The 55,741-nt window shown below is 67.2% G+C and carries 58 protein-coding genes and 2 tRNA genes (1 of these 60 cut by a window edge); 35 read left to right on the top strand and 25 right to left on the bottom strand.

All coding sequences use genetic code 11. From position 1 onward, the window contains the following. On the top strand, positions 1-1,024 hold the 3' portion of the coding sequence (locus tag D1409_RS00290) for a cytochrome P450 (protein ID WP_123532912.1). The gene continues 287 nt to the left of window position 1, outside the view; only the last 1,024 of its 1,311 coding nucleotides appear in the window; its start codon lies off the left edge, out of view; the stop codon is at positions 1,022-1,024. Between the two features lie 73 nt (positions 1,025-1,097). After that, positions 1,098-1,553, top strand: coding sequence for an acyl-CoA thioesterase (locus D1409_RS00285; RefSeq protein ID WP_123534742.1), 456 nt, complete (start codon positions 1,098-1,100; stop codon positions 1,551-1,553). A gap of 6 nt (positions 1,554-1,559) precedes the next feature. Here the strand turns inward: D1409_RS00285 and hflX are convergent, their stop codons facing one another. Then, the gene (gene hflX, locus D1409_RS00280) at positions 1,560-2,870 is read right to left on the bottom strand and encodes a GTPase HflX (protein WP_123532910.1); all 1,311 of its coding nucleotides are present in this window, start codon (positions 2,868-2,870) and stop codon (positions 1,560-1,562) included. 100 nt (positions 2,871-2,970) lie between these two features. Here hflX and D1409_RS00275 point away from each other — a divergent pair, with 100 nt between their 5' ends. Then, positions 2,971-3,306 (top strand): FUN14 domain-containing protein, encoded by a 336-nt coding sequence (locus D1409_RS00275; protein ID WP_123532908.1) that lies wholly within the window; start codon positions 2,971-2,973, stop codon positions 3,304-3,306. A 129-nt stretch (positions 3,307-3,435) separates the two neighbouring features. Here the strand turns inward: D1409_RS00275 and D1409_RS00270 are convergent, their stop codons facing one another. Both D1409_RS00270 and D1409_RS00265 read right to left on the bottom strand, forming a co-directional pair. Beyond that, complete coding sequence (locus tag D1409_RS00270) at positions 3,436-4,434, bottom strand: DUF4350 domain-containing protein (protein ID WP_123532906.1); 999 nt, start codon at positions 4,432-4,434, stop codon at positions 3,436-3,438. Further along, a complete protein-coding gene (locus D1409_RS00265) occupies positions 4,421-5,386 on the bottom strand; it encodes a S49 family peptidase (RefSeq protein WP_123532904.1) in 966 nt (321 codons plus the stop codon). The genes D1409_RS00270 and D1409_RS00265 overlap by 14 nt, the downstream gene beginning before the upstream one ends. Positions 5,387-5,613: 227 nt before the next feature. Here D1409_RS00265 and D1409_RS00260 point away from each other — a divergent pair, with 227 nt between their 5' ends. Beyond that, a complete protein-coding gene (locus tag D1409_RS00260; protein ID WP_123532902.1) occupies positions 5,614-5,742 on the top strand; it encodes a phosphohydrolase in 129 nt (42 codons plus the stop codon). Positions 5,743-5,826: 84 nt separating this feature from the next. On the opposite strand, the gene D1409_RS00255 is transcribed toward D1409_RS00260, so the two are convergent. The 5 genes from D1409_RS00255 to D1409_RS00240 form a co-directional block, all read right to left on the bottom strand. After that, positions 5,827-6,537, bottom strand: coding sequence for a sugar phosphate nucleotidyltransferase (locus D1409_RS00255; protein WP_123532901.1), 711 nt, complete (start codon positions 6,535-6,537; stop codon positions 5,827-5,829). A gap of 73 nt (positions 6,538-6,610) precedes the next feature. Further along, positions 6,611-6,898 (bottom strand): winged helix-turn-helix transcriptional regulator, encoded by a 288-nt coding sequence (locus tag D1409_RS00250; protein ID WP_123532899.1) that lies wholly within the window; start codon positions 6,896-6,898, stop codon positions 6,611-6,613. A gap of 131 nt (positions 6,899-7,029) precedes the next feature. Continuing rightward, positions 7,030-7,683 carry a hypothetical protein gene (locus tag D1409_RS00245; RefSeq protein ID WP_123532897.1) on the bottom strand — a complete coding sequence of 218 codons (654 nt, stop codon included), beginning with the start codon at positions 7,681-7,683 and terminating at the stop codon, positions 7,030-7,032. 44 nt (positions 7,684-7,727) lie between these two features. Further along, complete coding sequence (locus D1409_RS24190) at positions 7,728-8,132, bottom strand: hypothetical protein (protein WP_164471516.1); 405 nt, start codon at positions 8,130-8,132, stop codon at positions 7,728-7,730. A 313-nt stretch (positions 8,133-8,445) separates the two neighbouring features. Next, a tRNA-Asp gene (locus D1409_RS00240) sits at positions 8,446-8,518 on the bottom strand. A 287-nt stretch (positions 8,519-8,805) separates the two neighbouring features. Here D1409_RS00240 and D1409_RS00235 point away from each other — a divergent pair. The 6 genes from D1409_RS00235 to D1409_RS00210 are packed head-to-tail and all read left to right on the top strand — an operon-like array spanning position 8,806 to position 17,084. Next, positions 8,806-9,042 (top strand): DNA-directed RNA polymerase subunit H, encoded by a 237-nt coding sequence (locus D1409_RS00235; protein ID WP_123532895.1) that lies wholly within the window; start codon positions 8,806-8,808, stop codon positions 9,040-9,042. Between the two features lies 1 nt (position 9,043). Continuing rightward, positions 9,044-10,609 carry a DNA-directed RNA polymerase subunit B'' gene (locus tag D1409_RS00230; RefSeq protein WP_123532893.1) on the top strand — a complete coding sequence of 522 codons (1,566 nt, stop codon included), beginning with the start codon at positions 9,044-9,046 and terminating at the stop codon, positions 10,607-10,609. A 1-nt stretch (position 10,610) separates the two neighbouring features. Beyond that, positions 10,611-12,437, top strand: a complete 1,827-nt coding sequence (gene rpoB / locus D1409_RS00225; protein ID WP_123532891.1) for a DNA-directed RNA polymerase subunit B — start codon at positions 10,611-10,613, stop codon at positions 12,435-12,437. A 1-nt stretch (position 12,438) separates the two neighbouring features. Next, positions 12,439-15,453: a DNA-directed RNA polymerase subunit A' gene (locus D1409_RS00220; RefSeq protein ID WP_123532889.1), complete on the top strand. Its 3,015-nt coding sequence runs from the start codon at positions 12,439-12,441 to the stop codon at positions 15,451-15,453. A 2-nt stretch (positions 15,454-15,455) separates the two neighbouring features. Then, complete coding sequence (rpoA2, locus tag D1409_RS00215; RefSeq protein WP_123532887.1) at positions 15,456-16,658, top strand: DNA-directed RNA polymerase subunit A''; 1,203 nt, start codon at positions 15,456-15,458, stop codon at positions 16,656-16,658. Beyond that, positions 16,659-17,084 carry a NusA-like transcription termination signal-binding factor gene (locus D1409_RS00210; RefSeq protein WP_123532886.1) on the top strand — a complete coding sequence of 142 codons (426 nt, stop codon included), beginning with the start codon at positions 16,659-16,661 and terminating at the stop codon, positions 17,082-17,084. Between the two features lie 30 nt (positions 17,085-17,114). Here D1409_RS00210 and D1409_RS24185 read toward each other — a convergent pair whose 3' ends face one another. Further along, positions 17,115-17,372 carry a hypothetical protein gene (locus D1409_RS24185; protein ID WP_164471515.1) on the bottom strand — a complete coding sequence of 86 codons (258 nt, stop codon included), beginning with the start codon at positions 17,370-17,372 and terminating at the stop codon, positions 17,115-17,117. A 195-nt stretch (positions 17,373-17,567) separates the two neighbouring features. Beyond that, positions 17,568-18,470 carry a DICT sensory domain-containing protein gene (locus tag D1409_RS00205; RefSeq protein WP_123532884.1) on the bottom strand — a complete coding sequence of 301 codons (903 nt, stop codon included), beginning with the start codon at positions 18,468-18,470 and terminating at the stop codon, positions 17,568-17,570. Positions 18,471-18,613: 143 nt separating this feature from the next. On the opposite strand from D1409_RS00205, the gene D1409_RS00200 reads away from it, so the two are divergent. Together D1409_RS00200 and D1409_RS00195 are read left to right on the top strand one after the other, a co-directional pair. Further along, entirely contained in the window at positions 18,614-19,042 is a 429-nt protein-coding gene (locus D1409_RS00200) for a 30S ribosomal protein S12 (RefSeq protein WP_006885266.1), read from the top strand. Positions 19,043-19,044: 2 nt separating this feature from the next. Further along, positions 19,045-19,662: a 30S ribosomal protein S7 gene (locus D1409_RS00195; RefSeq protein WP_123532882.1), complete on the top strand. Its 618-nt coding sequence runs from the start codon at positions 19,045-19,047 to the stop codon at positions 19,660-19,662. A 538-nt stretch (positions 19,663-20,200) separates the two neighbouring features. Here the strand turns inward: D1409_RS00195 and D1409_RS00190 are convergent. After that, positions 20,201-21,019 (bottom strand): aldo/keto reductase, encoded by an 819-nt coding sequence (locus tag D1409_RS00190; protein WP_123532880.1) that lies wholly within the window; start codon positions 21,017-21,019, stop codon positions 20,201-20,203. 100 nt (positions 21,020-21,119) lie between these two features. Here D1409_RS00190 and D1409_RS00185 point away from each other — a divergent pair, with 100 nt between their 5' ends. Genes D1409_RS00185 through D1409_RS00170 form a run of 4 tightly spaced genes read left to right on the top strand, consistent with a single transcriptional unit; the run spans position 21,120 to position 24,582 of the window. After that, positions 21,120-21,701, top strand: a complete 582-nt coding sequence (locus D1409_RS00185; protein ID WP_123532878.1) for a biotin transporter BioY — start codon at positions 21,120-21,122, stop codon at positions 21,699-21,701. After that, entirely contained in the window at positions 21,698-22,402 is a 705-nt protein-coding gene (locus tag D1409_RS00180) for an energy-coupling factor ABC transporter ATP-binding protein (RefSeq protein WP_123532876.1), read from the top strand. Before D1409_RS00185 ends, D1409_RS00180 begins: the two co-directional genes overlap by 4 nt. Beyond that, on the top strand, positions 22,396-23,133 hold the full coding sequence (locus D1409_RS00175) for an energy-coupling factor transporter transmembrane component T family protein (protein ID WP_123532874.1): 738 nt from the start codon (positions 22,396-22,398) through the stop codon (positions 23,131-23,133). The genes D1409_RS00180 and D1409_RS00175 overlap by 7 nt, the downstream gene beginning before the upstream one ends. A gap of 12 nt (positions 23,134-23,145) precedes the next feature. Then, a complete protein-coding gene (locus tag D1409_RS00170) occupies positions 23,146-24,582 on the top strand; it encodes a PQQ-dependent sugar dehydrogenase (protein ID WP_123532872.1) in 1,437 nt (478 codons plus the stop codon). Between the two features lie 27 nt (positions 24,583-24,609). Here D1409_RS00170 and D1409_RS00165 read toward each other — a convergent pair whose 3' ends face one another. Further along, positions 24,610-25,407 carry a DUF5781 family protein gene (locus D1409_RS00165; RefSeq protein ID WP_123532870.1) on the bottom strand — a complete coding sequence of 266 codons (798 nt, stop codon included), beginning with the start codon at positions 25,405-25,407 and terminating at the stop codon, positions 24,610-24,612. Between the two features lie 292 nt (positions 25,408-25,699). On the opposite strand from D1409_RS00165, the gene D1409_RS00160 reads away from it, so the two are divergent. Beyond that, positions 25,700-27,889, top strand: a complete 2,190-nt coding sequence (locus D1409_RS00160) for an elongation factor EF-2 (RefSeq protein WP_123532868.1) — start codon at positions 25,700-25,702, stop codon at positions 27,887-27,889. 175 nt (positions 27,890-28,064) lie between these two features. Here D1409_RS00160 and D1409_RS00155 read toward each other — a convergent pair whose 3' ends face one another. The 3 genes from D1409_RS00155 to D1409_RS00145 are packed head-to-tail and all read right to left on the bottom strand — an operon-like array spanning position 28,065 to position 30,992. After that, positions 28,065-28,721 carry an ATP-binding cassette domain-containing protein gene (locus D1409_RS00155; RefSeq protein ID WP_123532866.1) on the bottom strand — a complete coding sequence of 219 codons (657 nt, stop codon included), beginning with the start codon at positions 28,719-28,721 and terminating at the stop codon, positions 28,065-28,067. Beyond that, the gene (locus D1409_RS00150; RefSeq protein ID WP_123532865.1) at positions 28,714-29,787 is read right to left on the bottom strand and encodes an ABC transporter permease; all 1,074 of its coding nucleotides are present in this window, start codon (positions 29,785-29,787) and stop codon (positions 28,714-28,716) included. Before D1409_RS00150 ends, D1409_RS00155 begins: the two co-directional genes overlap by 8 nt. 26 nt (positions 29,788-29,813) lie before the next feature. Next, a complete protein-coding gene (locus tag D1409_RS00145; RefSeq protein ID WP_164471514.1) occupies positions 29,814-30,992 on the bottom strand; it encodes a hypothetical protein in 1,179 nt (392 codons plus the stop codon). A gap of 169 nt (positions 30,993-31,161) precedes the next feature. Between D1409_RS00145 and D1409_RS00140 the strand changes: the two genes are divergently transcribed. The 5 genes from D1409_RS00140 (at position 31,162) to D1409_RS00120 (ending at position 34,654) form a co-directional block, all read left to right on the top strand. Further along, the gene (locus D1409_RS00140; RefSeq protein WP_123532861.1) at positions 31,162-31,695 is read left to right on the top strand and encodes an amino acid-binding protein; all 534 of its coding nucleotides are present in this window, start codon (positions 31,162-31,164) and stop codon (positions 31,693-31,695) included. Next, the gene (locus D1409_RS00135; RefSeq protein WP_123532859.1) at positions 31,692-32,648 is read left to right on the top strand and encodes a homoserine dehydrogenase; all 957 of its coding nucleotides are present in this window, start codon (positions 31,692-31,694) and stop codon (positions 32,646-32,648) included. The genes D1409_RS00140 and D1409_RS00135 overlap by 4 nt, the downstream gene beginning before the upstream one ends. 240 nt (positions 32,649-32,888) lie before the next feature. Continuing rightward, positions 32,889-34,157, top strand: coding sequence for a translation elongation factor EF-1 subunit alpha (gene tuf / locus D1409_RS00130; RefSeq protein WP_123532857.1), 1,269 nt, complete (start codon positions 32,889-32,891; stop codon positions 34,155-34,157). 3 nt (positions 34,158-34,160) lie between these two features. Beyond that, the gene (rpsJ, locus tag D1409_RS00125; RefSeq protein ID WP_123532855.1) at positions 34,161-34,469 is read left to right on the top strand and encodes a 30S ribosomal protein S10; all 309 of its coding nucleotides are present in this window, start codon (positions 34,161-34,163) and stop codon (positions 34,467-34,469) included. Positions 34,470-34,582: 113 nt separating this feature from the next. Beyond that, positions 34,583-34,654 (top strand) — tRNA-Ala (locus D1409_RS00120). 243 nt (positions 34,655-34,897) lie between these two features. Here the strand turns inward: D1409_RS00120 and D1409_RS00115 are convergent. Next, positions 34,898-36,655, bottom strand: coding sequence for a carbamoyltransferase family protein (locus D1409_RS00115; protein ID WP_123532853.1), 1,758 nt, complete (start codon positions 36,653-36,655; stop codon positions 34,898-34,900). A 2-nt stretch (positions 36,656-36,657) separates the two neighbouring features. Beyond that, positions 36,658-37,716: a hypothetical protein gene (locus D1409_RS24180; protein WP_164471513.1), complete on the bottom strand. Its 1,059-nt coding sequence runs from the start codon at positions 37,714-37,716 to the stop codon at positions 36,658-36,660. A gap of 376 nt (positions 37,717-38,092) precedes the next feature. Between D1409_RS24180 and D1409_RS25325 the strand changes: the two genes are divergently transcribed. The 8 genes from D1409_RS25325 (at position 38,093) to D1409_RS00065 (ending at position 46,875) form a co-directional block, all read left to right on the top strand. Then, positions 38,093-38,452 carry a helix-turn-helix domain-containing protein gene (locus tag D1409_RS25325; RefSeq protein WP_235853465.1) on the top strand — a complete coding sequence of 120 codons (360 nt, stop codon included), beginning with the start codon at positions 38,093-38,095 and terminating at the stop codon, positions 38,450-38,452. Continuing rightward, positions 38,452-38,763, top strand: coding sequence for a DUF7521 family protein (locus D1409_RS25320; protein WP_123532849.1), 312 nt, complete (start codon positions 38,452-38,454; stop codon positions 38,761-38,763). Before D1409_RS25325 ends, D1409_RS25320 begins: the two co-directional genes overlap by 1 nt. After that, positions 38,664-39,221 (top strand): beta-xylosidase family glycoside hydrolase, encoded by a 558-nt coding sequence (locus D1409_RS25315; protein ID WP_235853464.1) that lies wholly within the window; start codon positions 38,664-38,666, stop codon positions 39,219-39,221. Before D1409_RS25320 ends, D1409_RS25315 begins: the two co-directional genes overlap by 100 nt. A gap of 105 nt (positions 39,222-39,326) precedes the next feature. Then, entirely contained in the window at positions 39,327-40,160 is an 834-nt protein-coding gene (locus tag D1409_RS00085) for an alpha/beta fold hydrolase (protein WP_123532847.1), read from the top strand. Between the two features lie 86 nt (positions 40,161-40,246). Then, positions 40,247-41,248, top strand: a complete 1,002-nt coding sequence (locus D1409_RS00080) for an alpha/beta hydrolase (protein ID WP_123532845.1) — start codon at positions 40,247-40,249, stop codon at positions 41,246-41,248. A gap of 750 nt (positions 41,249-41,998) precedes the next feature. Beyond that, the gene (locus D1409_RS00075; RefSeq protein ID WP_123532843.1) at positions 41,999-45,202 is read left to right on the top strand and encodes an adenosylcobalamin-dependent ribonucleoside-diphosphate reductase; all 3,204 of its coding nucleotides are present in this window, start codon (positions 41,999-42,001) and stop codon (positions 45,200-45,202) included. A gap of 5 nt (positions 45,203-45,207) precedes the next feature. Continuing rightward, positions 45,208-45,888, top strand: a complete 681-nt coding sequence (locus tag D1409_RS00070) for a rhomboid family intramembrane serine protease (protein WP_123532841.1) — start codon at positions 45,208-45,210, stop codon at positions 45,886-45,888. Between the two features lie 78 nt (positions 45,889-45,966). Then, positions 45,967-46,875 carry a DMT family transporter gene (locus tag D1409_RS00065; RefSeq protein ID WP_123532839.1) on the top strand — a complete coding sequence of 303 codons (909 nt, stop codon included), beginning with the start codon at positions 45,967-45,969 and terminating at the stop codon, positions 46,873-46,875. A gap of 34 nt (positions 46,876-46,909) precedes the next feature. Here the strand turns inward: D1409_RS00065 and D1409_RS00060 are convergent, their stop codons facing one another. After that, a complete protein-coding gene (locus tag D1409_RS00060) occupies positions 46,910-47,707 on the bottom strand; it encodes an RIO1 family regulatory kinase/ATPase domain-containing protein (RefSeq protein WP_123532837.1) in 798 nt (265 codons plus the stop codon). Between the two features lie 123 nt (positions 47,708-47,830). On the opposite strand from D1409_RS00060, the gene D1409_RS00055 reads away from it, so the two are divergent. After that, positions 47,831-48,970: an acyl-CoA dehydrogenase family protein gene (locus tag D1409_RS00055; RefSeq protein WP_123532835.1), complete on the top strand. Its 1,140-nt coding sequence runs from the start codon at positions 47,831-47,833 to the stop codon at positions 48,968-48,970. A 115-nt stretch (positions 48,971-49,085) separates the two neighbouring features. Further along, positions 49,086-49,790: a COG4315 family predicted lipoprotein gene (locus D1409_RS00050; protein ID WP_123532834.1), complete on the top strand. Its 705-nt coding sequence runs from the start codon at positions 49,086-49,088 to the stop codon at positions 49,788-49,790. 34 nt (positions 49,791-49,824) lie between these two features. Here the strand turns inward: D1409_RS00050 and D1409_RS00045 are convergent, their stop codons facing one another. From D1409_RS00045 to D1409_RS00030, 4 genes are all read right to left on the bottom strand, one after another. Further along, positions 49,825-50,394 (bottom strand): GNAT family N-acetyltransferase, encoded by a 570-nt coding sequence (locus D1409_RS00045; RefSeq protein WP_123532832.1) that lies wholly within the window; start codon positions 50,392-50,394, stop codon positions 49,825-49,827. A 3-nt stretch (positions 50,395-50,397) separates the two neighbouring features. Continuing rightward, the gene (locus D1409_RS00040; RefSeq protein WP_123532830.1) at positions 50,398-50,922 is read right to left on the bottom strand and encodes a GNAT family N-acetyltransferase; all 525 of its coding nucleotides are present in this window, start codon (positions 50,920-50,922) and stop codon (positions 50,398-50,400) included. 60 nt (positions 50,923-50,982) lie between these two features. Next, on the bottom strand, positions 50,983-51,690 hold the full coding sequence (locus D1409_RS00035) for a helix-turn-helix domain-containing protein (RefSeq protein ID WP_123532828.1): 708 nt from the start codon (positions 51,688-51,690) through the stop codon (positions 50,983-50,985). 89 nt (positions 51,691-51,779) lie between these two features. Continuing rightward, on the bottom strand, positions 51,780-52,331 hold the full coding sequence (locus D1409_RS00030) for a transporter (RefSeq protein WP_123532826.1): 552 nt from the start codon (positions 52,329-52,331) through the stop codon (positions 51,780-51,782). Positions 52,332-52,523: 192 nt separating this feature from the next. On the opposite strand from D1409_RS00030, the gene D1409_RS00025 reads away from it, so the two are divergent. Then, a complete protein-coding gene (locus D1409_RS00025) occupies positions 52,524-53,426 on the top strand; it encodes a mechanosensitive ion channel family protein (protein WP_123532824.1) in 903 nt (300 codons plus the stop codon). A 5-nt stretch (positions 53,427-53,431) separates the two neighbouring features. Here D1409_RS00025 and D1409_RS25310 read toward each other — a convergent pair whose 3' ends face one another. After that, positions 53,432-53,632, bottom strand: coding sequence for a hypothetical protein (locus D1409_RS25310; RefSeq protein ID WP_235853463.1), 201 nt, complete (start codon positions 53,630-53,632; stop codon positions 53,432-53,434). Continuing rightward, positions 53,629-54,591: a YihY/virulence factor BrkB family protein gene (locus D1409_RS00020; protein ID WP_235853462.1), complete on the bottom strand. Its 963-nt coding sequence runs from the start codon at positions 54,589-54,591 to the stop codon at positions 53,629-53,631. The genes D1409_RS25310 and D1409_RS00020 overlap by 4 nt, the downstream gene beginning before the upstream one ends. A 143-nt stretch (positions 54,592-54,734) precedes the next feature. Between D1409_RS00020 and D1409_RS00015 the strand changes: the two genes are divergently transcribed. Both D1409_RS00015 and D1409_RS00010 read left to right on the top strand, forming a co-directional pair. Further along, positions 54,735-54,965 (top strand): AbrB/MazE/SpoVT family DNA-binding domain-containing protein, encoded by a 231-nt coding sequence (locus tag D1409_RS00015; protein WP_123532822.1) that lies wholly within the window; start codon positions 54,735-54,737, stop codon positions 54,963-54,965. Further along, complete coding sequence (locus D1409_RS00010; RefSeq protein WP_123532820.1) at positions 54,966-55,241, top strand: hypothetical protein; 276 nt, start codon at positions 54,966-54,968, stop codon at positions 55,239-55,241. Between the two features lie 92 nt (positions 55,242-55,333). Here D1409_RS00010 and D1409_RS00005 read toward each other — a convergent pair whose 3' ends face one another. After that, positions 55,334-55,561 carry a helix-hairpin-helix domain-containing protein gene (locus D1409_RS00005; protein ID WP_123532818.1) on the bottom strand — a complete coding sequence of 76 codons (228 nt, stop codon included), beginning with the start codon at positions 55,559-55,561 and terminating at the stop codon, positions 55,334-55,336. Between the last annotated feature and the right edge of the window lie 180 nt (positions 55,562-55,741).

The following is a 55,741-nucleotide window of genomic DNA, read 5'->3' as shown; positions in this document are numbered from 1 at the left end:
GCGCCTCCGCCGCGCGCTCCAGCCGGCCTTCGAGTGGTCGGGCGTCCGCGGGTACGGTGACCGGATGGCCGAGCGCACCGCTGCCCACGTCGCCGACTGGGAACCGGGCGACCGGCTCGACCTCTGGGCGGAGATGCGCCAGCTGACTCTCCATATCCTCGGCGACACGCTCCTCGGCGTCGACCTGACGGGCGACGAGGCGGTGGTCCACGAGGCCGCCGACGCGCTCGTCGCGAAGACCGACTTCCGTCGGCCCGGCCAGTTGCTCCCCGACTGGGTGCCGACGCCGACCCAGCGGCGGTTCGACCGCGCCGTCGGTGACCTCGACGACTACATCTCGGCCGTGATCGCCGACAGCGGCCCCGGCGACGCGACAGTCGTGGGCGTCCTGCTGGCGGCCCACGAGCGTGACGAGATATCGATGGCAGAAGTGCAGGACAACCTCGCTGCGCTCCTCCTCGCGGGCCACGACTCCTCGGCGGTCACGCTCACCTACGCCTGGTACGAACTGAGTCGCCATCCCGAGACCCGCGAGCGACTCGTCGCGGAGGTCGAGGAGGTGCTGGACGGCGACCTGCCAGGCGCGGACGACTTCGACGACCTGGAACGCGTCCAGAACGTCGTCCGAGAGACCCTCCGCCTCTATCCGCCGGCGTTCGCGACCAGCCGTGAGGCCACGGAAGCCGTCACACTCGGCGGCTACGCCCTCCCCGCGGGGGCGCAGGTGATGGCCCCGCAGTGGGTGCTCCATCGCGACGAGCGGTTCTGGGACGACCCCGACACGTTCGACCCGACGCGCTGGGAGCGGGACGCCGACCGCCCCGAGTACGCGTACTTCCCGTTCAGCGGCGGGCCGCGCCACTGTATCGGGATGCGATTCGCCCGCCTCGAACTCGTGCTCGCGCTCGCGACGATGGTCGACCGCGTCGACCTGGACGTCTCGGTCGATGAGCCGCTCACCTTCACGCCGTCGCTCTCACTTCGCCCCGAGAGCGACGTCTTCGCCACAGTTCGAGAGGTCTGACCGAGAGCGGCAGCCCGGAATCTGCGACCCGGCGGCCGGTAGACCGACAAGTCTCCCACACCACATGGGGAACGTGCCCAACGTCAGCGACACCTATCTGGAGAACCGATGGCGCGTCCAGCCCAACCACGCCAACAACTACGACACCGTCCACGGCGGGAACGTGATGAAGTGGATGGACGAACTCGGCGCCATGTCGGCCATGCGCTTCGCCGGCGAGCCCTGCGTCACCGCCTCTATCGACCGCATGGACTTCCACCGACCGGTCCCGACCGGCGAGGTGGTCGTCATCGAGGCGTTCGTCTACGACGAGGGGCGCTCCAGCGTCAACGTCCACCTCCGCGCCGCTCGCGAGAACCCGCGCTCGGGCGAACAGGAGATGACCACGGAGTCACAGTTCGTCTTCGTCGCCATCGACGAAGACGGGTCCCCGGTGCCGGTACCTGACCTCACCGTCGAGGGCGAGCGCTGCCGGGAACTCCGCGAGAGAGCGCTCGAATGGCGGGAAAATCGACACGAGGAGAGCTAAACGGCGTTAGGCCGAGGCTTCGACGAGGTCGCCGGCTTTCGATCGCGAGCGTTCGACAACCGCGGGGCGGGCCTCGAAATCGATGACGACCTGGTCGCCGTAGTCGACCGACTCCACGCGGGCGTGGTCGTGGATCCACGAGACGAGCGACATCGTGTCGTCGGTCATCGGCAGGACGAGTCGCTCGCGCTCGTAGTCGGGCAACTCCGCGTCGATGCGGTCGCGGAGCTCGTCGACGCGCTCGCCGGTCCTGGCGCTGACTGCGACCGGGTTCGGGGCGAGCGCCGACAGCGACTCGCGCGTTCGCTCGACCTCTTCGTCGTCGACCGTGTCGATCTTGTTGAGGACCGTGACGATCGGTGCCTCGTTGCGCTCGGCGAGCGTGTCGTGACACGTCACGAGCTTCTCGCGGATCTCCTCGATCGGTTCGCTCACGTCGACGACCAGCAGGACGAGGTCGGCCCGGTACACCGAGTCCAGCGTCGACTTGAACGACTCGACCAGCCAGTGGGGCAGGTCGGAGATGAACCCGACCGTGTCGGTGACGAGCACGTCTCGCTGCTCCATGTCGGCCCGCCGGGTCGTCGTCCCGAGGGTCGTGAACAGGCGGTCCTCGGACTCGGCGGTCGCGTCCAGGTCCGGGTGGAGGTCCTCGTTCTCGTCCACCTCGACGTCCTCGGCCAGCCGGCGAAGCAACGTCGACTTCCCGGCGTTCGTGTATCCGGCCAGCGCGACCAGGTCGAAGCCCGACTCGCGGCGCTGTTCCCTGCGGTGTTCCTCGGTCTTCGCGATCTGTTCGAGCTCCTCGCGGATACGGGAAATCTGCGCTTTGATGTCCCGCTCGCGGCTCTCGTCGTACTCGCCCAGCCCCATGAACCCGGGACGCTCGTCGCGGCGAGCCAGACTCGCTTTCGCTTCGGCGCGCGGGAGTTCGTACCGCAGTTCGGCGAGTTCGACCTGTAGCTGGGCCTTCCTCGTCCGGGCGCGCTGGCCGAATATCTCCAGGATCAGTCGGAAGCGGTCGATCAGTCGGACGCCCGTCGGGAGTTCGTTCCCCACGTTGTACGTCTGGTACGGTCCGAGCTGGTTGTCGAAGATGACCGCCGTCGCGTCCGTCTCGGCGACCCGCCGGGCGAGCGTCGCGACTTTCCCCTCGCCCAGGAGCGTCGCGGGGTCTTCCGTCCGGGTCTGTGTGACCTCGCCGACCACGTCGTAGCCGGCGGCTCGCGCGAGATCGCGGATCTCCGTCGTGTCCGGCGTTCCGCTGTCGACGCGCTTGGCGACGACAGCCCGCCGTTCGGATTGCTCCTCCGTCACTCGCGCGAGGCTACGTCGTCCGCGTATTTAAACTCTGGTCGGCGAGCGGCGCGAGCCGAACGAGCGGACAAAAGAGCCTTATCCCCCCGCCGACACCGGGATGGATATGGTAGAGTTCGGCCTGCAACAGATCGGCCTGGAACTGGGAACAGGGGCGGTGATCGGCGGGTTGATCGGGTTCACGGCCAAGAAGGTCGCGAAGATCATCGCGTTCCTGATCGGCCTCGAACTGGCCCTGTTCAAGTTCCTCGAGTCACAGGGGATCCTCGCAGTCGACTGGGAGCGACTCTCCGCGGGACTCGTCAACGCCAGTTCGGCCGCCGGCGACGCCGCGACAGCCAACCAACCACCGGGCGTCATCGTGAGTTTCCTCTCGGTCATCCCCGTCAGCGCGGGCTTCACCGGCGGCTTCTTCGTCGGGTTCAAGAAGGGATAGTCGCCGACCGACGCTTCGTCGGAGGCGTCCGCAGTTCGAACGACCGGTTCCCCGAACGTATCGACTTCTCGCGGCGGACGTAGTCAGTCGTGAAAAGAGAGAACGCTCCGCGAGAGAGGTCGGTCTCGCTTACTCGCCGAGGCCGCCACCGCCACCGTCGCCGCCCGACGGGACGTCGTCGTCCTTGTCACCGGAGACGAGGAAGTCGAGGAGGTTGCTGATGAACTGTTCGTTGTCCATGTCGTATCGCTCCGAGGACTTGAGGAACGACGTGTCCGCCACGAGGACGAAGTTGTCGTTCTGGGCCGCGACCGGGTGCTGGCCCGCCTGTCGTCGCTCGAGCGTCTTCGTCCCGGGGCCCGCCCGCACGCGCACCGACGCGTCGTCGCCCGTCTGGACGACGTAGCCCGGCGAGTCCAGGGTGACGTTGTCGACGCCCTCGGTCAGCGAACTGTCGCCGTCGGGACTGGCGACGACGCTCTCGTAGTTGTTGTCGTTCCAGTCGTCGTCGGCGTTGTAGAGCCCGTCACTGCCCAGCCGGAGACCGAACTCCTCGGTCAGGCCCTGTGCCCCGAAGCGGACCTCGGAGACCTGAGCCGTGAGGCCGCCGCTGACCTGTAGCTGGGGCGGCTCGCCGAGCACGACGATGCGACCGCCGCCGTCGGCGAACTCCGTCAGACCCGCGATCTCCGCGTCGGAGAACGAACCGGTCGGCTGGACGATCAGGACGGCGTCGTACTGGCGGAGCGTGGCGTTGTAGTTGCTCTCGCCGAAGCCGCCGTCCTCGCTGCTGGGTGCGAAGTCGATCTCGTGACCGGCCTGGACGAGCGCCTCTTCGATCGCCGCCAGGTCCGACTGCGAGTACTGGTTCCCGTGACTGCTGTCGACGAGGATGCGTTTCTCCTCGCCGCTCCCGTCGACGGAGATGTCGCCGTCTTCGGGCGCGCTCGTCACGATGGCGTTCCCGGGCTGGAACGCGTCGGGCGACTGGCCCTGGATGTCTTCGCCGTCGGACGGTGCGCCTGAGCCGGCGCCGCTGAGCGTGGAGACGACCGCCGTCCCGGCCAGGATGACCGCGATGACGACCACGAAGACGCCGAGCGGTTTGAGAACGTCACTCGCTTTCATTGGTGCTCACCTCCTGGGCGTCCTCCGTGACGGGGACACCCCAGACCGCGTAGTAGGTCACCGGTCGCTGGAACTCCGTCGTTCCCTCGCCGGACTTGTCCACGTAGACGATGTTTCCGTCGGTCTTCTCGGCACCCTCCGAGAGGAGGATAGCGCCGCCGGACGGACTGATCGGCTCCTCGTAGTGGACGTTGTACTGGCCGTCTTCGATAGCATCGGTCTGCGACGCAGCGTAGCTGATCGCGGAGTCGAGGTCGCCGGCCTCGTCGGCGAACCCGTTCTGGAGCGCGGTCGGGCCGAGGTAGGCGTCACCGTGGCCGACCTCCTCGCGCGACAGCTCCAGTTCGTCACCGCGGTGTTTCATGATCGTGTCGAGGAAGGCGTTGTGGAGGGTCTCCATCTCCTCGCGGAACTGGTCCTTGTCGTAGGTCGCCTTGTCGGGACCGGTCCGCAGGTACGTCTTGCTCTCGGCTTCCGCCTGTTCGAGCGCACTCAGCGGCGCGCTGACGATGACGCCGATCGAACCGACCGTCGAACTGGGTTTCACGTAGATCCGGTCGGCGGGCGCGATGCCGTAGTATCCCCCCGAAGCGGCCGTCCCCTCGACGTAGGCGACGACCGGCATCTGCCGCGCGGTCTGGTTCATCGCCAGATACAGTTCTTCGCTCGACGCGACTGCGCCGCCGGGGCTGTCGATCCGCAGGACGACAGCCTCGATCGAGTCGTTGGTTCTCGCTTCACGGAGATCTTCCTTGACGTCGTTCACCGGACCGGGGTCGGTCCCGGCTCGCAAGGTGACGACGGACACGGTCGGATCCCCCGAGTTGTCTGAAGAGGACTGTGTCGCACTCCAGACGACTGGCGCGAGTACGGTGCCAATCAGGACGGCGACGACCACGACGATCACGTACAGTACCGTGGTCGTCCTGGCCGAATCGGTTCTGTCCACCATACACCCCGGACAATGTACGACCCCTTCATGAAGGTTGTTCAATCTAAAAATCCATTTGATATACCGGATCTCCATACCGACGTACCAGTATCTTGCCTGGACCGTCGCCCCGCAGCGGTCGCATGGTCCCATCTGCCCGCCGAGACGGTCGATACAGCCGTTCTCCGAACGTTAACTCGCTTCCGACTCAGCGGGTCTTTATTAGCTATCGCCGTGTGTGACGATGTATGCCAGAGATTCAGGTATCGGACAGCCTGTACAGCCAGCTGGAGGACGCTTCCGACGGCCGTGACCTCGACGACGCGATGTGGGAGATGCTGTACCTCTTCCAGCGCGGCAACAACCCCTCCGAGTAATCCGATACTACCCGTTCTACCGTCGCTTCCGTCGACCAGTCGTGGACACGCCGCCTACCGCTCGACCAGTCGCCGACACGCCGTCTACCGCTCGACCAGCCGTTCGGCCCGGTCCCTGTCGGCGGGCGTGTTGACGTTCACGCGCGAGCCCTCGAAGGGGACCGTCTCGACGCGGCGACCGGCACGGAGGAAGAGGTCGATGGCGTCGGTCAGTTCGTACTCGCCGCGGTCGGAGGGCTGGACGAGGTGACAGGCGTGAAATATCTCGGGGCTGAACGCGAACAGCCCCGTCAGGACCCGCGTCGACGGCGGGTCGTCCGGTTTCTCCACGACCGCGTCGAGGCGGCCGTCGTCGTCGGTGACGAACACCCCGGTCTCGGCGGCCTCGTCCCGCGAGACCTCGTCGACCAGGAGCGTCGCGTCCACGCCGTCACGCCCCTGGCGCTCGACCACGTCGTCGAGATTGCCGAACATCACGTTGTCGCCGTTGAACACGAGGAAATCGTCGTCGACGACGCGCTCCGCCTGGAGGACGGCGTCGGCCAGTCCAATCGGTTCGCGCTGGTGGACGTACGTGATCGGAACCCCCTCGAACTCGTCGCCGTAGTGCTCGATGATCGCCTCCTTCCGGTAGCCGACGACGAGGACGAACGCCTCGGCCCCCAGGTCGGCTAGCTCCGAGAGCCCGTGGGACAGTAGCGGTCGTCCGTCGACCTCGACGAGCGGCTTCGGGCGGTCCTCGGTGAGCGCTCCGAGTCGCGTGCCCCGCCCCGCCGCGAGAATGACTGCTTTCATCTGGGCACACAAACAGCCGCCTGTCACTAAACCCTGCCGCGAATCCGCGGCGACCGGCCCGCACCGCGCCGCCTCAGAAGACGTCCTCGAGCGTTTCGAGCCGCTCGATCAGGTGGTCGATCCCCTCGTTCATCTCGGCGAGTCGCTCGTCGATGTCGTCGGCCGGCACCGCGCCGTTCGGCGTCGGATCGACGAGGCCGTCGTTCTCCAGCATCCGCAGCGAGTACCGAACTTTGTGCTCGGGGACGTCCGTCTCCTCGGCCAGTCGCACGATCCCGATCGGCCCGGACTCGATCACCGCCTCGAGGATGCGCAGGTCCCGTTCCTCCTTCTCGACCTGATTGGTCAGTCGCTCCACCATGAAAGCCCACCGGGTCTATTCCCTCCGGTGGTAATAAAGTACAGGTGCCGCGGGCGGACGCGCGGGCGAACCGGCCTGTTCGTCCCCGTCTGGCGTCCCCCGTTTGCTCGTCGCCGTCCGGCGTCCGCCGTCTACTCGTCGCCGACCGGCGTCCGCCGTAGCTCGTCGATCTGGTCGCGCAGTCGGCCGAGTTCGCTCTCCAGTTCCTCCTGCCGGTCGATCAGCGCACCGAGTTCCTCCGTGTTGACCGAGTAGTCGTGGTCGAGCGCGCTGTCGAGCGAGTCCGTCGTCGCCTGCACGAGATACGAGGCGAACTGCAACACTTCCTCGGGCGACCCCTGCGCCGAGAACAGTTCTACCGCGCCGGACTTGGGAGCGTAGCTGACGACGGGCACCTCGGCTTCCGAGTGGTACGTCGTCGCCGCCTCCAGTTCCGTGATCGGGTTGCGGCGCTCTCGGGTCTGCTCGGTGCGGACCACGCCGAACGGTTCGGCCAGCGCCGGGTAGGTCTCACCCAAATCGCGGAGCACGTTCGCGGCTTCGACGCCGAGCTGGGCCTCCACGTCGCCGTAGAACTGCTTCGACCCGGAGAGTGAGAGCGCGACCGCGTAGAAGACGTGCTGGTTGTTCTCCGCGAGGTCGCGGATACGGTCCCGGACGCTCTCGTGGTCGCCCTCCAGCATCGCTCGTTCGAGGTCGTCGAGCAGCGCTCGCGTCCCCTCCTCCCGCTCGAGGAACTCCTCGACGAGCACGCGAGGCATCTCCCCGCCGTCGATTTCGTCCATACCGACCCATTCGCACGCAGGCATATACGCTTTGGCGGACCGCGTCACCACCCCTCGACGGCGCGCGAACGCAGGACGTGCGCTGCGACGAACACCGCGACGCCCAGAAAGACGCCGCTCGCGAGCCCCGTGCGGATCGCCGCCGGGATCCCGACGTACTCGTCTACCGCCCAGACCCCGACGGCGAACGCCACGATAACCGCAGCCCGACCGATCACGCCGATGGCTCGGAACCAGCCCCCCAGCCCGTTCCCGACCGACGACTGCGCCAGCGGACCGGCGACGAGCACGGTCGCGACGAATCCCCCGGCGACCCACGTCCAGCCGATCTGCGAGGTCGTCGTCAAGTTGCTGACGAACAGTGCGCCCGAGAGCACGCCGGCGGCCACGTCTATCCACGTCGGCACCCTGTCCGGCACCCAGGTCGATCCACCGGCTTCCGGCTCCATAGTCTGGCCGAGATGCGCCGGCGTATTAGTTTCTCCGCTGACACTGGCACTTCGCCGCTCGCGGTGGCGAGCGCATGCGGTGCTCGCCAGGTTGTTCGCGACAGAAAGCGCCCGAGGCGGGACCGAGCGAACGCGAAGCGTTCGCGAGGGTCGAGAGACGCCGACGGCGTCTCTCGGGATTTGAACCGGAATCAGACGTGCTCGCTCACTTCGTTCGCTGCGCGCGACTGATAGGGTTCAAATCCCGTACTGCCGCTCTCTGATTTCGAGAGAGGCGCGGAGATGAAACTCCGCGCCGTTGAAATCAGAGAAGCGCCCGAGGCGGGATTTGAACCCGCGTCACGACCGTGACAGGGTCGTATGATGGGCCACTACACCACCCGGGCTACACTCACATCTGGGAGGAACACACGGAAAAGGCTTTCCAGTTCGGATTGCCCCGCCGTCACCCGATATCCGCCACCGAAACCGTGGCACTTCCCCGCACACCCCAACACCTATCAATCAGGTTTGCGTATCGAGGGGCACGAAGCATCGACGTCGCGGAATCACGGCGGTCGCACGCAGTTCGAGTAGCTCTGCTGGCCGGACTTGGTAAGCGTTTTATGGTTCGCGGTTATAGCCGTCTGTAGTATCTCGTGACAGCAACTTCTCACTCCAAACAGCCCCACACATGGTAGACGTAAGCCAACACGAACTCGTTCCGGACCACACGATCCTCGATGGCGACGAGATCGAGGGCGTGCTCGAGGAGTACAACATCAAGAAAACGGACCTGCCGAAGATCAAACGCACCGATCCCGCGCTGCGCGACCTCGAAGCCGACGCCGAAGCAGGCGACGTCGTCCGAGTGACACGGGACTCGCGAACGACCGACCGAGCAGTCGTATACCGACTCGTGGTTGAATAATATGGACATCAAGGACAGACGCGAGATATCGCGTGAGTATTTCTCGAGGGAACGGCTCGCAGAACACCACTTCCGCTCGTTCAACGCGTTCCTCGGCCGAGGGATGCAGGAGGTCGTCGACGAGAAGGCGACCATCGAGACGGACATCGGCGACAAGGAGGGCGAAGAGCCCGTCTATGTCGAGCTCGGGGACGTCCGCGTGGTCACCCCCCGCGTTCGAGAGGCCGACGGCTCCGAAGAACTGCTGTATCCGCAGGAGGCACGACTGCGGAACATCACCTACGCCGCGCCCGTCTTCATGGAGATGGCGATCATCAAGGGCGGCGAGGAAGAGGAAGAACGCGTCGTCGACCAGACCGAGACCAAGATCGGCCGCATGCCGATCATGGTCGGGTCGGACAAGTGTAACATCGCCGGGTTCACCGACGAAGAGCTGATCGACATCGGCGAAGACCCCGCCGACCCCGGCGGGTACTTCATCGTCAACGGCTCCGAGCGCGTGCTGATGACGAGCGAGGACCTCGCGCCGAACAAGATCCTCGCCGAGACGGACACGAAGTACGGCGACACCATCGAAGTCGCGAAGACCTTCTCCCAGCGCCGTGGCTACCGCGCGCTCGTGCTCGTCGAGCGCACCCGCGACGGGCTGCTCGAGGTCTCGTTCCCCTCGGTGTCGGGGAGCATCAACTTCGTGACGCTGATCCGGGCGCTCGGCCTCGAATCCGACGAGGAGATCGTCCACCGCGTCTCCGAGGACCCGGAGATCGTGAAGTTCATGCTCGAGAACCTGGAGGCCGCCGAGGTCCAGACGACCGAGGGCGCCATCGAGGAACTCGGGACGCGCGTCGCGTCGGGCCAGGGCAAGAACTACCAGCTCAAACGCGCCAACTACGTCATCGACCGCTACCTGCTCCCGCACCTCCACGAGGACGGCGTCGAGGAGGAGGACGTGCGCATCAACAAGGCGTACTACCTCTGTCGGATGGCCGAGGCGTGTTTCGAGCTCGCGCTCGAACGCCGCGACGCCGACGACAAGGACCACTACGCCAACAAGCGCCTCAAAGTCTCGGGCGACCTGATGAAGGACCTGTTCCGGACAGCGCTGAACAAGCTGGCGCGCGACGTGAAGTACCAGCTCGAACGCGCCAACATGCGCAACCGACAGCTCTCCGTGTCGACGGTGGTCCGCTCGGACGTGCTGACCGAGCGGCTCGAACACCCGATCGCGACGGGGAACTGGGTCGGCGGCCGCTCCGGCGTGAGCCAGCTGGTCGACCGAACGGACTACATGGGCGTTCTCTCCCACCTGCGCCGACTGCGCTCGCCGCTCAGTCGCTCGCAGCCCCACTTCGAGGCGCGGGACCTGCACGCGACCCAGTGGGGTCGCATCTGTCCCTCCGAGACGCCGGAGGGGCCCAACTGTGGGCTCGTGAAGAACTTCGCGCAGGCGATGGAGCTGTCACAGAACGTCGAGGACGAACAGGGACTGAAACAGGAACTGGCGGCGATGGGCGTCTCGGGCATCCCGGGCATCGAGTCCATCGACCAGCAGCCAGCGGACGACTAACATGAGCCAGCAACAGGAAGCCAAAGTCTACGTCAACGGGAGCCTCGTCGGGACACACCCCGACCCGCACCAGCTCGCAGACCAGATCCGGCAGGCGCGCCGGCGCGGCGACGTGAGCGAGATGGTCAACGTTTCCGTGAAGAATCGAACCCGGGAAGTCATCGTCAACGCCGACGCCGGCCGAGCGCGTCGCCCGCTGCTCGTCATCGAGAACGGCGAGCCGCTGGCCTCCGACGAGGAGGTCGAGGCGCTCTCGAACGGCGATCTGGAGTTCGAGGAGCTCGTCGAGCGCGGGTACATCGAGTTCATCGACGCCGAGGAGGAAGAGGACATCCTCGTCGCCGTCGACGAAGACGACCTCACCGAGGACCACACGCACCTCGAGGTCGACCCGCAGCTGATGTTCGGTATCGGCGCGGGGATGATCCCCTACCCCGAACACAACGCCTCGCCACGCATTACGATGGGGTCGGGGATGATCAAGCAGTCGCTGGGGCTGCCGAGCGCGAACTACCGGATCCGCCCGGACACGCGCCAGCACCTCCTGCACTACCCGCAGCTCTCGCTGGTCAAGACCCAGACGACCGAGCAGATCGGGTACGACGACCGACCGGCGGCACAGAACTTCGTCGTCGCGGTCATGAGCTACGAGGGGTTCAACATCGAGGACGCGCTGGTCATGAACCAGGGCTCCGTCGACCGCGCGCTCGCGCGCTCGCACTTCTTCCGAACGTACGAGGGCGAGGAGCGACGCTACCCCGGCGGACAGGAAGACCACTTCGAGATCCCCGACGAGGAGGTCCGCGGCGCTCGCGGCGAGGAAGCGTACACCCACCTCGACGAGGACGGCCTCGTCAACCCCGAGACGCACGTCGGCGAGAACGACGTGCTCCTCGGGAAGACGTCGCCGCCGCGGTTCCTCGAAGAGCCGGACGACATGGGCGGGCTCTCCCCGCAGAAGCGGCGAGAGACCTCGGTGACGATGCGCTCCGGCGAGTCCGGGGTCGTCGACACCGTGACGCTGATGGAGGGCGAGGACGGCTCGAAGCTCTCGAAGGTCTCCGTGCGCGACGAGCGGATCCCCGAACTCGGGGACAAGTTCGCGTCGCGGCACGGCCAGAAGGGTGTCGTGGGTCACATCGCGCCCCAGGAAGACATGCCCTTCACCGAGCAGGGCGTCGTGCCGGACCTCATCCTGAACCCGCACGCGCTGCCGTCGCGGATGACCGTCGGGCACATCCTCGAGATGATCGGCGGGAAGGTCGGCTCGCTCGAAGGCCGCCGCGTCGACGGCACCGCCTTCACGGGCGAGGACGAGGACGAGCTCCGCGGGTCGCTGGAGGAGCGCGGCTTCATGTCCAGCGGCAAGGAGATCATGTACTCGGGCATCACGGGCGAGCAGATCGAGGCGGAGATCTTCGTCGGGACCATCTTCTACCAGAAGCTCTACCACATGGTCTCGAACAAGATCCACGCCCGCTCGCGCGGGCCGGTGCAGGTGCTGACCCGTCAGCCGACGGAGGGGCGCGCCCGCGAGGGTGGGCTCCGCGTCGGGGAGATGGAACGCGACGTGCTCATCGGGCACGGTGCCGCGATGGCGCTGAAGGAGCGCCTGCTCGACGAGTCCGACCGCGAGTTCATCAACGTCTGTGGCGAGTGCGGGATGACGGCGGTGGAGAACGTCGAGCAGCGGCGTGTCTACTGCCCCAACTGTGACGAGGAGACCGAGATTCACGAGGTCGAGATGAGTTACGCCTTCAAGCTCCTGCTCGACGAGATGAAGGCGCTGGGAATCGCGCCGCGGATCGAACTGGAGGACGCAGTCTAACATGAGCGCACAAGGAACACCCCAGGAGATCGGTCAGATCAGCTTCGGGCTGATGGACCCAGAGGAGTACCGCGAGATGTCGGCCACGAAAGTGATCACGGCCGACACGTACGACGACGACGGCTTCCCCATCGACATGGGCCTGATGGACCCGCGCCTGGGCGTCATCGACCCCGGGCTGGAGTGCAAGACCTGCGGCAAGCACAGCGGGTCGTGTAACGGCCACTTCGGCCACATCGAACTGGCCGCGCCGGTCATCCACGTGGGCTTCGCGAAGCTCATCCGTCGCCTCCTTCGCGGCACCTGCCGCGAGTGTTCGCGCCTGACTCCCGTCGACGGCCGCCGCGAGGCCGACGCCGAGGACAAGGCCGAACAGCGCAAAGACCACTACCGCGAACAGCTCCGCCGCGCGAAGGAGCTCAACAAGGACCCGAGCGACGTGCTCAAGTCGGCCATCCGCGAGTGCCGCAAGGTCGACTACTGTCCGTACTGCGGCGCCAAGCAGTTCGACATCAAACACGAGAAGCCGACCACCTACTACGAGATCATCGAGGTCCCCCACGGCGAGCTCTCCAAGCGCCTCGAACGCGCGATGGACCCGCCGGAGGGCGAGGCGGTTCGCCCCACGGACATCGCCGAGGAACTCGACGACAATGACTTCGGCGCGGACCGGATACGGGAACTCCTCTCGGGGAGTTACCGACCCGACCGCAACGACATCGAGAAGCTCAAGAACCTCGGTCGGGCGCTCGGGCGCCTGAACGACCTCGACGAACTCGACGTGGACGTGAGTTCGTCGGCCGAGTACCTCGTCGAGGAGGACATGGACAAGCTGATGCCCTCGGACATCCGCGACTGGTTCGAGGAGATCCCGGACCAGGACATCGACGCGCTGGGGATCAACCCCGAGCGCTCCCGGCCGGAGTGGATGATCCTGACGGTGCTCCCGGTTCCGCCGGTCACCGCTCGTCCCTCCATCACGCTGGACAACGGCCAGCGTTCCGAGGACGACCTGACTCACAAGCTGGTCGACATCATCCGCATCAACCAGCGGTTCATGGAGAACCGCGAGGCCGGTGCGCCCCAGCTGATCATCGAGGACCTCTGGGAACTGCTGCAGTACCACGTCACCACCTTCATGGACAACGAGATCTCGGGCACGCCGCCGGCGCGACACCGCTCCGGTCGCCCGCTGAAGACCCTCTCCCAGCGCCTCAAGGGCAAGGAAGGGCGCTTCCGTGGCTCGCTGTCCGGGAAGCGCGTCAACTTCTCGGCTCGAACCGTCATCTCCCCGGACCCGACGCTGTCGCTCAACGAGGTCGGCGTCCCCGACCGCGTGGCGACGGAGATGACCCAGACGATGAACGTCAACGAGCGGAACCTCGACGAGGCCCAGCGCTACGTGGCGAACGGGCCCGAGACGCACCCGGGCGCCAACTACGTCCGCCGCCACGACGGCCGTCGCCTCAAGGTGACCGAGAAGAACTGCGAGGAACTCGCCGAGAAGGTCGAACCGGGCTGGGAGGTCTCCCGGCACCTCATCGACGGCGACATCGTGATCTTCAACCGGCAGCCGTCGCTCCACCGGATGTCGATCATGGCCCACGAGGTCGTCGTGATGCCGTACAAGACGTTCCGCCTGAACACGACGGTCTGCCCGCCGTACAACGCCGACTTCGACGGCGACGAGATGAACATGCACGCCCTCCAGAACGAGGAGGCGCGCGCGGAGGCGCGCGTCCTGATGCGCGTGCAGGAACAGATGCTCTCGCCGCGCTTCGGCGAGAACATCATCGGCGCCATCCAGGACCACATCACGGGCACGTACCTGCTGACGCACACGAACCCGCAGTTCAACGAGACGCAGGCGCTCGACCTGCTGCGCGCGACGCGTATCGACGAACTGCCCGCCCCCGACGGCGAGGACGAGGGCGAGGCCTACTGGACGGGTCGGACGCTGTTCTCGGAGCTGCTGCCCGACGACCTGAACCTCGAGTTCGTCTCCTCGGCCGGCGACACGGTCGTCATCGAGGACGGCCAGATGCTCGAGGGGACGATCGACGAGGACGCCGTCGGTGCGTTCGGCGGCGAGGTCGTCGACACGCTCGCCAAGGAGTACTCGAAGACGCGCGGGCGTATCTTCGTGAACGAGATCGCCGCGCTGTCGATGCGGACGATGATGCACTTCGGGTTCTCGATCAGTATCGACGACGAGTCGGTGCCGCCGGAGGCCGAGAACCAGATCGACGAGGCGATCGACAACGCCTACGAACGGGTCCAGGAACTCATCGACGTGTACGAGCGCGGCGAGATGGAGCCGCTGCCGGGCCGTCCGCTCGACGAGACCCTCGAGATGAAGATCATGTCGACGCTCTCGAAGGCCCGTGACACCGCCGGTGACATCGCGGAGGACCACTTCGGCGACGCCAACCCGGCGGTCATCATGGCCGACTCCGGGGCGCGTGGGTCGATGCTGAACCTCACCCAGATGGCCGGCTGTGTCGGCCAGCAGGCAGTCCGCGGCGAGCGGATCAACCGCGGGTACGAGGACCGCACCCTCAGCCACTTCAAGCCGAACGACCTCTCCGCGGACGCCCACGGGTTCGTCGAGGCGTCCTACCGGACGGGGCTGGGCCCCAAGGAGTTCTTCTTCCACGCGATGGGTGGCCGCGAGGGCCTGGTCGACACGGCAGTCCGTACGTCCAAGTCCGGCTACCTCCAGCGTCGTCTCATCAACGCCCTCTCCGAACTGGAGACGCAGTACGACGGCACCGTCCGGGACACCTCGGACACCATCGTCCAGTTCGAGTTCGGCGAGGACGGCACCTCGCCGGTCCACAACTCCTCCAGTCTGGAGGGGCCGACCGTGGACGTCGAGGAGATCGCCAACCGCGTCGTCGACGAGGAGTTCGAGGACGCCGCCGAGCGCGAGGACTTCCTCGCTCGCGAGGAGGGCCCGACCAACATCTCCGAGCACGCAGACGACTGGTGGATGGAAGCGGCGGGGGGTGACTGACCATGGCCGCGATCACCGAGGACGTCGAGGCCATCGTCGAGGACACCGAACTCCCCAACCGACTGAAAGAGGAAGTGTACGACACGCTCGAGGACAAGGGCGATCTCACCATCGAGCAGGTCGACGACATCGTGCGGGCGGTCGAGAGCCAGTATCTCGACACCCGCGTCGACCCGCTCGACCCCGTCGGGACGGTCAGCGCCCAGTCCATCGGTGAGCCGGGGACGCAGATGACGATGAACACGTTCCACTACGCGGGCGTCGCGGACCTGGACGTGACACAGGGGCTGCCGCGACTCATCGAGCTCGTGGACGCGCGGAAGGAGCCGGACACGCCGACGATGGAGGTCCACCTCGAGGAGGAGTACGCGACCGACCGCGAGCGAGCCCACGAAGTCGTCTGGAACATCGAGTCGACGAAGATCCTCCAGCTGGGCGACGTGTCGACGAACGTCGCCGACATGCTCGTCCAGATCGACCTCAACGAGGACACGCTCGAGGAGCGGTGGCCGACCGCCGACAGTCTGGAGTCGGTCGTCGCCGACATCTCCGAGAGCATCAGTTCGAGCCTCGGCGTCGAGGTTCGCACGCCGGCGCCGACGGTCGTCGAGTTCGGCCCGGAGGAGCCGAGTTACCGCGACCTGCTCCAGCTGGTCGAGGAACTGCGCGACATCGTCTTCAAGGGCATCGAGGAGGTCACTCGCGTCGTCATTCGGAAGGAGGAGACGGAGAACGGCGAGGAGTTCGTCCTCTACACCGAGGGGTCGGCGCTGGGCGACGTGCTCGACCTCGAGGGCGTCGACGCCTCGCGGACGAGCTGTAACAACATCCACGAGGTGTACCGCCAGCTCGGCGTCGAGGCGGCCCGCGAGTCGTTCATCAACGAGACGATGGACACGCTCGCCGACCAGGGGCTCGACGACGTGAACATCCGCCACCTGATGCTCGTCGGAGACATCATGACCAACCGCGGCACCATCGAGTCCATCGGTCGCCACGGCATCTCCGGCAACAAGGAGTCCGTGCTCGCGCGGGCGGCCTTCGAGGTGACGGTCAACCACCTGCTCGACGCCGCCATCCACGGCGAGGTCGACGACCTCAACGGCGTGACGGAGAACGTCATCGTCGGCAAGCCGATCAAGCTCGGCACCGGCGACGTTGACTTGCGGATGACGGCCCGCGACGGCGCGGAAGAGGCCGACTAGATGACGGTCACGCTCTCGGACGAGGCGATGGCGTTCATCGCGCTGTTCGAGGACGAGACCGGCGCGACGGCCCGGGACTGCGTCGTCGACGAGGAGTACGACCGGCTGATCTTCCTCGTCTCGGCCGGCGAGATGGGCGAAGCGATCGGGCCGGGCGGCCAGCACGTCCAGCGCGTCGAGGAGCAACTCGACCGCGAGATCAAACTCGTCGAGGACGCGCCGACCGCCGCGGACTTCGTCGCCAGCGCGCTCGCGCCCGCCGCGGTGTACAACGTCACCATCAGCGAGAACGACGACCGCGTCGCCTACGCGGAGGTGGCCGACGAGGACCGCGGCGCCGCCATCGGGGCGGACGGCCGGAACATCGACGCCGCGCGCCGACTCGCCGCCCGTCACTACGACGTCGACGAGATCGAGTTGACGTAGCGAGGCCGCATCGGCGGCCGCTCCCTTCTCTCAGCGCTCGAATCCGTAGAGACTCACTGCGCAGTGTTCGTCGTACCGCTCGGTCGGCCGGTAGCCGTCTGCACGGAGGTCGGTGAGGGCCCGCTGGTACTGGTCCCCATCAGCCCGCCAGCCCGAAACGACCAGCCAGAGGGCGTCCCTGTCCCCCGTCGCCGCGACGAGTTCGCGGTTCCGAGGAGTGTGGTCCCGCAGTCGTACAGCCGAGCACCGAACGAGAGCACCAGGGCGGCCGCCGTCGTCGCGTCCCACTCCCACTCGCTAGCACCCGTCGGCAGTACGCCTCTCACTGCATCCGTCACACCCATGGTCAGTGCATTGGTGTCTGCCTGTAATAAATTCTGTTTGGAAGACTATTCGGGCCGAGGGGACGAGCCGAGAGGACGTGACGGAGACTGCCCGGGAGTAGCCCCGGACCGAGCGGGTGTAGTGGCTCCCGGTGACCGCTCAGCCGTCTACACGGGTCAGCTCCGGCTGGACGGCTCCCTCGACGACGTCGACCACGTCGGCGACCAGCGACGGACGGAACGTCCAGAAGCCGGTGTACACGTCCGGTTCGTCCTCTCGGGCGACGAGCGCGCCGCCGCCGTACTCGTCGCTGTCGACGACGACGAACCAGTAGTCACTGACGGCGCCCTCCTCGTCGGCGTAGACGGAGACGCCGTCGATGCGGGGCGGGTCCCAGTCGTGGACGCCGTAGAGGTTCACTTCCGTTCCGCGTTCGGCGAGCGTCCGGTAGGTGTCGAGCGTCTGTCGCTGGTCGCGCAGTCGGGAGAGAGACTGGAAGCCCGCGTGGACGGTTGCGCCTCTGGCCGCGAGCGCCCGCTGTTCGATGTGTCGGGAGACGCCGACCATCGGTGTCGCGGGCTCCCCGGAGACGGTGTACACCCTGTTGTCCAGTCGGGCGAGGAACTGCTGGACGCCCGTCAGCGTCGCGTCGGTCAGTCGCCTCGGGTCGTCGGCGTTCGCGGCCGGTTCGTCCGCCGACCAGCCGCCGCCCGTCCCGTTGGCACCCGCCTCGTCGGCACCCGTCTCTCCGGCGTCCGTCTCGGTCGCCGGCCAGTCGGCGGGCGCTTCGGGCGTTCCGCCGGGCGAGACGCCCGGGTCGAAGAGGTAGGCGTGGAGGTCGGAGAGGTCCGCGGCGCCCAGACAGCGGTCGCCGTCCGTCACCAGGAGGGTGCCGTCGGGGAGCGCCGAGTCGGAGATGCGGGTCATGCCGGAGACGTCGAACCGCTCGAAGTAGTCGAGCACCTCGTCTAGCGGTTCGTCGTCGTCGGGTGGATTGACCGCGACGAGTTCGCGTCGTTCGCTCGCGAGGTCGTCGATAACTGCACCGAGAGAGCCGGCCATGGGACTGTTGTGGGCGTGATGCCGCATAAGCACTGGTGTCGCTACGGTGCCCGAGATCACTGCAGGGGAGGCACGTGGGAACGTCACAGGCGACGACCCGAAAGAGGACGCTTAAGTACCTCCGTCGGGTACTCACCGCTACTATGGCGAACGGCAAATACGCCGCACGCAAACTGAAGAAGGACCGCCAGCAGCATCGGTGGTCCGACTCCGACTACGCACGCCGCGAGCGCGGACTCGGTCAGAAGTCCGACCCGCTCGAGGGCGCGCCCCAGGGGCGAGGCATCGTCCTGGAGAAGGTCGGTATCGAAGCGAAACAGCCCAACTCCGCGATCCGGAAGTGCGTCCGGGTCCAGCTCATCAAGAACGGGAAGCAGGTCACCGCGTTCTGTCCCGGTGACGGCGCTATCTCGTTCATCGACGAGCACGACGAGGTCACCATCGCCGGCATCGGCGGCGCGAAGGGTCGCGCGATGGGCGACCTCTCGGGCGTGAACTACAAGGTCGAGAAGGTCAACGGCGTCTCCATGATCGAGCTCGTCCGCGGGAACGCGGAGAAGCCGGTCCGATAACCATGAGTGCAGAAGACACATCCGAGGCCGAGGAGGAACCGGCCGAGACAGAGGAAGAGAGCGCGCCCGCCAAGCTGTTCGGCGAGTGGGAGGTCACCGACATCGAGTACTCCGACCCCTCCACCGAGCGCTACATCACCGTCACGCCCATCGCCCACACGATGGGTCGCCACGCCGGCAAGCAGTTCCAGAAGTCGGAGATCAGCGTCGTCGAGCGCCTGATCAACCGCCTCATGCAGACCGAGGAGAACACCGGCGACAAGCAGAAGGTCATGCGCATCACGCAGGACGCCTTCGACATCGTCCACGAGCGCACGGAGGAGAACCCCATCCAGGTCCTCGTCAGCGCCGTCGAGAACTCCGCCCCGCGCGAGGAGACCGTTCGCCTGAAGTACGGTGGCATCTCCGTCCCGAAGGCCGTCGACGTCGCGCCCCAGCGCCGCGTCGACCAGGCCCTGAAGTTCATCGCCGACGGCGTCTACAGCGCGTCGTTCAAGACGCCGACCGACGCCGAGGACGCGCTGGCTAACCAGCTCATCGGCGCCGCCAGCAACGACGTCTCGACCTACTCCGTCAACCAGAAAGAGGAGAACGAGCGCGTCGCCGCCGCCGCCAGGTAATCTCGTTCTGACGACTCTACTCTCCGTTTTCGTCACTCGTCGCGTAGTGGCTGGTATCGCAGTCGGTTTCGGTGGCGGTTTGGAGCCTTGCGCCCCACTCACTGTGAGTTCCCGAGACGACCGACGACGGCGAGCGACGGCGAGCGACGAAAGCCCTCGACCCGCTCGCTCACGGGTCGCTTCGCTCCCCGTTCGCGTGTCGAGACGCTCCCTGCGGTCGCGTCTCCCTCTCGCGGTCGCTGAGCGACATACCCTCGCTCCCTGCGGTCGCTCAGGTAGGGGTCGCTCAGACGACTGAACTGAACGCGAGCGCGTATCGCCCTTTCAGTCCACCAGGACCTCAGCACAGCACCGCAGACGGCCTCACACCTCCCCAGCCGACTCGTTCGGTCACTCCGTTCCCTCACTCGTCCACTGTCAGAGCAAGCTCTGACAAGCCTTCGTTCACTCCGTTCACGAAGACCTCGCGCGACGGCGCCTCGCGATGAAACGCTCGGCGGCGCGCGCCACCGCACCCGGAGAGTGTTGATCCTCTCTCTCAGATCCCCATCTCGTTACGGAGGAACAGCTTCGCGGATTTCGCATAGGAGGGGCGAGCGATGGCCTCCCGCTCGGCGTCGGTGAGTTCGAAGTCGAAGACGTCGATGTTCTGCTCCAGGTGGGCTTCGCTCGTGGTCTTGGGGATGGTCGAGACGTTGGCCAGTTGGGTGACCCAGCGGAGGGCGACCTGCACGGGCGTCTTGTCGTAGCGCTTCCCGATCTCGGCGAGGACGCGGTCGTCGATCAGGCCGCCGTGGGCCAGCGGGCTGTAGGCGGTCACCATCGCGTCGACTGACCGGCAGTACTCCCGGAGCGCCTCGTGGGTGTAGAAGGGGTGGAGGCGGACTTGATCGGCGAGGAGGGGGATGGGCGACTTCTCGCGTGCGCGGCGGAGACGCCAGCGCCGGAAGTTGCTGACGCCGGCGTGGCGGATCAGGCCGTCGTCGCGCAACTCGGCCATGCCGCGGGCGGTGTCGCGAAAGGAGACGAGCGGGTTCGGCCAGTGGAGCAGGAGGAGGTCGACGTAGCCGGTGTCGAGGCGCTCCAGGCTCTCGCGCGTGCTCTCGATCACGTCGTCGGTGCGGGCGTTGCCGGGCGTGACCTTCGTCGTGAGCCAGATGTCGTCGCGGTCGACGTCGGAGTCGGCGATAGCGCGGCCGACCTCCGTCTCGTTCTCGTACATCTGGGCCGTGTCGAGATGGCGATACCCCAGTTCGAGGGCGGTCGAGACCGTCTCGTAGCACTCCTCGCCGGTGAGTTGCCACGTCCCGAGGCCGAGGGCGGGGACCTGTGCGTCCTGGACGGTGACGTACTCCATGGGGCCGCTGGGGACGCAGGGACCGTAAACCCACGCGTCGGCGGTCCGGCGCGGCTCGTAAACCAGAGCATCTATGTCGGTTAACGGTGGACGCGTACACATGACCGAAGAGTACGAGTCCGTGGATCTGGTCGCGGACGACACAGTGCGGAATCTCGCCGCTGCGGCGGTGCTGGCGGCGCTGACGGCCGCGCTCGCACAGCTGTCGATCCCCATCCCGAGCGTGGGCGTGCCCTTCTCGCTGCAACCGTTCGGCTCCTTCTTCGCCGGACTGCTGCTGGGGCCGGTGTGGGGCGGGTTCGCGATGGCGCTGTATCTGGTCGCCGGTACGGCGGGCGCACCGGTGTTCGCGAACGGCGCGGCGGGCATCGGCCAGTTCGGCGGCCGAACCGGTGGGTTCCTCGTCGGCTTCCTCCTCGGGGCCGTCGTCACCGGCGCGATCACGCACCGGCAGGTGGCGCCCCGGTCGCTCGACGACATCTCCGTGCCGGTCCAGCTGGTCGGGCTGTTCGCGGGGCTCGCGGTCGTCTACGCGGTCGGAGTTCCGTGGATGGCCGAGGTGCTGGGCATCTCCGTCCGCGCGGCGGCCGCGGCGATGGCGCCGTTCTTCCCGCCGGACGTCGTGAAAGTGTTCGTCACCGTCGGCGTCGTCGAGGGCGGTCACCTCGCGATCCGTGAATGATCGAGACCGACTCCCTCGTCCACCGGTACGGTGACGCCGCAGCCGTCGACGACGTATCGCTGACGCTGGAGGACGGCGAAGCGGTGGCCATCGTCGGCGGCAACGGGAGCGGCAAGACCACGCTCGTCAGGCACTTCAACGCTCTGCTGGAACCCGACTCCGGGACCGTGACCGTCGACGGGCGGGACGTGACCGAGCACCCCGTGTACGCGCGGACGCACGTGGGGATGGTGTTCCAGCACCCGCGCGACCAGTTCGTCGCGGGCACCGTCGGCGCCGACGTCGCGTTCGGCCCGGAGAACCTCGGACTCGACCGCGAGGTGATCGACCGACGCGTCGCGGAGGCGCTCGCGGCCGTCGACATGGCCGGACGCGGCGACGAGCGGATCGACCGGCTCTCCGGCGGGGAGCAGGCACGGGTCGCCATCGCGGGCGTGCTCGCGATGGACCCCGACCACCTCGTGCTGGACGAACCGCTGACCGGCCTCGACCGGGGCGCCCGCGAGTCGGTACTGGCGCAACTCGACGAACTCGCCGCAGGGGGGACCGGACTCGTCGTCGTCACGCACGACCTGCGCGACGTGGTCGAACGGGCCGACCGCATCGTCGGCCTCGCCGACGGCCGGGTGGTCCTGGACGACGACCCCGGACCGGCGCTGGACCGACTCGACGATGTCGGCGTCCGTGACCCGCGATGCTGACCTACGAACCGGGCGATTCGGTCGCTCACGGGCTCGACCCGCGGGGGAAACTCGCCGTCCAGTTCGGCCTCGCTATCACCGTGTTCGCCTATCCGACGCCGGCGGGGTTCGCCGTCGGCGGACTGGTCGCGGTCGCCGCGCTCGCGGCAGGGCGGCTGTCGCCGGTCAGCGTCCTCCGGGCCTACTGGGTGGTGTTCGCCTTCCTCGCCGTCGGACCGATACTCGGCGGTGTGGCGCTGGGCGACCCGTGGTTCCGGGTCGGGCCCGCGCTCGACTCGCTCCGCTCGGTCGCACGCGTCGTCCCGGTCGTGTTCGTCAGCGCCGTCTACGTGCGGACGACGCCGGTCCGGGAGACGAGAGCCGCGATCCAGCGGATGGTTCCGGGCCGGGTCGGACGGCTGTTCGGCGTCGGCGTCGGGCTCGTCTTCCGGTTCTTCCCGGTCGTGCTGGGGGACCTGCGAGCGATCCGGACGGCAGTTCGCGCCCGCGGCGGGGAGCGTCGACCGCTCCGCGACCGGGTCCGGCGAATCCTCGCGCGCGGGCTCCAGCGGTCGTTCCTGCGCGCCGACCGCCTGACGCTCGCGCTCCGGGCGCGCTGTTTCGCGTGGAATCCGACCCTGCCGGCGCTCCGGTTTCGCGGTCGGGACTACCCGGTACTCGCACTGGGCCTCGCGCTGGCGTGCTCCCCGCTGTTCACGCTCGTTCCCGGAAGATTCATTCCGGTCGCGTAATAGGAGTCTGACATGCATCCCGACTCGACGGACCGGTCTCGCCGTCGGTTCCTCGCGCTGACCGCCGCCGGCGTCGCCGGTCTGGCCGGTTGCTCGACCGAAACCGCGTCGCCGAGCGACAGCGGCGGCGGCGACGGTGACGGTGACGGCGGCGGTTCCGGCAGTGGTTCGGACGGCAGCGACGGCGGGCCGACCGACGGAACGGCGACGACCGCGTCCGTCGTCGGCCGTCCGCTGGAGGAGTGGTCCGCCTACGACCCCGACTGGGAGGCGCCGACGAGTTCGCCCCTCGACGCGTCGCTCGAAACCGAGGTTCTGGTCGAAAACCTGGAGGTGCCGTGGGACATCGCGTTCACGCCCGACGGGGAAATGTTTCTCACCGAGCGCGTCGGTCGGGTGCTCCGACTGAACGGCGACGAGGTCAAAACCGTCGCGGAGCCGAGCGACGCCATCGACGCCGGCTCCATCGAGCCCGGGTCCGACGAGGACCCCCCCTGGTGGGTCAAGGGCGGCGAAGGCGGGACGCTCGGCATCGCCGTCCATCCGACCTACCCGGACCCCCCGTGGATATTCGTCTACTACACCTACACTGTCGAGGAGAACGACGAGACCGTGAAGTACAACAAGGTCAGCGCGTTCGACGTGGACTCCGACGAGCCCGGGACGCCGGTGGAGACGGTCGTCGACGAGATCCCCGCCGACAGCTACCACAACGGCGGCCGGATCACCTTCGGCCCGCGGAACTACCTCTGGGTCACCTGCGGCGACGGCGGCCAGCCCGATATCGTTCAGGATCCCGGGACGCTGGCCGGGAAGATCCTCCGGATCACCCCGTCCGGCGACCCGGCACCGGACAACCCGGATCTGGGCGACGACGCCGACCCGCGGGTGTTCACCTACGGCCATCGCAACCCCCAGGGGATCGTCTGGCTCCCCGACGGCACGCCGATCAACTCCGAACATGGGCCGACCGGTCGTGACGAGATCAACCGACTCGTCCCCGGTGACAACTACAGCTGGAACGAGGTGTACGAGCGCGAGGACTACCCCGACAGCGGCTTCCACCCGCCGCTGTTCAACTCCGGCGGGCAGAGCGTCGCCCCCACGGGGTCGCTCTTCTACACCGGCGACGAGGTGCCGGCGCTGAAAAACCGGATGATCACTGGCGGGCTCATCAGCCAGCAGCTCATGATCACGACGCTGACTCCCGAGGGCGGGGAACTGCCGCCCGCCGAGGACGGCTACGCGCAGGTCACCGACGACTGGTCGGACGACGAGTACATCGCGACGATGCACACCGCCTTCGAGGACGAACTCGGCCGCATCCGCCACGTCGAGCAGTCGCCCGATGGCGATATCTACGTCATCACCTCCAACCGCGACGGCCGCGCCGAAGGCGAGTTCCCCACCGAGCGCGACGACGTACTCGTCAGAATCACGCAGGAGTAGCGACGCGTCGTTTCGATTTCGCGCTTCTCAGTCCGCGGCCTGCTCGCCGCCGGTCGCGTACGCTCGCGTCACGTCCACGAGCGCCTTCCGGTACTCGCTGTCATCGGGATTCCGCGCCAGCGTCCGGAATCGACGCGTGAACGCCGACACGTCCACCTCTGGCGCGTCCTGAGCGGCCGCGTGCGCGAGGTCGTACATCCGGTGGTCCGCGGCGACGAGGTCGTGTCGCTCGACGAGTCCGAGCGCGAACGCCGCGTTGACCGCCGTGATGTCCGGGTCGGCGACCGGACCCGACTGCGCGGCCGGTTGCGCCGGGCCCGCCTGCCGCGGCGCTGTCACCGCGCTCCCCCACGCAGGCGGGTCCCGCGGCCGGTCGGCGACCGCGGCCGCGAGGCTGGACTCGAGGAAGGCCACGAGTTTGTCCGCGGGTGCGACCTCCAGCCACACGTCGTCGGCGTAGATGTCTTTCATGTGATTCGCGATCTGGTAGCAGTGGGTGAGTTTGCGCTGCTCGACGGACTGTCCGGCGAGCGCGAGGAAGATGACCTCCTCCATCGACTGCGTGTGCGAGGGGTGGCTCCGCTCGTAGTGGTGCATGTGCGCGAACTCGTGGAGCGCGAGCTCGCGTGCCATCGCGCTCGTCGCCGCCTGCCGCGAGATGATGAACAGATGGCTCTCCTCGTCGTGGCTCACTCGCGTCCGCTCGTCGGGATCCTCGCGTATCTCGACGGTCACCGGTCGCTTCAGCGTCCGTTCCGTCTCGAACAGGTCGCGCGCCCCGAGAAACGGCGCCTCCGGGCCGGGGCCGCGCACTCGCACGTCCATACGACACAAGACAGGGGTTTCGAGAGTATTACTCTTGCGGGGGTCTGGCACGGCCGACCGGTGTCACTCTGGGTTCGAAATCCGGTGGACGAGACGACGATCACACCGTCTACCCCGCCCGTCCCGCGACCGCCGTCCTCCGTCGCTGGGCCGTCCGTCGTCACCGCCTGGAAACGCCGGCATGCCGGCACCGAGACGCTCTCCGACCGCACTTGGATATGCGTGCTCCTTACGATCACACGCAGATGGAAACAGCACCCTTTTGACGCCCGCATTGATAGAGAGCCGTATAATGGGCCGACGTAAGAAAATCGTACAGGAATGTGAGACACTGATGGACAACCCGGAGCACATCCGGAATATCGCCATCGCGGCTCACGTGGACCACGGAAAGACGACGCTTACTGACAACCTGCTCGCCGGCGCGGGCATGATCTCCGACGACACCGCGGGCGAACAGCTCGCGATGGACACCGAGGAGGACGAGCAGGAGCGCGGTATCACCATCGACGCGGCGAACGTCTCGATGACCCACGAGTACGAGGACACCAACCACCTCATCAACCTCATCGACACGCCGGGCCACGTCGACTTCGGTGGCGACGTGACCCGAGCGATGCGCGCCGTCGACGGCGCGCTCGTGGTGGTCGACGCAGTCGAGGGCGCGATGCCCCAGACCGAGACGGTGCTCCGACAGGCGCTCCGCGAGGGCGTCAAGCCGACGCTGTTCATCAACAAGGTCGACCGCCTCATCTCCGAGCTCCAGGAGGGGCCCGAGGAGATGCAGGAGCGACTCCTCGACGTCATCCGCGACGTCAACGAGCTCATCCGCGCGATGACCGAGGAGATGGACGACATCGACGAGGACTGGACGGTCTCCGTCGAGGAAGGCACCGTCGGCTTCGGGTCCGCCCTCTACAAGTGGGGCGTCTCGATGCCGTCGATGCAGCGCACCGGCATGGACTTCGGCGAGATCATCGACCTCGAACAGGCCGACAAGCGAGGGGAGCTCCACGACCGGACGCCCCTCTCGGACGTCGTCCTCGACATGGTCTGTGAGCACTTCCCGAACCCGGTCGACGCCCAGCCCCGTCGTATCCCGCGTATCTGGCGCGGCGACGCGGACTCCGAAGTCGCCGAGTCGATGCAGTTCGTCGACGAGGACGGCGAAGTCGTCATGATGGTCACCGACATCGGTATCGACCCCCACGCCGGCGAGATCGCCGCGGGCCGCGTCTTCTCCGGCACCCTCGAGAAAGGGCAGGAGCTGTACGTCTCCGGGACCGCCGGCAAGAACCGCGTCCAGTCGGTCGGTATCTACATGGGCGGTGAACGCGAGGAAGTCGAGCGCGTTCCCGCCGGGAACATCGCCGCCGTCACCGGTCTCAAGGACGCAATCGCGGGTTCGACGGTCTCCTCCGTCGAGATGACTCCCTTCGAGTCCATCGAGCACATCTCGGAGCCGGTCATCACGAAGTCCGTCGAGGCCCAGAACATGGACGACCTCCCGAAGCTGATCGAGACGCTCCAGCAGCAGGCCAAGGAGGACCCGACCATCCAGATCGAGATCAACGAGGACACCGGCGAGCACCTCATCTCCGGGCAGGGCGAGCTGCACCTCGAAGTCATCGGCCAGCGCATCGAGCGCAACCAGGGCATCCCGATCAACACCGGTGAACCGATCGTCGTCTTCCGCGAGGCGCCCCAGACCGAGTCCCGCGAGGTCGAGGGCATCTCCCCGAACCGTCACAACCGCTTCTACATCACTGTGACGCCGCTCTCCGAGGACGTCGTCGACACGATCCAGCACGGCGAGGCCTCCATGGACATGCCCGAGCTCGAGCGCCGCGAGGCGCTCCAGGACGCCGGCATGGACAAGGACACCTCCCAGAACGTGGAGCACATCCACGGGACGAACGTCATCATCGACGACACGAAGGGTATCCAGCACCTCAACGAGACGATGGAGCTCGTCCTCGAAGGGATGGAAGAGGCCCTCAACGACGGCCCGCTCGCTGCGGAACCCGTCCAGGGCTCGCTCATCCGCCTCCACGACGCGCGCCTCCACGAGGACGCCATCCACCGCGGCCCGGCACAGGTCATCCCGGCCACCCGCCAGGCCATCCACAACGCCCTCATCGACGCCGAGGTCCGCCTCCTGGAGCCGATCCAGCAGGTCCGCATCGACGTGCCCAACGACCACATGGGCGCCGCCTCCGGCGAGATCCAGGGCCGTCGTGGCCGCGTCGACGACATGTACCAGGAAGGCGACCTCATGGTCGTCGAGGGCGTCGCGCCCGTCGACGAGATGATCGGCTTCTCCTCTGACATCCGCTCGGCGACCGAGGGCCGCGCCTCCTGGAACACCGAGAATGCCGGCTTCCAGGTCATGGCCGACAACCTCCAGCGCGAGACGATCATGGAGATCCGAGAGCGCAAGGGCATGAAGCAGGAACTCCACGAAGCGATCGACTACTTCTAAACCATCTTTTTCGCGGCCGGGTTTCCTCGTTCGCTCCGCTCACTGCGGGAACCCGGCCGCCAAAAACATGGGTGAAAAAGCCGAATTCGCGCGGAGCGCGAATTCGGTGAACCGCGCGCCTTCGGCGCGCGGACGCTCGCTCTACCTCCTTCTCTCGTTTCGCCCAGTGTAGCCGCTACGCCACCAGCTCTCGATACAGCGCCAGATATTCCTCCTGACCGTCGACGCGCTCGTCGTACAGCACGGCGCCGTCTGCGAGGACGGTGAGCCGGTCGAGCGAGGGCCCGAAGGCGTCGAGGTGATGGGTGGAGACCACGACCGTGCGGTCGCCCTCGCAGTAGTCGGCGACGAATCCCACTACTCGGTCGCGGGCCGCGTCGTCGAGTTCGTCCAGCGGTTCGTCGAGGAGGACGAACGTTGGGCGTCGGACGAACGCGAGCGCCACGTCGACGAGGCGCTGGTACCCGCCGGAGAGGTCGGCGACGACGCGCTCTCGGACGCCGTCGAGCCCCAGTTCCGTGCGGACGGTCCCGAGCCACTCCTCGCCGGCGTCGCCCATCGCGGCGAACACCCGGAGGTTCTCGTCGACGGTCAGGTCGGGGTAGAGACTCGGCGTCTGGAAGCCCGAGCCGACCCGCTCCTCGGGGCGGTGGACCGTCCCCGCGGAGGGTCGGTCGAGTCCGAGCACGAGCGAGAACAGCGTCGACTTGCCCGACCCGTTCGGGCCGACGAGCGCGTGCAGGTCACCTGTCGCGAACCGGAGGTCGACACCGGACAGCGCTACGACGCCGTCGTAGCGCTTGGACACGCCGTCGAGTCGGATCTCATCCATCGCGACCCCTCCGTTCGTAGGCGACGACCGCGCCCGCGAGCCAGCAGACCGAGGCGGCGGCGAACCCGCCCGCGAGGAGGAGTCGGTCCGTGAAGAGCCCCGGTGAGAGCCCTTTCAGGGCGAGGCCGCGGACGACGACAGTGGCGTGGTAGACGGGCATCCAGCCCGCGAGCGTCCGCCGGGTCGCAGAGAAGAACCCCGTCGGGTACACGGGGTTCGAGAAGGCGACGAGTCCAGCGAGCAGGGCGACGTTGACGAACCGCCCGGCCACGGAGAAGCGGGTGAGGAAGGAGACGCCGAGGCCCACCGCGACGAGCGCGACGCCGGTCAGCCCGAGGACGCCGAGCGTGACCGGGTCCGCGACTGCGACCCGATAGACGAGCGCCGCGCCGACGAGACCGATGCTACAGACCGCGAGCGCGCCGAGCGCCGCGAACAGCACGGCCTTGGCCGCGAGGAGCGACCACAGCGACGACTCGACGCGGACGCGCTCGAACACCCGCCGCTCGCGGGCGAGGTGGTACGGGACGTACGTGAAGGCGTACCCCGCGAGCAGGTAGACGAGCGCCGTCGCGAAGAGGAACTCCGGGAGCGTGCGCTGGGGACCGTCGACCCGCCGTTCGACGGTCACGGTCGAGGGGAACACCTCGGCGCGGTCGCGCAGCGTCGCGGTCACGACGCGAGACGGCTCCGTGTAGGTCACCATCCCGCCGTCGATGGCGACCGAGAGCGTCACGTTCGCACCGCTCTCGTAGAGCCCGGACCCGACCGTGAGGACGCCGTACACTCGCTCGCGCCGAAGCGCCGTCCGTGCGTCCTCCGGCGAGTCGAACTGCCGAGGGGCGGAGACCGTCCCCACGAGACCGGTGACGGCCTCCAGTTCGTCGTCGGTGACGGCGTCGCTGGCGGGCGTGACCGCGACCGGAACGTCGCGGGGGACCGTCTGGTCGAAGGAGGCGGTGGCGAGGCCGAACAGCGCGGGCGCGAGGAGGAAGACCAGCGCGACCGCTCCCCAGTTGCGGCGGAGCCAGAACAGTTCCTTCTCGAGGAGCGGTCCGACTGCCATACGGGTAGAGTGAAGCGGGCCCCGTCTTAGGCGACAGGTTCTGCGCCCGAGTCACCGGTCTGCTCCTCGTTGACGGCCGACCCGAACCAGCGGAGGAGTTTCTCGGCCGTCTCGACGGAGGTCTCGCGCGTCACCGTGACCGTCGTGCCGTCGCGAGTCACTTCCGCCGAGCGGAGTTCGTTCTCGATCGTCTCGTTCTGGATGGCGCCGGCCTGGATGGAGATGAACCCCTGCGTGAGGTCCTCGACGTCCCGCGCGGTGTCCGTCGAGTTCGTCAGCGTCCGGGACTCGAAGCCCAGGCTGTCCTCCGTGAGGTAGTACGACCCGGCGGTGACGTGGAGGTCGTTGTACGCCTGCGCGTACGCGGTGACGTTGAGGCCGGTTCGCTGGCCCATCGTCTGGTTGATCCGCGTGACGTTGACGTTCTGCGAGCGCTGGGCGTACCGGACGTAGCCGTCGCGCGTCTCCTCGAAGGCGGTGCGGAGGTCGCCGTCGACCGGGTCCGCGTTCCCGACTTCGACCTGGATGGTGTCGTTGACGGCCTCGTCGGTCCCGAAGGCGTACTGGCCGTCGTCGAGCACGGCGATCCACTCTTCGGGGTCGGGCGCGCCGAAGGTCATCTCGTCCTCTTCGGTCTCGTTCTCGACGGGTTTGTACACGGTCACACCCTCGACAGTGGTGTTCTCGTACTCAGAGTCGCTGCTGTTGGAGGCGGCCGCGACCACGGCCGACTCGTTCCAGTCGGCGTGGACGACGGCGCCCGCGTAGTCCTGCTGACTGAAGTTGCGCTCCTGGCTGAACACGACGACCTCGTCGACCGCGCGCGGGTCCAGCCCGCTCTCGTTCTCGGCCTCGTCGAGCGCGGCGGTCAGGTTCGCCGGCACCATCTCGGCCGGTGAACTCCGCCGCATCTCGGTTTCGTTCTCCTCGCTCTCCTCGGCCTCGAGTTCCTGGCGAACGGTCGCGTTGTACGCGGTCGCGTAGAGCCGCTCGCTGACGTCCTCTTCGAGGATGCTCCCGTCGATCGCGGCGACGCTGTCGACGCCGTCGGGCACCTGGTCGAGCGCCTCGGCGTCCTCGGAACTCATCATCCCGTCGATGACACCGATCTGAGCCGCCGCGACGCCGCCGACCGCGACGAACGCGACGACGACGACCGCTTTCGCTGCTGTACTACTCAACACGCCTGTGGGTAGGGAGGGCATTCTGTCAGTGCGTAGAGTAACAGACCAGTAATAGGTATCGGTTCGGCGAGCAGACGGGCTGCCGGCTCGTCGGGCGAGCCGACGACCGGAATGGCCGGATTGATATAGCCGCCCCCAGTGAGTCATCCCTAATGAGTGCACGCGAGCGCAGCAGGGAGGTGATCGGGCGATGAGCGACTCGACCGACGAGGTGCGGGCGTACACAGTCAGGCTCGAACTCGTGGACGAGCCGGGCGAGCTCCTCCGGGCGCTCCACCCGATCGCGGACAACGGCGGTAACCTCCTCTCTATCTTCCACGAGCGGGGGAACCTCACACCACGGGGTCACATCCCCGTCGAGGTCGACCTCGAGGCGACGCCCGAGCGCTTCGAGGAGATCGTCGACGCGCTCCGCGACGCCGGCATCAACGTCATCCAGGCCGGCACCCAGCACTACAGCGAGTCGCTGACGATCGTCGTCTCCGGCCACATCGTCGACACGGACCTCTCGCACACGCTCTCGCGCATCCAGGAGTCGACCGACGCGACCGTCACCGACCTCTCGCTGTCGGCACCGGAGGGCACCGACGACGTGTCGAGCGCACGCCTCCGGCTGGCCGCCGAGGCGGGCGCGACCGACGCGACGCTCGCGGCCGTCCGCGACATCGCTCACGAGAAGGACCTCCGTCTCATCGAGCCGCTCACGGCGGGTGATGCCGCGTGAGACTCGCCGTCCTCGGCGCCGGCGCCGTCGGGTCCTCGGTCGCCGAACTCGCCGCCGACTACGGCCACACTGTCACCGCCCTGGCCGACTCCTCCTCGGCCGTCGTCGACCCCGACGGGATCGACGTGGCGAGCGCGCTGGAGTCGAAACAGACCGACGGCGTCGTCGGGACGGCGACGCTCGACGACGCGCTCGACGGCGCGTACGACGTGCTCGTCGAGGCGACGCCGACGACGCTCGGCGACGCTCAGCCCGGCTTCGGGCACGTTCGAACGGCACTCGAACGTGACCGGCACGTCGTGCTGGCGAACAAGGGCCCCGTCGCCGAGCGGTACGCCGACCTCCGCGAGCTGGAGCGCGAGAGCGACGGCCGCGTCCTCTTCGAGGCGACCGTCGGCGGCGCGATGCCGGTCCTCTCGACCATCGCCGACTTCGACGCGGACCACATCACCACGGTCCGCGGCGTCCTCAACGGGACGGCCAACTTCATCCTCACGCGGATGGCCGCCGAGGGGCTCGACTACGAGCACGTCCTCGCGGAGGCCCAGGATCTCGGCGTCGCCGAGGCCGACCCGACTTTCGACGTCGACGGCACCGACGCCGCGCTGAAGTTCGTCATCCTCGCGAACGTCCTTCACGGAAACGGCCGCGAGTACACGCTCGAAGACGCCGAGGTCGAGGGCATCGAGGAGATCCCCGGCAGCGCGCTCGACCTCGCGACCGAGGACGGCCGGACCGTCCGGCTGATCGGCGAAGTGACCGCCGCGGGCGAGGTCCGCGTCGGACCGCGCCTCGTCCCCGCCAACGGCACCCTCGCCGTGACCGGGACGAACAACATCGTCCAGCTGGAGACCGAACACGCCGGCCGCCTCAACGTCTCCGGGCGCGGCGCGGGCGGCCCCGAGACCGCGACCGCCGTGCTGGCCGACGTGGGTCGGCTCGACGAGAACTGACCGTCCTCCGGATCTGCTGGGTTCTCCGACCGTCTTCCGCCGAGAGTTTCCCCGGTTCCGTTCCACCGAGAGAGATGTCTCCCACGCGCGCACCGGCGGACAGACCACAGGGTGCGATCCGTGGGACCGGTTGCCAAATCGCAAGACGGCGGCGGGATATCGTGGAGGCGCTATCGAAATGGTTTTAACACTAACCGCCAAAAGACTTCCACATAGCGCCTCTGCGCGTGAGATACACCAATGAGCGACAAACCGCACCAGAACTTGGCCATCATCGGCCACGTTGACCACGGGAAGAGCACGCTCGTCGGGCGACTCCTGTACGAGACAGGGAACGTCCCCGAGCACGTGATCGAACAGCACAAAGAAGACGCCGAGGAGAAGGGCAAGGGTGGCTTCGAGTTCGCCTACGTCATGGACAACCTCGCGGAGGAGCGAGAGCGCGGTGTCACCATCGACATCGCCCACCAGGAGTTCGACACCGACGAGTACTTCTTCACCATCGTCGACTGTCCGGGCCACCGCGACTTCGTCAAGAACATGATCACGGGCGCGTCCCAGGCGGACAACGCCGTGCTCGTGGTCGCCGCCGACGACGGCGTCCAGCCGCAGACCCAGGAGCACGTCTTCCTGGCCCGCACGCTGGGCATCGGCGAGATGATCGTCGCCATCAACAAGATGGACCTCGTCGACTACGAGGAAGGTCGCTACCAGGAAGCCGTCGAGGAAGTCACGGACCTGCTCAACCAGGTTCGCTTCGACACGGAGAACGCGAAGTTCATCCCCGTCTCGGCCTTCGAGGGCGACAACATCGCCAGCGAGTCCGAGAACACGGACTGGTACGACGGCGAGATCCTGCTCGAGGCGCTCAACGCGCTGCCCGAGCCGGAGCCGCCGACGGACGCGCCGCTGCGCCTCCCGATCCAGGACGTCTACACCATCTCCGGTATCGGTACCGTCCCCGTCGGACGCGTCGAGACCGGGATGCTCAACACGGGCGACAACGTCTCCTTCCAGCCGTCCGACGTCGGTGGCGAGGTCAAGACCATCGAGATGCACCACGAAGAGGTGCCCCAGGCCGGCCCCGGTGACAACGTCGGATTCAACGTCCGCGGCATCGGCCAGGACGACATCCGCCGCGGCGACGTCTGTGGTCCCGCCGACGACCCGCCGTCGGTCGCCGAGACCTTCCAGGCCCGCATCGTCGTGATGCAGCACCCGTCGGTCATCACGGCCGGCTACACCCCGGTCTTCCACGCCCACACGGCACAGGTCGCGTGTACCATCGAGTCCATCGACCAGAAGATCGACCCCGCGACGGGCGAGGCCGAGGAGGAGAACCCGGACTTCATCCAGAACGGCGACGCCGCGGTCGTCACCATCCGACCGCAGAAACCGCTCAGCATCGAGTCCGCGAGCGAGATCCCGGAGCTCGGGAGCTTCGCCATCCGCGACATGGGCCAGACCATCGCAGCCGGTCAGGTCATGAAGGTCAACGAGCGCGAATAACTCATGCAGCAAGCACGCGTCAGGCTGGCCGGCACCAGTCCCGAAGACCTCGACTCGATCTGCGGCGAGGTCGACGACATCGCCAACAAGACCGGCGTCGAGCTGTCGGGGCCCATCCCGCTCCCGACCAAGACGCTCGAGGTTCCCACTCGCAAGTCCCCCGACGGTGAGGGGACCGCGACGTGGGAGCACTGGGAGATGCGCGTCCACAAGCGTCTCATCGACATCGACGCCGACGAACGCGCACTGCGCCAGCTGATGCGCATCCAGGTCCCGAACGACGTCTCCATCGAGATCGTCCTCGAGGACTGAACCGACCCGGTGGCACGCGCCACCGCAGTCGCCGGACCCCGTCCGTGTGACTGACTCCCGAAGCCGCTCTCACGCGCAGGACTTATCCCGTCCGCGGTGTGAGCGATATACGCGGGCTCGTAGATCAGTGGCAGATCGCTTCCTTCGCAAGGAAGAGGCCCGGGGTTCAAATCCCCGCGAGTCCATTCCCTCACTTCGTTCGGTCATTTCCTCGCGAGGTCTCACTCACTACGTTCGCGAGACCCCCGCGAGTCCATTCCGATCCTCACGCGATTCCGAGATAGTCGAACTGTCCGCAGATTGCGTTCGGATTCTGGATTTCGAGGACGTCCGAGTCTCAGATACCTCCCTCACGGAGATCGACTCCGAAACCGCCGAACGAGAAGTGATTCTGGACGTGCTGTACAACCTGGCGGAGGCGGCGGGGGTCACGTGGTCCTGGCGGGCACGGCCGGTCTGTCGGTTTCGATAGTCGACTTCTCGACGACGAGGCCTTCGAAGGCGAGGACGTCGAGCCCCATCCCGAAGAAGTCCTTCAGCGCCTCCGTCGGCGTCGTGACGATGGGCTCGGCGTGGTCGTTGAACGACGTGTTGAGGAGGACCGGAACGCCGGTGATATCGGCGAACTCCGAGATAAGGCGGTGGTACCGCGGGTTCTGTCGCTGGGCGACAGTCTGCGGGCGTGTCGTGTCGTCGGCCGGGTGCAGAACGGCCTCGATCTCGTCGCGCCTGGCCGGGTCCACGTCGAACGCCGAGATCATGAACGGGGCTGCTTCGCCGTCGACGAGGTACTCGTCTGCTGCCGCTTCCAGCATCGAGGGGGCGAACGGCCGCCATTCCTCGCGGTGTTTGACGAACCGGTTCACACGGTCACGGGACTCGGCGGTCCGCGGATCGGCGAGGATGCTCCGGTTCCCGAGCGCCCGGGGGCCGAGTTCGAGGCGACCGTCGAACCACCCGACCAGATCGCCGTCAGCCAGACGTTCGGCGACGACGCGCTCGGTGTCCTCGGGCTCGCTGTACGGTATCTTGTTCCACTCCAGGAGGTCTCGAATCTCGTCGGCGTCGTACTCCGGGCCGTAGTACACAGTTTCGAGTTGCGGCACTTCCGCGGGGGACCGCTCGAGCAGGCCCGCACCGACGGCGAGGCCGGCGTCGTGCGCCACTGGCTGAACGAAGACGTCGTCGACGGCGTCTGACTCTCGAAGTCGCTTGTTCAGTTTGCAGTTGAGGGCGACGCCGCCGGCGAGCGAGAGGGTATCGCTGCCCACCGTCTCGGTGTACTCCTCGACGATAGCGAGCACCGTCTCCTCGAGGAGTTTTTGCGCGGTGTACGCCAGGTCCTTCTCCCACTGGGTGAACTCCTCCGGCGTCTCGGTCCGGTCGCGGTCGAACGCCGCCTCCAGGCGGCGGACGCCGTGTCCTGTCCCCCATCGACGGGTGAGTTCCGTGACGTCGTAGTCGACGCCCGTGTCGATCAGCGACCGAAGCGTTCGCTCGACAGACGGGTTCTCGTTCCCGTAGGGGGCGAGCCCCATCACCTTCCCCTCGCCGTTGAACATCCGGTAGCCGAGGTACTCGGTGACGATGGCGAAAAAGAGACCGAGGCTGTTGGGGTGCGTATAGGTTCGGACGCGTTCGAGGCCGTCCGCGTCGCCGCACCACACCACCGTCGAGTCGTACTCGCCCTTGGCGTCGACGGTGAGCACGAGCGACTGTTCGAAGCCGGACGGATGGAAGGCGCTCGCGGCGTGACAGGCGTGATGAGACCGCGTCTCGATCGGCGGCACGGAGTCGCCGAGCGCGGCCAGCCTGGACTCGACCTCACGCCTCGGGAAAAACCGGCTCTTCGCCTGGGTCTTCACGAGGGTCTCGACGGACGTGAGCGTCCGGACTGCGCCGTCCACGCGGAACGCGTCCCGCACGTGGTGCGGAATCAGCTTCGACCGGAGGGTCGGGTCGTAGGGCAGAAGCACCCGGTCGACATCCGACAGGGCGAGGTCGCGGTAGTCGAGACACGACTGGATCGCCCGCTCCGGGAACGTGTCGACCGCGTGTTTCTGGCGTGTGAGCCGTTCCTCCTCGATCCCGTACACGAGGCGACCGTCTTCGAAGAGGACGGCGCTCGGGTCGTGCTGTCCGTACAGACCGATCGCCGGCTTGAACGCGAGTGTGTACCCGGACATGCTCAGTGTTCGTTGTCGGGAGCGTTCGCGGTGTGGACGTACACCCAGACGATGTCGCCGTCCTGCAGCGTGTACGAGGTGGGATCGACGGGCGTGGTACGCTGGCGGGCGATGATCTGCGTCGCGTCGGCGGTCTCGCGGTAGGTTCCCGCGAGGGCGTCGCCGGACTCGTACCTGACCACGTGGCCCCCGCCACTGCGGTCGTAGGAGAGGTACGGGACGGTCGCGAGCGCGCGCTCCAGCGTCACCGGATCGCCCGCGCTGTACCAGGTGTAGGGCTCGCCGTCGTCCCGGAACTCGAACCGGTCCGAACCGGCTTGCCGTGCGGCCGATCCGAACTCGAGCCGGCGGTTGTTCACGTCGACGACGAGCTTGCCGCTGCGCTCGTCTGTAGCGGATCCGGTACCCTCCTCGGTCTGGACGGTGACCCAGAAGTTGTCGTCGTGGCGGACCTCGTACGTCGTCGGGTCGATCCGCTCTGTCCCGCGGTGGATCGTGACGTCCGTCCCGGTCCGGGAGGCGTCGTACGCCGTCCCCTCGTAGGTGACGCGGTGCGCGCCGTCGCGTCGTTCGTACCCGATACCCGGTAGCAGGTTCAGGGCCCGCTGGAACGTGACGATCCGCTTCTCGTTACTCCACTCGTTCGGACCGTGTGCCCCGTCGTGGAAGTGGAAGTACACCGTCTCCGGGCGCTCGTCTTCGATGGTGTCCAGGTAGTAGTTCGGCTGGTCGAAGTCGACGAGTTCGCCGTCGATCTCGAAGAAGAGCCGTCCGTGCCAGTGGTCCTGCTTGTATCCGGGCCCGGCATCGGTCGCTGTCGGGGCCGGGGTTTCGGTCTCGGTCGCGGTCGCGGTTCTGGTCTCGGTCGCGGTCCTGGTCATCGACTCGGTCTCCGGGGGCGCGACGGCGCCCTCGGTGTCCGTGGCCGTCGAGTCGCTCCCTGTCGGTGACGAGCGGGTCGACTCCGTGCCCCTCTCGGTGAGGCCGGAACACCCTGCCAGTCCAACGAGGGCCCCGGTGCCGAGCAGTACCCGCCGTCGGGTCACTCGCCGGTCCGTCATCGGTTCGCCCTCGCGTCGAGTGCGTTCGGTCTCCCCTCGCGTGAAGCGCGTGTCTCGGGTGACCCACCGTCCGGGTGGACGTTCCCCACGGGGACGGAGCGGCCCGGCCGTTCAGTCGATCCACGCTCGTCGTTCCATTGGCTGGTCCGCGTCACAGCAATCGGACGGGTATCGCGTCGGGCGGTCACTGTGTCCGGGCAGAGGCGACTGTTCAGAATAAATATGCCAGCGTGTTCGCACTGGCTGCAAACGCTCGGATCGTCCGTGTCCGGGCCAGCGGTCGGACGCGCGATCGACACCTGCCAGCCGGTTCGTCCGATTCGCCGACCGGTTTAGCCGGCGGATAAGTATATCTTCGGCAGTCCCACTCCCTCCCGTGGCCGAAGCAGAGCGACCGGACGATCGGATCATCGACGTGATCAGTGACGACATCGGCAAGCACATCCTCACGGCGACAGACCAGCAGGCGATGTCGGCCCAGCGGCTGGAAGGCCACTGCGACGCATCGCTCGCGACGATCTACCGCCGTATCGAAGACCTGCTCGACGTCGGCCTCCTCCGTGAACGAGTCGAAATCCGGGCCGACGGCAACCACTACAGGCGGTTCGAGTCGAACCTCGACCGACTCGCTGTCACCCTGGAAGACGGGGACCTCGAGATCGACGTCGAACGACGCAACGACGCACCAGACCGCTTCCGCGCTATCTGGGACGCGATGCAATCGGGGTGGAAGTAGTGTTCGTCGGACTCCTTCTCGCGAAAGCTGCCATCGTCTTGCTCGGTCTGTTCGTCGCGTTTCAGGGCTATCGAGCGGCGAAGCGAGAGCGAAGCCAGCGACTGCTCGCGGTGGCCGGCGGGTTTACGTTCCTGAGCGTCGGCTCGGTCCTCGAGGGGATCTGTTACAACGTGTTCCAGCTATCGACGCTACATTCGGGCCTGATCCAGACGTGTTTCGTCGGACTGGGGATGACGTTCATCGCCCTCTCCCTGTTCGTCCCGGGAGTAGCCGCCGAGACGCCCGACGGCGTTCAGCGGCAGGCCGACTAGCATCGCGGCCGGAAACCCTCGACGAATCCGGATCGACCTTCGTCGGCCGGCGACAGACGGCCTTCGACTGTCGGGCCGAGATGTCGCTGTCCTTCGACCCAGTCGACGGCGACGAGGCCGGCCTCGCAGTGGTAGCCAACGAACGGCACCGCTATCAACTCGGCGTGACCCGTCGGAACGGTCGGCGGGAAGCCGTCGTCCGTCTCCGTATCGGAGACGCGACGGAAGTGGTCGGACGCACCCCGGTCGGGGCATCGACCGACCTGACTGTGGCGGCCGATACCGACGAGTACCGCTTCCGCGTAGACGGCGAAGAACTCGCTTCGGGGGCGGCTCGCTCCCTCTCGACGAAGGTGACCACCGGGTTCACGGGCGTCTTCCTCGGTCCCTGCGCGACCGGGCACGGAACCACGTGCGAGTCGGATGCGGTGGTCGAACGCTTCGTCTACGAATCCTGAAACACCAGGATCGTGGACGATGCAGCCGAAAACGAGGCAATCGCGCGTCTACGCGGCCGAGCAATGCCGAATGATTTTTCTTTTCCGACCGTGAGAACCTGACAGATGAGTGGACAGACGCAGATCCCGGAGGAGTGGGAGCGCGGATTCGTCGAGACGAACGGCATCGAGCTGCACTACTGTCGCACTGGCGGGTCGGGTCCGCCGTTCGTCGTCTCCCACGGCTTCACCGACGACGGGTACTGTCGGCTCGACCTCGCCCGTGAACTCGGAGCCGAGTTCGACGTGGTGCTGTACGACGCTCGCGGGCACGGCCGTTCCGACGCCCCCGACGGGGGGTACGGCCCACCCGAGCGTGCTGCGGACCTGCTCGGACTGCTCGATGCGCTCGCGCTCGAGGACCCGATCCTGTTCGGCCACTCCATGGGTGCCGACACGGTCACGGTGGCCGCGACCCGCCGACCAGACCGACCGCGCGCCGTCGTCCTTGAGGACCCGGTCTGGATGCTCGACGGGGTCAACGACGACGTAGTCGAAGACAGCCCGGACGAGAACATCGAAGCACAGGTCGCGGAGTGGCAGGACAGCAGCGTCGAGGAACTGCTCGAGTCCGACACGATGTTCCGGGACCTCGCCGAGCGCGGACAGCCTGACCTCGCGCGCCGAGTGGCCGAAGCCAGGCGCCGGCTCCGACCCGAGATATCCCGCATGTTCGAGGACGGACTCGCCGACCCCACCGAGCGGTACGGCGACATCGAGGCGCCGACGCTGATCCTGAAAGCCGACGCGGACGAGGCGGAACGCGAGCGGGAACGGGAGATAGCCGACTTCCTCCCGGACGGGCGACTCGCGCACGTGGACGGCGCCGGACACTGCGTCTTCTGGGACGAGCGAGAGCGTGCGACCGAGGAACTCCGGGCGTTCCTCACGACGGTTTGACGATCCCCGGACCGTGAGCCTCGACCGGCGAACCGGGATTCGATCTCTAAACCTTTAGTATCTTATACTATATTGTTCGTGATAGAATGGCTGATACTACTATCGAGAAGGGAATCCCCTACGCGGAGCGTGAGAGCGGTGACATGAAACTCGATCTCTACCTGCCGGACCGCGAGAACCCGCCGCTCGTCGTCTACGTCCACGGCGGCGGCTGGATCGCGGCGACGCGCTCGAACATTCCCGACCCCGAGCAGTACGCCGCCGAGTGGGGGTGCGCTATCGCCAGCGTCAGCTACCGCCTCCAGGAGGCCCCCGAGCGGGCGGCCGTCGAAGAGATGTACGACCCGGCGAACCCCACCCCACGGGGTCGCTTCCCCGACCACTTCGTCGACGTGAAAGCCGCGATCCGGTGGCTTCGAGCCCACGCCGGCGAGTACGGCTACGATGCCGACCAGATCGCCGCGTGGGGCTCCTCCGCGGGTGGGCACCTCGCCCTCCTCGCGGGCGTCGTCGACGACGTCACCGACCTCGGAGACGCCTACGCCGACGAGGTCGAGAAGACCGTCGCGCCCGACGAATCCGGTGCCGTACAGGCCGTCGTCAGCTGGTACGGCGCCGCCGACTTCAGGCTCGTCGAGGACGAGAGCGACGGGACGGAAGAAGGCGAGGGACTCATTCCGCTGTTGCTGGGCGGCCCCCAGTCCGAACACCCCGAGCGGTGGGCACAGGCCAGTCCCGTCACGCACGTCACGCCCGAGAGCCCGCCGGCGCTGTTGATGCACGGCCGCCGGGACGAGGTGGTGGACGTCGAACACAGCCGCCAGTTTTTCGACGCCCTGGAGAACGCCGGTGTGAACGCGGTCTTCTACGAGTTACACGACCTGAACCACGTCTGGGTCGAGAGCGTCGAAGACATCGAGTCCGAACGCGTGGCGATGGACCTGCTGGCGGCGGACCCGACACACGCCCAGTCGGTCTACGAGGCGACACACGTCGAGGAAGGCGGGTCGCCCGAGCCCGTTTTCGCGGACCTCCCGCCCGCGGGTCCCGATGCTATCCGGCAGTTTCTCGAACGAACCATCGAGTGAGGGGCGCTCGGTAGAACCGCGCCTCGCTTCGCTCGGTGCGGATGCGAAACCCATCTAGCGCTCTGTTCCGACAGGCGTCGATGGAGCGATATCACCCGACCGCACTACTCGTCACCGTCGATCCGATTCCACTGAGTTGCCGTACGGCCGCACATCCCGCCACCGCGCACAGTCGAGGTTGAGCCCGTACAGTCAGCAGCCCGCCAATCACAGACCGTTCCGTCGTGACTCACACGACGTGACCCGACCGTTACGTCCCGCAAAGGCACGCCAACCACAATATTTCTTATATAAATTTCCGCCCCTTTCGTAGAACACCGGACGGGAGTCGGATCCCCTTCCATGCCACCACATGTATAAGAACAATTATACACACACGCTGTGGCAGTGATCGACAGTCACAGGATCGGACTCGCGTCCGGTCTCGATCCGCAACCCCCTATCACTTCCACTGCAGATCCGGTCGCTGTCGTGCGATTCTAGCGGAAGGCGAACTACTTTCACTCTGGTCCACCTACGTTTAAGAGGTAATCGCCGTATGAACGGAACGCACGGTTACACAGCGAGTGATGCCTGTAGCGGCGCGAATGCTCGACATTCAGACACTTGAGGAACCCGACAAATTCCCGCAACCAAAGGGTTATTTGGGACCGAAACAAACAGAAATTCCGTCACAAATGATAGGTATGACGCCACAGCGGTCACGCTCTCGATCCGGCGCCGGAATCGCCAGTGGGAGGGGTACGACACATGAGTAACGCCGATCTCGGAGTCGGCGACATCGACCTGCCGATCAAGCGCACCGAGGGGGACACGCTCGAGGAGCGCCTGACGGGCAACGCGTATCACAATATTCTACCTGCGCGCTATCTGCGCAAGGACGCCAACGGGGACCCCGTCGAGGAGCAGGAGGACCTGTTCGACCGCGTCGCGAAGAACATCGCGCTCGCCGAAGCGGTGTACGAGGCCGAGAACCGCGACGTCGAAGTCACGGTCACGCCCGACCAGCTCAAGCCCGACCACCCGCGCCGGGACGAGCTCGCCGAGGAAGTGTTCGGCAAGGGGACCACCGTCGACGACGACGCCGAGACGACGCTGGACCAGTACAACGTCAACAAGTTCGCCTACGACACGGTCGTCCCGGAACTCCCGGACGGCGTCCGTGACCACGTCGAGGAGACGGCCGCGGAGTTCCAGACGCTGATGGAGGATCTCTCCTTCATGCCGAACTCGCCGACGCTGATGAACGCCGGCGACGAACTCCAGCAGCTCTCGGCCTGTTTCGTCGACTCGCCCGAGGACGACATCACGAACATCCACCAGACCGCCAAGGAGGCCGCGGAGGTCTTCCAGTCCGGCGGCGGCATGGGCTACGCCTTCTGGCGACTCCGACCGTACGGGGACGCCGTCGGCTCCACCGGCGGTATCGCCTCGGGACCCATCACGTTCATGCGCACGTTCGACCAGATGTGCGAGACGATCGCCCAGGGCGGCGCACGCCGCGGCGCCCAGATGGGCGTCATGCGCGTCTCCCACCCCGACGTCATCCAGTTCATCCACGCGAAGAACAAGGACGTCTCGCTGGCGCACACGCTTCGCCTGAACGACCCCGACGACTTCACGCACAACTCCTTCGCCGACGCGCTGGAGGAGGCTCGCGAACTCATCGACGACGACGGGAAGGTCCCGAAACACCTCCGTAACGCCGTCGAGGGCCACCTCTCGAACTTCAACATCTCCGTCGGCATCACCGACGACTTCATGGAGGCCGTCAAGGCCGACGAGGAGTACACCTTCACCAACCCGCGGACGGAGGAACCTCACGTCGCCACCGCCGAGACGAAGGAACTGTACGAGATGTTCGACCTCGGCGACCACGTCGAGGTCGGCGAAGTGCTCTCGGTCCCCGCACGGAAGATCTGGGAGCGTATCGTCGACGGCGCCCACGAGAACGGCGAGCCGGGCGTCATCTACCTCGAGCGAGTGAACAAGGAACACTCCTTCGACGTGGAGGAGCACCCGGACCACCGCATCCTCGCGACGAACCCCTGCGGCGAGCAGCCCCTCGAGGAGTACGAGGCCTGCAACCTCGGGCACATCAACCTCTCGACGCTCGCGGCCCGCGACGCGCCGGACTGGCGCGTCTGGTCGGAGGAACACGCCGACGAGTACGACTCCCTGGAGGACGCGGTCGACGCCTTCCTCGCGGAAGCTATCGACTTCGACTCGTTCGATTACCGCATCGAGATGGGGACCCGGTTCCTCGAGAACGTGGTCACGATGTCCGACTTCCCGGTCCCGAAGATCGAAGAGACCGTCCGGGAGATGCGCAAGATCGGCCTCGGCGTCATGGGCCTCGCACAGCTGTACATCCAGCTCGGCATGAAGTACGGCGACGACGTCTCCAACGAGGTCGCCCGCCAGCTCATGCGCCACATCAACCACGAGTCCAAGTGGGCGAGCCACGAGCTCGCCGAGGACCGCGGCGCCTTCGCCGAGTGGGACAACTCCAAGTACGCGAACCCCACCGAGTACCGCGAGTGGTTCGAGAAACAGACCGGCCTCGACGCCGACGAGTGGGCCGAGGGCTTCGCGCTGCGCAACCACAACACGACGACCATCGCGCCGACGGGCACGACCTCGATGGTCGGCAACACCACGGGCGGCTGTGAGCCCATCTACAACGTCGCCTACTACAAGAACGTCTCCGACGACGTCCAGGGCGACGAGATGCTCGTCGAGTTCGACGACTACTTCCTCCGCGTGCTTGAGGAGAACGACCTCGACATCGACGCCGTGAAGGAAGAGGCCCAGGAGCAGATGGCCAACAACGAGTTCGACGGCGTCGACGGTCTGACGACCGTCCCCGACGCGGTCGGTGAGCTGTTCGTCACCACGGGCTCGCTCTCCGCGAAGGAACACGCGGGCATCCAGGTCGCCTGCCAGGAGGGCGTCGACTCCGCCATCTCCAAGACCGTGAACGCCCCGAACGACTCGACGACCGAGGACGCCGCGGAGGTCTTCGAGTACATCTACGACCACGGCGGCAAGGGCGTCACGTACTACCGCGACGGCACCCGCTCGAAGCAGGTGCTCACCACGCGCGCCCAGAACGCCGAGTTCTCCGAGATGGACGCCAGCGAGGTCGTCGCCCAGATCGAGGAGGTCTTCGGCGGGCTCGACGCCTTCCTCGAGGAGGACGCGGTGCAGACGGCCGTCGCCGAGGAGACCGAGCAGTTGCTCGGTGCCGCCGACGGCGACCGCCCTGAGTACGCCCAGAAGCGCTCGCGCCCGGACGTGCTCCACGGCGTCACCCAGCGCATCGACACCGGCTACGGGAAGCTCTACGTCAACATCAACGAGGACCCCGAGGCCGAGCGCCCCTTCGAGCTGTTCGCCAACATCGGCAACTCCGGCGGGTTCACCGCTTCCTTCACGGAGGCGCTGGCCAAGACCATCTCGACGGCCCTGCGCGCGGGCGTCGATCCCCACGAGATCGCCGACGAACTCCAGGGCATCCGCTCGCCGAAGGTCGCCTGGGACAAGGGCGAACAGATCCAGTCCATCCCGGACGCCATCGGCACGGCCCTGCGTCGCTACCTCGACGACGAGATCGACAAGGGCTACCCCCAGCAGGCGACGCTGGAGGAGACCGCCGAGGAGCGCGAGGCGCGAAGCGCCTCGGAACGCGCGAGCGAGGACGACAGCAACCCCAACCAGGACGTTGGGGCCGCGGAACCCGAGACCGACGGCGGTGCGTCCGTGTCCATGGACGCCAGACCCGGCAGCGATGCGGGCGAGCCCGGTCCCGAGGGCGCGCAGGCCGACGAGGACGCCCAGCAGGAGCTGATCGAGGCTGGCGAGAGCCCCGAGTGTCCGGAGTGTAGCTCGCTCTCGCTGTACTACTCCGAAGGCTGCAAGACCTGCGAGTCCTGCGGCTGGTCGGAGTGCTGAGCTGAATGACCGAGGCCGCCGCGTCGCCGCTGACGCGGGGCCTCCGCTGGCTGCGAACCGTCCCCGCGACCATCTCTCTCTGTCTGCTCTTCGCGCTCGTTTTCGCCGCCGAGTGGTACGTCTGGCGGACCTTCGGCTACGCGACGTTCGTCGACCTGTTCGTCGCCACGCCCGAGCCGTCGCCGGGCTGGCTGCTCGCGCCGCTCGCGCACCTGCCGACCGGCTACCGGCACCTCGCGTCGAGTGTCGTCCAGTTGCTCCTGTTCGGCGGCATCGTCGAGCGCCGACTGGGCCGGCGGCAGTACCTCGCTCTCGTCGCCGCGTCGGGCCTCGCGACGACCGCCGCACAGGTGGCGTCGTACGTCGCGCTCGGCGCCACCGGTCGAGGGGTCGGCACGCTGGGCGCGAGCGGCATCGTCCTCGCGATGACCGCGCTCGTCGTCGTCGACAGCGTCCGATATCGGCTGGCGACGGGCGACTGGCAGGGAGACGTGACCTGGGTCTGGGTGCTGCTCGGGAGCGTTATCGTCGCCCAGGCCGTCTTCGGCCTCCTGAGCCTCGTGCTGGGGACGGCTACCGTCGGCGTCGTGGGCCACCTGACCGGCGTCGCTATCGGCCTCGGATACGGGCTCGTCCGGCCGACCGGTGCCGTCCTGTTCTCGGGTGACACCGCCCGGTTCGGATAGCGCGCGCCGCCCGCCGGCTGCTCCTCCCGGACTTCGCCCACCGGAAGATGAAAGACGGCGGTCGCGTAAGGGTGGCCAATGGCCGGTGAGACGCTGTCGCGTCGCCTCGAAGCGCGCGTGTCGCCGATGGGAGCGCTGGTGGTCGCCATCCTCGCGGTGTCGACCAGCGCGATTCTCGTCCGCTGGAGCGGCGCGCCCCCGAGCGTAGCGGCCTTCTACCGCGTCCTCTTCACGGTGGGGCTGCTCGCGCCGCTCGCCTTCTCGAAACACGGCGAGGACCTGCGCTCGCTGGGGCGACGGGACGCGCTCGCCGCGGGCGTGACCGGCGTCGCGCTGGCGGTCCACTTCGCCGCGTGGTTCCAGTCTATCGAGTGGACGAGCGTCGCGGCGTCGGTGACGCTCGTCCAGTCGCAGCCGCTGTTCGTCGCCGTCGGCGCCGCCGTCTACCTGAACGAGCGACTCACCGTCCCGAAGGTCGCCGGGCTCCTCGTCGCGGTGGCGGGCGCCGTCGTCATGTCCGCGGGCGAGTTTCTCACCGGCGGGCTGGTCGGCCCGCGGCCGCTGGCGGGGAACGCGCTCGCGATACTCGGTGCGGTGATGATGGCCGTCTACGTCCTCGCCGGGCGGTCGCTCCGCTCGCGAGTCGCGCTCGTGCCGTACGTCACGGTCGTCTACTCGGCCTGTACCGTCGCTCTACTCGTGATCCTGCTGGCACAGGGCGACAGTCTCGTCGGCTACGAGCCGCGGGAGTGGGTCCTGTTCCTCGCGATGGCCGTCGGCCCCGGCGTGTTCGGTCACACCGTCATCAACTGGGCGCTCGAGCACGTCGAGTCGTCGGTGGTGAGCGTCTCGCTGCTCGGCGAACCCGTCGCGAGCACGCTGCTCGCGCTCGTCTTGCTGGCGGAAGTCCCCGGAACGTGGACGGTCGCGGGCGGCGTGGTCGTGCTGGGGGGAATCTATCTCACGTCGCGTTCGCGAACGGAGTGAGGCGCGAACCGCCGAGCGGGCCGTCACTGCGCGTTCAGGCCGCGTGTTTCTCGATCTCGCCTTTGACGGCCGCGCCGTCGAAGTCGTGTTCCGGGCGGATGTTGACGAAGTCGAGGAAGTCGCGGGCGTCGAGCAGTTCGTCGGGGTCGTGGACTTCGAGCGCGGCGGCGACGGCCTCGCGGGCGCCGACGAGCGGTTCGAGCGCGCCCAGCGCGCAGGCCGTGTCGTAGGCGCGAGCGTCCTCGATAGCGTCGTCGCGGACTTTCGTCGCGTCGATGAAGTAGAGGTTCCCGCCGGAGACGAGGACGTTCTCGCGCTGGAGGTCGCCGTGCGCGAGGTTGTTGTCGTGCATCCGCTCCAGGTTCTCGAACAGGTCGACCGCGTGCTCGCGGACCTCTTCGGGCGGCAGTTCGTCCAGCGACCGGAAGTCGGGGAGGTACTCCAGCACCATCACCGCGACGTCGTCGTACTCGAAGGCCTCCTTCGGTTCCGGGGCGTTGACGCCGATCTCCCGCATGCGTTCGTTGGCCTCCAGTTCGTGCTCGGCCATCTCGATGGGCGTGTCGAAGCGTTCGAAGAAGCCCTCCGTGCCCGAGGAGAAGGCGCCGAGGTTGCGTCCGGCCGTCAGGAGCGCGTGGACCAGCGAGTTCTGCTCGGTGACGACCTTGACGAACAGTCGGTCGTTCACGACGCAGGGGGTCGACAGCCAGTTGTCGGCCTCGAGGAAGACGACTCTGGCCGTCTCCAGCCCGTAGCGGTCCATCACCTCGCGGACCGCGCCTTCGAGCGTCGGCCAGGGGACCGTCCCCCGGAGAAATCGCCGAAACGCCATCTGTCCGCCGAGTCACGCTCCACGGGTTTAGTGGTTCTGTCACACGTGTCGACCGGCGGCGAGGTCCCGGCGGCGCCCCGCCCCCGACACAGCCTTTATTCCGATTCTCGGCAATACTTGCGTATGGACTTCACCCTCCCCGACGAGCACCGGATGATCCGGGAGACGGTGCGCGACTTCTGCGAGGAAGAGATCGCTCCCATCGCGCAGGACATCGAGGACGAACACCGCTACCCAGCGGAGGTGTTCGACGAACTCGCACGGCTCGACGTGATGGGCGTCCCCATCTCCGAGGAGTACGGCGGGCTGGGCGGCGACCAGCTTATGTACGCGCTGGTCACCGAGGAACTGGGGCGGGTGTCGGGTTCGATCGGGCTCTCCTACGCGGCGCACGTCTCGCTGGCGAGCAAACCCATCGAGCTGTTCGGCACCGAGGAGCAGAAAGAGCGGTGGCTCCGCCCGCTGGCGACCGGCGAGTACGTCGGGTCGTGGGCGCTCACGGAACCCGGGTCCGGATCCGACGCGTCGGACATGGACACCACTGCTGAACGGAACGGCGACGAGTGGGTGCTGAACGGGACGAAGCAGTTCATCACGAACGCCAACGTCGCGGGCTCGGTCTTGGTGAAGGCGGTCACCGAACCCGGTGCGGGCTACGACGGCATCTCGACCTTTATCGTCGACCCGGAGGACGACGGGTTCGAGATATCGGCCGTGTGGGACAAGATGGGGCTCAACGCCTCGCCGACGTGCGAGATCACGCTCTCGGACGTGCGGATCCCCGAGGACCGCATCCTCGGCGAGCCCGGCGAGGGCTGGGACCAGACGAAGAAGACGCTCGACGGCGGCCGGATCTCCATCGCGGCGCTCTCGGTCGGGCTCGCACAGGGAGCCTTCGAGGCGGCGCTCTCCTACGCGAAGGAGCGCGAGCAGTTCGGCCAGCCCATCGGCGAGTTCGACGCCGTCCGGGACATGCTCGTCGCGATGGACCGCAAGATCGAACGGGCGCGCCTGCTCACCCACAAGGCCGCCGTGAAGTACGACGAAGGGGAGGACGTGACGCGCCTGTCCTCGATGGCGAAACTCGACGCCTCGGAGATATCCCGGGAGGTCGCCGAGGACGCCGTACAGGTGCTGGGCGGCTACGGCTACACCACCGACTTCGCCCCCCAGCGCTTCTTCCGCGACGCCAAACTCATGGAGATCGGCGAGGGGACGAGCGAGATCCAGCGGCTCGTCCTCGGCCGCGAACTCGGCCTGTAGTCGCCCCGTCGCGCGCCCGCTCGTCCGGACTTCGGTGCCACCTCGGTTCCACCCCGGAGAGATTTCGGACTGAGTTCGGAAAAATATCATCAATCCTATTGGAGTCGGTTCGATCATGGAGCCCACCCGACGCCAGGTGCTGGCGGCGACCGTAACGACCGTCACGCTCGCCGACTGTGGCGGTGACGACGACGCGACAGAGACACCCGACGACGGGGCCGCCGGGCCGGGGGCGGAGACGCAGACGACCGAAACGCCGACCGAGACGCCGACGGAATCGGCGACCGCGACACCTACCGAGACGCCCAGGGCGACGACGGAGCCAGCGACCGAAGCGGCCGACGCGCTCGTCCGGGTCGACTCCCATCCCGATCTCGGGGAGATCCTCGTCGACGGCGAGGGGATGACGCTGTACATGTTCGACTCGGATACGCGGGGAGAGGGCGCGAGCACGTGCTACGACGGCTGTGCAGAGGCGTGGCCGCCGCTCACCGTCGAAGACGCGTCCGCGGTGAGCGCTGGATCCGAGGTGTCCGCGGAGGTGACGACGTTCGAACGCGAGGACGGGTCAGTGCAGGTCGCGGCGGACGGCTGGCCGCTGTACTACTTCGCCAGCGACGAGGAGCCCGGCGACGCCAACGGGCAGGGAGCGAACGACGTGTGGTGGGTGCTCCGGCCCGACGGGACGGTCGTCCGGCCCGACGGGCCGGAGACGGCCACAGGCGACGGGACGGAGACGGCCACAGGCGACGACGGGGCCGGTTCGGAGACGGACTCGGACGACGACGGAGACGGGTACGAATACCCCCCGATCGAGTGACGGAGACCGGTGTCGGCCGGTCGAGAGGCTCCCGTCACCACTCCGATTCGAGCAGGCCGTAGCGGATGGTGTCGACGTACTCGCCGTGCATGTACGCCTGTTCGCGCAGGACGCCCTCGCGCTCGAAGCCGACCTTCTCGAGGACGCGGGCCGACCCCTCGTTGAACTCGAACACGCGGGCGTGGACCCTGTGTAGTCGCCGCTCGGCGAAGGCGTACTCGACGACCCGCTCGACGGCCGCGGTGGCGTAGCCGTTGCCCCACGCCTCGGGCGCGAAGAAGTAGCCCACTTCGGCGTTGCCGAACTGCTCGTCGACGTCCACGAGGTCGACGACGCCGACGCGGTCGCTGTCGTCCGGGGAGGCGAGGCGTTCGCCGTCCGCTGGATCGTCCGCAACGTCGCCGGCACAGACGACGAACGGGACCACGTCGTCGTCGGCCTCGACGCGGAACTCGCGCTCCTCGTCGTGGCGTTTCGGCCGGGCGATCGAGAGCCCGTGCCGGACTTCGGGGTCGTTCACGAGGCGCGTACAGAAGTCCACGTCGGACTCCTCGACGGGGTGGAGCGTCACGCCGTCGCCGCGGAGGAAGACGGGGCCCGGCACCCGTCAGGCCTCCCGGTCGCCAGCGAGCAGGCCGTACCGCTCCACGTCGACCCGACGGCCGCGGGCGAACGCCTGGTCCCTGAGCGTTCCCTCGTGCTCGAAGCCGGCCTTCTCCAGGACGCGCACCGAGGCGTCGTTGAACGCGAGCACGCGCGCCCAGACCTTGTCGAGTCGGCGCTCGGCGAAGCCGTACTCGGTCATCCGCTCGACGGACTCGGTGGCGTAGCCGTTGCCCCAGTGGTCGGGGTGGAAGAAGTACGCGAGTTCGGCGACGCCCCACTCCTCGCTGACGCCGCGGTAGCTGATCGTCCCGACCCGCTCGCCGTCGACCCGCATCAGGAACTGGACGCCGTCCTCGCCGAGCGATTCGAACCACTCGCGCTCGTCGGCCATGCTGGTCGGGTCCGTCGCAGCCAGTCCCTCACGCACGTCCGGGTCGTTGATGATCTCCTGCAGGAACGGCAGGTCGTCCTCCGCCACGGGGTGGAAGGTCACCCGTTCGGCCGTCATGAACACCGGTCCGCTCATGTCCGTCGGCACTCGCCGGCGACTCTTGAGCGTTGTTCCGGTGTGGGTCGGAGTCGCACGCTACGGGAGGTCGCGGATCCGGGCGAGCATCTCGTCGAGGTTGGTCGGACAGGCGGCCAGCGAGTAGCCGTCGATGCGGGCGAGGTCGTCAGCGTGTTCCCAGACGCTCTCGTCGTCGAGGCCCTGGAGGACGACGGCGTTGGGCGTCGGGTTCAACACTCTGAGCGCGACCATCGCGCCCTCGCCGCTGGTGACGTTCGTGAACACGAGCGCGCGGTTGGTCGACTGGCCGTACAGTCGGTAGAACTCCTCGGAGGAGAGCCGCGAGATGGCCTGAATGCTGTCGATGACCGTGTGGCCGGCGACGGTGTCCTGCGAGCCGCCGACGATCTCGGTGGCGCCGATGGCCTCGTAGAAGTCGTCGACGGCGACGGCGGCCGGGTACTCACGGAGGTCCTGGACGATCTCGGCGTCGAAGCCCGCCGAGAGGACCCGGGCGTGCTGTCGGATGTGGCTCCCGCCGCGGCGCTCGTCGATGTCGAGCATCGCCTCGACGGTCCGCTTGACGACGCCGATCCCCGGGCTCTCGCGGCGGCCGCTCTCGTAGTCGGAGACGACCGACGGCGAGACGTCGAGTTCGGCCGCGAGTTCCGTCTGTGCCACTTCGAAGTCCGTACGCCACTTGCGGAGCGTCCCGCCGGGGTCGTCGCTGAGAGCGATCTCGCCGGCGATCTTCTCCGCCAGTTCGCGACGCTGTCCCTGGCCCATTTGGCAAGTGATCGACGACTGTCGACAAAAGGGTGTCGGACCGCCGGAACCCGGAGAGAGCGACCGGGGACCCGTCGGACCGGTCCGTCCTACTCCGCGGAGAGGTGCCCGCCGACCAGCCCGCCGACGGCGCCGAACACGAACGGGTAGACGGCTCCCGCCAGCAGGGCGCCGGTGACGAGGTTCGGGCCCGCCGTCGCGTCGCCGACCGAGACGGCGAAGAGGAACACGCCGAGCACCGACAGCGGGAGGTACCCGAGGACGACGCCGGCACCGTTTCGCGCCGCGGTCGTCGGGTCCGCGGCGGTGTTCCAGGCGGCGGCGACGCCGGCCGCGACCAACAGGACCGGCGGGACCACGAACAGCGCGGTCAGCGCCGCTTCCTCGCTCCCGGCGACGAAGTTCTGTGACGTCTGGCCGAACAGCCCGGGGATCTTGACGGTGACGTTGTGCGCGTTGTAGAAGATCCACCCGACGAGCTTCCACGTGACGTTCTCGTTCGTCAGCGCCTCCAGAACCCCCGACCCGAGCGAGTTCTCGATCTCGCTCGCGTTGAGGAGGTAGACGACGAGATAGCCGACGACCCACGCCGCGATTCCCCCTGCGAGACCGCCTCCGGCGACCCGTTTCGTGTCTGCCATGCCCGGTCGGTAACGCTCCGTCGGAAAGTGCTTTCTGTTGTTCCGACGACGACCGTTCCGAGTTCCACCGGAGCCGTTCCCGGTCCCACCGGCGCCGTTCCGGCGCTGGCGGTCGGTAACTGGCGCGGTCGCAGAGGGGAGCCCGCCGGTACTCGCCGCATACCTTAGTCCGCGGGCGACGGGCGTCGCGGCATGGTCGCGTCCGTCGCGCACGCGGTTGCCCAGACCGCGACGCCGACACCGTCACCGACGCCCGGCGTCGGCCCCGACGAACTCGTCGACTTCGCGCCGACGGTCGTCCGCGGAGCGTGGTTCGTCGTCGGTACTATCGTCGTCCTCCTCCTCGGCTGGTACCTCCTCGAACCCGCTATCAGTCGCGTCGTCCGCCGCCGCAACCGCGACAACCCGACCATCCAGGACGCGATCACTCGATACGTCCGCGTGCTCGTCGTCCTGCTCGCGCTCGTCGTCGGCGCCGGCGTAGCGGGGTACGCGAACGTCCTCACGGGCTCGGCGCTCGTCGTCGCCGCGGGGACGCTCGCGGTCGGCGTCGCCGCGCAGAGCGTCGTCGGCTCGCTCGTCAGCGGCCTCGTCCTCGTGTTCGACCCCGAGTTCAGCGTCGGCGATTACATCCAGTGGGAGGACGGCGAGGGGACCGTCGAGGCGATAACCCTCCGGGTCACCCGCGTCGAGAACCCCGACGGCGCGCTCGTGACCGTCCCGAACACCATCCTCACCGGACAGCCGATCACCCGTCCGTTCGGCCGGAACCGCTATCGCGTCGTCCAGCGGGTCGACATCGACTACGCCGACGACCCCGACGAGGCCGCCGCGCTCCTCGTCGACGTCGCCCGCGAACTCGACGCGGTGGTCACCGACCCGGAACCGGTGGCCTTCGTCGACGAACTCGGCGACGACGCCGTCGTCCTCCGCGTCCACTTCTGGCTGACAGACGTCCGTCAGGCCGAGGTGCTCTCGGCTCGCTCGGCGTTCGCGACGGCGGTCACCGAGCGGTTCGAGGCCGCCGACATCACGATCAGTCCGGCGCCGGAACAGGAGCTTCAGGGTCGGATCGCCGTCGACGACGGCGGCTGAAGCGCTCAGTCGTCTGCGGGCGTGGCGGTCGACTCGGGGCCCTCGTCGGCGGGGCGCTCGTCGCTGACCGGCCAGCTGAGCTGGACCGTCCACCGGCGACCGTCCGCCTCGTTCTCGACGGACTCGAGGAGCTGGACCGGTCCCTCCGGCCGCGGTGGCCCCGCCTCGTCGGACCCGACGTTCGCGGCGTCGTAGCGAGCGGTCACTCGTTCGTCGAGTCCGCGGAGGTAGGCACCGAGCTGCTCGCGGGTGAACGTGGCTTCCCGTACGGTCTGAGGGTCGGGCGCCCCCCGGCCGCCCCCCCCCGGGCGGGCGGGGGGGGGGGGGGGCCCCCCCCGGGGGGGGGGGGGCCCCCCCCCCCCCCCCCCCCGCCGCCGGGGCGGCCGGAGGAGTGGTCGCCCGTGACTGCATTTATCACCGCGCCGAGCAGGAGGACCAGCGCCGAGAAGTAGAGGTACGTGACGACGACGATGACGCCGCCGAAGAAGCTGCCCGACCCCGGGTCGCTGAACGCGAGATACACCTGGAAGAGGCTCTGGAAGGCCGCCCAGCCGACCGCGGCGAACGCCGCGCCCGGCAAGACGTCCCTGATCCCGAGGTCCGCGTCGGGGAAGACGTAGTACATCGGGAGGAAGGCCAGGAGGAGGCCGCCGAGCAGGACGAGCGGCGACGTGTAGCTGAGCAGCGGGACCGTGTCCGCGAACAGCGCCACCGCGGCGCTGACGCCGACCGTCGCCAGCACCGCGAGGACGAGCGCGACGAAGACGACCAGCCCGTCCCGCAGTTTGTCGAGGAACGAGTTCCTCCCGGTCGTCTCGTAGATCTCCGAGAAGGCGGTGTCGAGGCCGCGGAAGATCTTGAGCGCTCCCCAGATCAGCACGACGAGCCCGATCACGGAGGCGCCGCCGGCCGACGGGTCCCCCGCGAACAGTTCCGCGACCACCTCCGCGATCGGACCGGGGAGCCACTCCTGGGCCGCTGAGACGACACGGTCCTCGAGTCCCCCGCCGACGACGTTGAGCGCGATGAAGAGGACGAACAACAGCGGCGCCAGCGAGATGAAGGCGTTGTACGCCAGCCCGGCGGCCATGAACGTGACGTTCTTCTCGGAGACGTCGGCGAACACTCGCTTCACGAATCGACGGGCGTCTGCGAGCGTGACCATACGCTCCCTTGGAGTCTCGGCCGGAAAACCGGCCCGCCGGCGGGCGCGTGGTGGTGAGATTGCGGGGATGGGCGTCCATCGACAGATGGGTAAGCTCTGTCGCCGTGGGAACATTGACCAGTTTCCCTCTCGTATTCGAGCGTGTGACAGAGGCGACGCTGGACGACTGTGGGCGATTGAAGCTCCCTAGAGAGAGCAGAGAGCAGTACGGCGAACGCTATCGGATCGTCGAGTTACACAGCGGGATCAAGCTGGTACCGGTCGCTGACGACCCGCTCTCGGCGCTCCGCGAGGAGTTCGCCGACGTCGACCGATCGGCCGACGAACTCCCTGAGTCAGCGCGCGGAGACGCGCTTGACGAGGCCGGTCGCTGAATGTACGTCGAGGCCGACTTCCTGCTCGCGCTGATCAAAGACGAGGACTGGCTCGGCGACGCCGCGGAAACGGTGTATTACGAGCATTCCGAAGACCTGTGGACCTCCCAGTTCACGCTCGTCGGACTCCTCCTCGTGGCCTACTGGGAGGACCGTTTCACCGGAAGTATCATCTATCTGCTCGTCGCGCTTAGTTTCGGCATCCCTTACGTCGCAGGGATTCTTGCTGGATTCCTATTCTGGTCCGAACTCCTACCCTTGCGCTTCATTTTCTGATTGCGGACGGAGATACACATTAGCAAGCACCGCCCTATGTCGCGACCGAGGCGGTATAGTGCGTAACTGCCGACCTATAAGAAGAGTGGCTGTTATGCGTCCACCAGTCGTTCCGCAGTTGTCTCGCCGATGCCGTCGAGTTGACACAGCTCCTCAACTGAGGCCGCACGAACATCTTCAATTGACTCGTAGCCGTTATCATTCAGTGTCTCAACTAATCCGTTGCTGATTCCCTTAATATCTGACAGCTCTGTATTTTTAATGTCCTGCTCCCGCATCTCAACCGGGTTTAGATAGTTCCCGAAGGCGTCAATAACCATTTCACGGAACTGATCACGGATTTCTTCTTCACGAGAAGGGTCAAAGGTGGCTTGGTCATCCGTCTTTAGTTAGGAGACGAACCACGTGACAGCGGCGGCTTATCGAGGCATCTTTTTGAGAGCAATGAGGAGGCAACGGCTGTGTCCACCAATGCCTCCTCATCCCGGCTTATGCGTCGG

The organism is Halosimplex salinum, from assembly GCF_003730195.1.
GTDB lineage: Archaea > Halobacteriota > Halobacteria > Halobacteriales > Haloarculaceae > Halosimplex > Halosimplex salinum.
The sequence above is the reverse complement of the archived record's forward strand: the minus strand, read 5'-3'. Positions and strand labels throughout refer to the sequence as shown.

Coding starts and splice junctions, on each gene's coding strand:
- tuf (WP_123532857.1), top strand. CDS start 32,889: ATGAGCGACAAACCGCACCAGAACTTGGCCATCATCGGCCACGTTGAC.
- D1409_RS00160 (WP_123532868.1), top strand. CDS start 25,700: ATGGGCCGACGTAAGAAAATCGTACAGGAATGTGAGACACTGATGGAC.
- D1409_RS00200 (WP_006885266.1), top strand. CDS start 18,614: ATGGCGAACGGCAAATACGCCGCACGCAAACTGAAGAAGGACCGCCAG.
- D1409_RS00050 (WP_123532834.1), top strand. CDS start 49,086: ATGGAGCCCACCCGACGCCAGGTGCTGGCGGCGACCGTAACGACCGTC.
- D1409_RS00070 (WP_123532841.1), top strand. CDS start 45,208: ATGACCGAGGCCGCCGCGTCGCCGCTGACGCGGGGCCTCCGCTGGCTG.
- D1409_RS00145 (WP_164471514.1), bottom strand. CDS start 30,992: ATGCCCTCCCTACCCACAGGCGTGTTGAGTAGTACAGCAGCGAAAGCG.
- rpoB (WP_123532891.1), top strand. CDS start 10,611: ATGAGCCAGCAACAGGAAGCCAAAGTCTACGTCAACGGGAGCCTCGTC.
- D1409_RS00210 (WP_123532886.1), top strand. CDS start 16,659: ATGACGGTCACGCTCTCGGACGAGGCGATGGCGTTCATCGCGCTGTTC.
- D1409_RS00020 (WP_235853462.1), bottom strand. CDS start 54,591: ATGGTCACGCTCGCAGACGCCCGTCGATTCGTGAAGCGAGTGTTCGCC.
- D1409_RS00080 (WP_123532845.1), top strand. CDS start 40,247: ATGGCTGATACTACTATCGAGAAGGGAATCCCCTACGCGGAGCGTGAG.
- D1409_RS00170 (WP_123532872.1), top strand. CDS start 23,146: ATGCATCCCGACTCGACGGACCGGTCTCGCCGTCGGTTCCTCGCGCTG.
- D1409_RS00005 (WP_123532818.1), bottom strand. CDS start 55,561: ATGGTTATTGACGCCTTCGGGAACTATCTAAACCCGGTTGAGATGCGG.
- rpoA2 (WP_123532887.1), top strand. CDS start 15,456: ATGGCCGCGATCACCGAGGACGTCGAGGCCATCGTCGAGGACACCGAA.
- D1409_RS00270 (WP_123532906.1), bottom strand. CDS start 4,434: ATGAAAGCGAGTGACGTTCTCAAACCGCTCGGCGTCTTCGTGGTCGTC.
- D1409_RS00275 (WP_123532908.1), top strand. CDS start 2,971: ATGGATATGGTAGAGTTCGGCCTGCAACAGATCGGCCTGGAACTGGGA.
- D1409_RS00185 (WP_123532878.1), top strand. CDS start 21,120: ATGACCGAAGAGTACGAGTCCGTGGATCTGGTCGCGGACGACACAGTG.
- D1409_RS00065 (WP_123532839.1), top strand. CDS start 45,967: ATGGCCGGTGAGACGCTGTCGCGTCGCCTCGAAGCGCGCGTGTCGCCG.
- D1409_RS00245 (WP_123532897.1), bottom strand. CDS start 7,683: ATGGACGAAATCGACGGCGGGGAGATGCCTCGCGTGCTCGTCGAGGAG.
- D1409_RS00140 (WP_123532861.1), top strand. CDS start 31,162: ATGAGCGACTCGACCGACGAGGTGCGGGCGTACACAGTCAGGCTCGAA.
- D1409_RS24190 (WP_164471516.1), bottom strand. CDS start 8,132: ATGGAGCCGGAAGCCGGTGGATCGACCTGGGTGCCGGACAGGGTGCCG.
- D1409_RS00075 (WP_123532843.1), top strand. CDS start 41,999: ATGAGTAACGCCGATCTCGGAGTCGGCGACATCGACCTGCCGATCAAG.
- D1409_RS00055 (WP_123532835.1), top strand. CDS start 47,831: ATGGACTTCACCCTCCCCGACGAGCACCGGATGATCCGGGAGACGGTG.
- D1409_RS00085 (WP_123532847.1), top strand. CDS start 39,327: ATGAGTGGACAGACGCAGATCCCGGAGGAGTGGGAGCGCGGATTCGTC.
- D1409_RS00175 (WP_123532874.1), top strand. CDS start 22,396: ATGCTGACCTACGAACCGGGCGATTCGGTCGCTCACGGGCTCGACCCG.
- D1409_RS00205 (WP_123532884.1), bottom strand. CDS start 18,470: ATGGCCGGCTCTCTCGGTGCAGTTATCGACGACCTCGCGAGCGAACGA.
- D1409_RS00150 (WP_123532865.1), bottom strand. CDS start 29,787: ATGGCAGTCGGACCGCTCCTCGAGAAGGAACTGTTCTGGCTCCGCCGC.
- D1409_RS00255 (WP_123532901.1), bottom strand. CDS start 6,537: ATGAAAGCAGTCATTCTCGCGGCGGGGCGGGGCACGCGACTCGGAGCG.
- D1409_RS00155 (WP_123532866.1), bottom strand. CDS start 28,721: ATGGATGAGATCCGACTCGACGGCGTGTCCAAGCGCTACGACGGCGTC.
- D1409_RS00010 (WP_123532820.1), top strand. CDS start 54,966: ATGTACGTCGAGGCCGACTTCCTGCTCGCGCTGATCAAAGACGAGGAC.
- D1409_RS00035 (WP_123532828.1), bottom strand. CDS start 51,690: ATGGGCCAGGGACAGCGTCGCGAACTGGCGGAGAAGATCGCCGGCGAG.
- D1409_RS00030 (WP_123532826.1), bottom strand. CDS start 52,331: ATGGCAGACACGAAACGGGTCGCCGGAGGCGGTCTCGCAGGGGGAATC.
- D1409_RS00265 (WP_123532904.1), bottom strand. CDS start 5,386: ATGGTGGACAGAACCGATTCGGCCAGGACGACCACGGTACTGTACGTG.
- D1409_RS24180 (WP_164471513.1), bottom strand. CDS start 37,716: ATGACGGACCGGCGAGTGACCCGACGGCGGGTACTGCTCGGCACCGGG.
- D1409_RS00260 (WP_123532902.1), top strand. CDS start 5,614: ATGCCAGAGATTCAGGTATCGGACAGCCTGTACAGCCAGCTGGAGGAC.
- D1409_RS00180 (WP_123532876.1), top strand. CDS start 21,698: ATGATCGAGACCGACTCCCTCGTCCACCGGTACGGTGACGCCGCAGCC.
- D1409_RS00195 (WP_123532882.1), top strand. CDS start 19,045: ATGAGTGCAGAAGACACATCCGAGGCCGAGGAGGAACCGGCCGAGACA.
- D1409_RS00060 (WP_123532837.1), bottom strand. CDS start 47,707: ATGGCGTTTCGGCGATTTCTCCGGGGGACGGTCCCCTGGCCGACGCTC.
- D1409_RS00235 (WP_123532895.1), top strand. CDS start 8,806: ATGGTAGACGTAAGCCAACACGAACTCGTTCCGGACCACACGATCCTC.
- D1409_RS00230 (WP_123532893.1), top strand. CDS start 9,044: ATGGACATCAAGGACAGACGCGAGATATCGCGTGAGTATTTCTCGAGG.
- D1409_RS00040 (WP_123532830.1), bottom strand. CDS start 50,922: ATGAGCGGACCGGTGTTCATGACGGCCGAACGGGTGACCTTCCACCCC.
- D1409_RS00165 (WP_123532870.1), bottom strand. CDS start 25,407: ATGGACGTGCGAGTGCGCGGCCCCGGCCCGGAGGCGCCGTTTCTCGGG.
- D1409_RS00250 (WP_123532899.1), bottom strand. CDS start 6,898: ATGGTGGAGCGACTGACCAATCAGGTCGAGAAGGAGGAACGGGACCTG.
- D1409_RS00115 (WP_123532853.1), bottom strand. CDS start 36,655: ATGTCCGGGTACACACTCGCGTTCAAGCCGGCGATCGGTCTGTACGGA.
- D1409_RS00025 (WP_123532824.1), top strand. CDS start 52,524: ATGGTCGCGTCCGTCGCGCACGCGGTTGCCCAGACCGCGACGCCGACA.
- D1409_RS00220 (WP_123532889.1), top strand. CDS start 12,439: ATGAGCGCACAAGGAACACCCCAGGAGATCGGTCAGATCAGCTTCGGG.
- rpsJ (WP_123532855.1), top strand. CDS start 34,161: ATGCAGCAAGCACGCGTCAGGCTGGCCGGCACCAGTCCCGAAGACCTC.
- D1409_RS00190 (WP_123532880.1), bottom strand. CDS start 21,019: ATGGAGTACGTCACCGTCCAGGACGCACAGGTCCCCGCCCTCGGCCTC.